This window comes from Klebsiella sp. CSG-1, assembly GCF_056521145.1.
On sequence record NZ_JBWNLD010000005.1, the window covers coordinates 402,111 to 459,781 of the forward strand.

Consider the following 57,671-nt stretch of genomic DNA (forward strand, 5'->3'; position numbering starts at 1 on the left):
GATCCGGACTTTGTCAAAGTACCGTGGCAAGCGCTCACCAACAAAGCCTACGCCAAATCGATTGCTGAACAGATTGATATCAACAAAGCCAAACCTTCGAGCCAGATTCGTCCGGGCAAACTGGCGCCGTATGAAAGTAACCAGACCACCCATTTCTCGGTGGTGGATAAAGAGGGTAACGCGGTGGCGGTCACCTATACGCTCAATACCACCTTCGGGACCGGTATTGTGGCGGGTAGCTCCGGGATACTGATGAACAACCAGATGGATGACTTCTCGGCGAAACCTGGCGTGCCGAATGTCTACGGGCTGGTGGGCGGCGATGCCAACGCCGTCGGGCCGAAAAAACGTCCGCTGTCGTCGATGTCGCCGACTATCGTGGTGAAAGAGGGGAAAACCTGGCTGGTGACCGGCAGTCCGGGCGGCAGTCGCATTATTACCACCGTACTGCAGATGGTGGTCAACACCATTGATTTCGGTATGAACGTGGCGGAAGCCACCAATGCGCCGCGCTTCCATCATCAGTGGCTGCCGGATGAGCTGCGGGTGGAGAAGGGGTTTAGCCCGGATACGCTGAAGCTGCTGGAGCAGAAAGGGCAGAAAGTGGCGTTGAAAGAGGCGATGGGCAGTACCCAGAGCATTATGGTGGGCCCGGACGGGACGCTGTATGGCGCGTCCGATCCGCGCTCGCCCGGTGATTTGACGGCGGGCTACTGATTGATTTGCCAGGGGCAAGCCACGGGCCCGGTAAGCCTTGCGCCGCCGGGCAAATCCCCGATTGTCCATAATGGGGGGATTTACCGTCTCCCTGGTTCATCGCCTGGCCGGTAGCGTGGAGATTTTGGGGAACCGCGGATAACACGCCGGGTGGCGGCTGACGCCTTACCCGGCCTACAGAATGATGCACAATCACGGGCCCGGTAGGCATAGCGCCGCCGGGCAATGCTGAGTGGTTACTTGAGGCGCGCCATGAAATGCGCATCCACATACTTGCCGTTACGCAGGGCAAATTTCCTGCCGGTTCCTTCAATTTCAAAACCGAACTTCCGGTATAGCGCCAGCGCGGATGAATTATCGGCAAATACCGTTAGCTCGATACGTTCGATGCGCAGCCAGTTATCACACAGGTTGATCATCTCGCGCATCAGCGCGCTGCCCACTCCACGTCCGTGGAACGCTGCGTCAACGCTCATTCCGAAGGTGGCAACGTGGCTCCGGCGAGGCCGCGGCTCGACGCTGAGCATCAGGTGACCGACGACGCTATGGTCAAGAGTGGCGACCAGATGGTGGCTGTGAGGCCTGGGCTGTAGACGTTCTTGCCACATTTCCATCGAGGGGTGAGGAAGCTGTAGTGTGTCGTGATAGACCTCCGGGTGGGCCGTCAGCTGGCGTAAAGGTTCTGCATCGCGCGGTTCGGCGTGGCGTATCACTATGTCACTCATTCCTCTTCTCCTGTGCCGCGGCATCGCGGTCTTCATCCACTTTATTGGCCTTTTAAACATCCCTGAGTTTAAAAAATGCGTCAACGCCTAATTTTTGCAAAAAGAGGTAGACAAGTGCGAATGAGAATGATTATTATTGTCCTGCATTCAGGGAGACCCTTGCGGAAAGCCTGAAAGCACGACATTGCTCACATTGCTTCCAGTATTACTTTAGCCAGCCAGGTGCTGGCTTTTTTTTTGGCTTTTTTGCCGGTCATTTCCACCATCTTGAATGGGTTAAGAGTTAAGTTCGTCGCCGGGGTGCGCTATGGTGAGCAGCAGAAACCTCAACAAAGGACGGCTGTATGACTCTGCACTGCGCATTTATTGGGTTTGGCAAAAGCACGACCCGCTACCATCTTCCTTATGTTCTGCACCGCAAAGACCGCTGGCGCGTCGCGCATATCTATCGCCGCAGCGCGAAGCCGCAGGAGCAGGCGCCGCAGTATTCTCATATTCATTTCACCAGCGACCTCGACGAAGTGCTCAACGACCCGCAGGTAAAACTGGTGATCGTCTGTACCCATGCGGACAGCCATTTCGAATATGCAAAGCGGGCGCTGGAAGCAGGTAAAAATGTGCTGGTAGAAAAACCGTTTACCTCCACGCTAGCAGAGGCAAAGGCGCTCTTTGCACTGGCGAAGAGTCGGGGACTGACGGTGACGCCATACCAGAACCGCCGCTTTGATTCCTGTTTCCTGACGATGAAAAAGGTGATTGAGAGCGGCAAACTGGGTGAGATCGTGGAAGTTGAGAGCCATTTTGACCTCTATCGCCCGGTCGCAGAAACCCAGCCCGGAGTCCCGCAGGATGGCACATTTTACGGTCTTGGCGTGCATACGCTGGATCAGCTCATCTCGCTGTTTGGCCGCCCGGACCACGTGGCTTATGACATCCGCAGCCTGCGCAACAAAGCCAACCCGGATGACACGTTTGAAGCCCAGCTGTTCTACGGCGACCTGAAGGCCATTGTTAAAACCAGCCACCTGGTGAAGCTGGCGTACCCGAGGTTTATCGTTCACGGCCATCAAGGTTCGTTTATCAAATATGGTATCGATCGGCAGGAAACCAGCCTGAAAGCCAATATTATGCCGGGTGAGCCAGGATTCGGCGCGGACGATACGTTTGGCCTGCTGGAGTACGTCAATGAGGCGGGTGAAACCGTGCGGGAAGAGATCCCGATTGAAACCGGCGACTATGGGCGGGTCTATGATGCGCTGTATGAAACCCTCGTTAACGGTCAGCCAAATTACGTCAAGGAATCTGACGTTCTCACGAATATGGAGATCCTCGGACGCGGGTTTGAACAGCCCTCTCCGGCCACGATAACCTTAGATAAATAAGCCTTCCTGGCTCCTCTGTAATTATTCATATTTTTTGAACAGAGGAGTCAATTTTCACCCTCTATGATCGTGAGCAGATTGAGTCCACACTGACTCCATCGAAAACATACGGGGGTGCAACATGATCTACTTACGCAAAGCTAACGAACGCGGTCACGCTAACCACGGCTGGCTGGATTCCTGGCATACTTTCTCTTTCGCTAACTATTATGACCCGAATTTCATGGGCTTCTCGGCACTGCGGGTTATCAATGATGACGTGATTGATGCCGGCCAGGGCTTCGGTACCCATCCGCACAAAGATATGGAAATCCTGACCTACGTGCTGGAAGGGGCGGTTGAGCATCAGGACAGCATGGGTAACAAAGAGCAGGTTCCGGCGGGCGAGTTCCAGATCATGAGCGCAGGTACCGGGATCCGTCACTCCGAGTACAACCCAAGCGAGACAGAAAAACTGCATCTGTACCAGATCTGGATTATGCCAGAAGAAAACGGCATCACTCCGCGCTACGAACAGCGTCGCTTTGATGCTCTGCAGGGCAAACAGCTGGTTCTGTCGCCGGATGCTCGTGACGGTTCACTGAAAGTGCACCAGGATATGGAACTGTACCGCTGGGCGCTGCTGAAAGATGAACAGTCGGTACATCAGATTGCCGCGGAACGCCGCGTGTGGATCCAGGTGGTGAAAGGCGAAGTGACGATTAACGGTACCAAAGCGACCACCAGCGATGGCCTGGCGATTTGGGACGAGCAGGCGATTTCCGTACACGCCGACAGCGATAGCGAGATCCTGCTGTTCGATCTGCCGCCGGTCTGATTCCGTTGTGCAGATGGGTAAATAAATTGCGCAGCCTTCCCGGATGTTTGGGAAGGTTGCGCTTTGTCCGTGATAAACTGGGAAAATGTCTCCCCCGTTATCACAGTCAGGACGATGAAAAAGAAAAGACCCGTACTGCAGGATGTAGCCGATCTTGTCGGCGTGACCAAAATGACGGTCAGTCGCTTTTTACGTAACCCGGAACAGGTTTCCGAGGCCCTGCGTGGCAAGATTGCCGCTGCACTCGATGAACTGGGTTACATTCCCAATCGTGCGCCTGATATCCTCTCTAATGCCACCAGTCGCGCCATTGGTGTGCTGCTGCCCTCGTTGACCAACCAGGTCTTCTCGGAAGTGCTGCGTGGGATTGAAAGCGTCACCGATGCCTTCGGCTACCAGACGATGCTCGCGCACTACGGCTATAAGCCGGAAATGGAAGAAAAGCGTCTCGAATCCATGCTCTCATGGAACATTGATGGCCTGATTCTCACCGAACGTACCCATACCCCTCGCACGCTGAAAATGATCGAAGTTGCCGGTATCCCGGTGGTTGAACTGATGGACAGCCAGTCGCCGTGCCTCGATATCGCCGTCGGTTTTGATAACTTTGATGCCGCACGCCAGATGACCGCAGCGATTATTGCCCGCGGCCATCGCCACGTGGCGTATCTGGGGGCGCGTCTTGATGAACGTACTATCATCAAGCAAAAGGGATACGAACAGGCGATGCGCGATGCCGGCATGACGCCGTATAGCGTGATGGTTGAACAATCTTCGTCCTATTCGTCAGGGATCGAGCTGATGCGCCAGGCGCGTCGCGAATATCCGCAGCTCGATGGGATCTTCTGTACCAACGATGACCTTGCGGTCGGTGCCGCTTTTGAGTGTCAGCGCCTGGGATTGAAAATTCCGGACGATATGGCGATCGCCGGTTTCCACGGCCATGATATTGGGCAGGTGATGGAACCGCGGCTGGCCAGCGTGCTGACCCCGCGCGAGCGAATGGGACGCATTGGAGCCGAACGGCTGCTGGCCCGCATTCGGGGTGAAGTCGTGACGCCGAAGATGTTAGATTTAGGTTTCACATTGTCACCGGGCGGATCAATTTAGACTGACAAGTTTGAAGTAGATCACACATATTCATTTCTGGCACGAATGGTGATTGCTTATCCCTGAGTCCGGCATGACAATGTTACCGATAACAGTTACCCGTAACAATCAATCTGTATACGAGTCTTTCACGCTGTATTCTTGCAGCCAGTACGGCTTGGTATATGTGTCCAGTGGGAGGAAGCTTTGAGCACGACTAACCATGATCACCACGTCTATGTCCTGATGGGCGTTTCCGGCAGTGGTAAATCCGCTGTTGCCAGCGAAGTGGCGCATCAGCTGCATGCCGCGTTTCTCGATGGTGACTTTCTGCACCCGCGTAGCAACATCAACAAGATGGCCTCCGGCGAACCGTTAAACGACGATGATCGTACACCGTGGCTGCAGGCGCTGAACGACGCCGCTTTTGCCATGCAGCGTACAAATAAAGTCTCGCTGATCGTCTGTTCCGCTCTGAAAAAGAGCTATCGCGATATTCTTCGTAAGGGCAATCCGAATCTCTCTTTCGTCTACCTGAAAGGCGATTTCGACCTGATTGAAAGCCGTCTGAAAGCGCGTAAAGGCCATTTCTTTAAAACCCAGATGCTGGTGACCCAGTTTGAAACGCTGCAGGAACCAGGCGCAGACGAAGGCGATGTTTTAATCGTCGATATTGATCAATCGCTGGAAGGCGTGGTCGCGAGCACCATTGAGGTGATCAACAAAGGCAGTAACTAGTGAGTACATTAACGCTTGTTTTAACAGCAGTGGGCTCCGTTTTGCTGCTGCTGTTTTTAGTCATGAAGGCGCGTATGCATGCTTTCGTGGCTTTGATGGTGGTTTCTATTGGTGCCGGTCTCTTTTCCGGAATGCCGCTGGATAAAATTGCGGCGACGATGGAAAAAGGGATGGGCGGGACGCTGGGCTTCCTGGCGATCGTCGTGGCACTCGGGGCGATGTTTGGCAAGATTCTTCATGAAACCGGCGCTGTCGATCAGATTGCCGTCAAGATGTTGAAATCTTTCGGCCACAGCCGTGCTCATTACGCGATTGGCCTCGCCGGTCTTATCTGCGCGCTGCCGCTGTTTTTTGAAGTGGCGATCGTGCTGCTGATCAGCGTGGCCTTCTCCATGGCGCGCCATACCGGTACCAACCTGGTGAAACTGGTTATCCCGCTGTTTGCAGGCGTGGCGGCCGCGGCGGCGTTCCTGCTGCCCGGGCCGGCGCCGATGCTGCTGGCATCGCAAATGCATGCTGACTTTGGCTGGATGATCCTGATTGGTCTGTGTGCGGCGATTCCGGGAATGATTATCGCCGGGCCGCTGTGGGGCAACTTCATCAGCCGCTACGTTGAGCTGCATATTCCTGACGATATTAGCGAACCAAGCCTGGGTGAAGGCAAGATGCCGTCTTTTGCCTTTAGCCTGTCGCTGATTCTCCTGCCGCTGGTGCTGGTGGGGCTGAAAACCATCGCCGCGCGTTTTGTGCCGGTTGGCTCCAGCGCTTACGAATGGTTTGAGTTTATCGGCCATCCGTTCACCGCGATTCTGGTCGCATGTCTGGTGGCTATCTATGGTCTGGCGATACGTCAGGGGATGGCGAAAGATCGGGTGATGGAGATCTGCGGTCATGCGCTGCAGCCTGCGGGGATTATCCTGCTGGTTATCGGCGCCGGCGGCGTCTTCAAACAGGTGCTGGTTGACTCCGGCGTAGGGCCGGCGCTCGGTGAAGCGCTGACGGGCATGGGATTACCTATCGCCATTACCTGCTTCGTGCTGGCGGCGGCGGTGCGTATTATCCAGGGTTCTGCGACCGTTGCCTGCTTAACGGCCGTGGGGCTGGTCATGCCGGTCATCGAGCAGCTGAACTACAGCGGTGCGCAGATGGCGGCGCTCTCCATCTGTATCGCGGGCGGTTCCATCGTAGTGAGCCACGTGAACGACGCCGGTTTCTGGCTGTTCGGGAAATTTACCGGCGCCACCGAAGCGCAGACGCTGAAAACCTGGACGATGATGGAAACTATCCTCGGCACCACCGGTGCCATCGTCGGTATGATCGCGTTTACGTTGTTAAGCTAAACGCCGCTGAGATTGTCCGGCCGAGCGACGCGAGGCCGGGCAAATCGCCCCTCCAATAGCGCAAAAAAAACGTCTCTGCTGAGCGATGAGACGAAAGGATTAATCCTCATAAGGCCGTATCAGGCCTGGTTTTCTCCGCTTTCTCAACCGGCGCGATATCGCTAAATTTCTGCGCAGATCCATAATCCAGATCAATAAAAAAGCGGCGGAAAATATTCCCTTCCCACGACCATTTCCCCGATAATCTTTGCGGTTTTTCTGGGTACCGATGTCGGCAGAAACTGCGTTCAATAAGTTGCTTTTCTGATTGCCGCGCAATCATTGATTAATTTCACTTGCGACTTTAGCAGCATTTTGTAATGTGAGGGATGATCCAGCAGGAAACTGGCTAGGCACAAACAGCACACATCTCCCAGGAAATACGTTATGAAAAATGTTGGTTTTATCGGCTGGCGCGGAATGGTCGGCTCTGTACTCATGCAACGCATGGTTGAAGAGCGCGACTTCGACGCCATTCGCCCTGTTTTTTTCTCCACCTCTCAGCTGGGGCAGCCGGCTCCCTCTTTTGGTGGCAGCACCGGCGGTACGCTGCAGGACGCGTTTGATCTGGACGCGCTGAAGGCACTGGACATTATTGTGACCTGCCAGGGCGGGGATTATACCAACGACGTGTATCCGAAGCTGCGTGAAAGCGGCTGGCAGGGTTACTGGATTGACGCCGCCTCTTCGCTGCGCATGAAAGACGACGCCATCATTATTCTTGATCCGGTAAACCAGGATGTGATTACCGCCGGTCTGAATAATGGCGTGAAAACGTTTGTTGGCGGCAACTGTACCGTCAGCCTGATGCTGATGTCCCTCGGCGGCCTGTTTGCCCAGGATCTCGTGGAGTGGGTGAGCGTGGCCACTTACCAGGCGGCATCCGGCGGCGGGGCGCGCCACATGCGTGAGCTGCTGACCCAGATGGGCCAGCTGCATAGCCACGTGGCGACAGAGCTGGCGAACCCGGCGTCCGCCATTCTGGATATCGAACGCAAAGTGACGGCGCTGACCCGCAGCGGCGACCTGGCGGTGGATAACTTTGGCGTGCCGCTGGCAGGCAGTCTGATCCCATGGATCGACAAGCAGCTGGATAACGGCCAGAGCCGCGAAGAGTGGAAAGGTCAGGCTGAGACAAACAAAATTCTCGCCACCTCGTCAGTCATTCCGGTCGATGGCCTGTGTGTACGCGTTGGCGCGCTGCGCTGCCACAGCCAGGCGTTTACTATCAAACTGAAAAAAGATGTCTCTATCCCGACCGTGGAAGAACTGCTGGCCGCACACAACCCGTGGGCCAAAGTCGTACCGAACGATCGTGATATTACGATGCGTGAGCTGACCCCGGCCGCCGTCACCGGCACCCTGACCACGCCAGTGGGTCGTCTGCGTAAGCTGAATATGGGGCCGGAATACCTGTCGGCTTTCACCGTCGGTGACCAGCTCTTGTGGGGCGCCGCCGAGCCACTGCGACGCATGTTGCGCCAGCTGGCTTGATAACTGGATGAACAAAAAAGGGGGTGTTTTACACCTCCTTTTTTTTGCGTAATACAAGGAGTACACGCGGATGTCAGATTTTTCCAACGGAGGTAAGACAGCCTTGGCTATGCTTTAAGTAAGGAACGACAACGTTGCCTTACCTGAAGGTGGGACGGAGCAGGAGGATGCACAGTGTGCTGCACCGTTCAGGTCAAAAAAAGTCGCCAGATACAGGAAAGGGCGACACTTACAACAGGATGAAACCATGTCTAATCGTATCGATAGAGACGTGATTAATGCGCTTATTTCCGGCCATTTTGCGGATCCCTTTTCCGTACTTGGCATGCATCAAACCGATGCCGGGCTGGAAGTACGCGCATTATTACCCGATGCCACCGATGTATGGGTTATTGAACCGAAAACCGGGCGCAAAGTCGGCAAGCTCGAATGCCTCGACTCACGCGGATTCTTTAGCGGCGTTCTGCCGCGGCGAAAAAATCCTTTTCGTTACCAGCTGGCGGTCACCTGGCATGGCCAGCAAAATCTGATTGACGACCCTTATCGCTTTGGTCCGCTGCTGCAGGATCTTGATGTCTGGCTGCTGTCAGAAGGGACCCATTTGCGGCCTTATGAAACGCTGGGGGCGCACGCCGACACGATGGACGGCGTCACCGGCACGCGCTTTTCCGTCTGGGCGCCGAACGCCCGTCGGGTTTCCGTTGTCGGGCAGTTCAACTACTGGGATGGCCGCCGCCATCCGATGCGCCTGCGCAAAGAGTCCGGCATCTGGGAGCTGTTTGTGCCTGGGGCGCATAATGGCCAGCTGTATAAATTTGAACTGATTGACGCCCACGGCCATCTGCGCGTGAAGTCTGACCCTTATGCTTTTGAAGCGCAGATGCGTCCGGAAAGCGCCTCGCTTATCTGCAGTCTGCCGGAAAAGATCGAACAGCCGCAGTCCCGTAAACAGGCCAATCAGTTTGATGCACCGATTTCGATTTATGAAGTCCATCTGGGATCCTGGCGTCGCCATACCGATAACAACTTCTGGCTGAGCTACCGCGAACTGGCCGATCAACTGGTGCCCTACGCGAAGTGGATGGGCTTCACCCATCTGGAGCTGCTGCCGGTAAACGAACATCCGTTCGACGGCAGCTGGGGCTATCAGCCGACCGGGCTGTACGCGCCGACCCGCCGCTTTGGCACCCGTGAAGACTTCCGCTACTTCCTGAATGCCGCCCATGCCGCGGGTCTGAACGTCATTCTCGACTGGGTGCCGGGCCACTTCCCGTCGGATGACTTTGCGCTGGCATCGTTCGACGGTACCGCGCTGTATGAACACAGCGACCCGCGTGAAGGTTATCACCAGGACTGGAATACGCTGATCTACAACTACGGTCGCCGGGAAGTCAGCAACTTCCTGGTCGGTAACGCGCTGTACTGGATTGAACGCTTCGGGATCGACGCCCTGCGCGTGGATGCGGTAGCGTCAATGATCTACCGCGACTACAGCCGCAAAGAGGGTGAGTGGGTGCCCAATGAGTACGGTGGCCGGGAAAACCTCGAAGCGATCGAGTTCCTGCGCAATACCAACCGCGTGCTCGGCGAGCAGACGCCGGGAGCGGTCACGATGGCGGAGGAGTCCACCGACTTCGCCGGGGTTTCACGACCGTCTTCAACGGGCGGTCTTGGCTTCTGGTTCAAATGGAACCTCGGCTGGATGCATGACACCCTCGACTACATGAAGCTCGATCCCATCTATCGTCGTCATCATCACGACAAGATGACCTTCGGGATGCTCTACAACTACACCGAAAACTTCGTCCTGCCGCTGTCACACGATGAAGTGGTTCACGGCAAAAAATCGATTCTTGACCGGATGCCCGGCGATGCCTGGCAGAAGTTTGCCAACCTGCGCGCCTACTACGGCTGGATGTTTGCTTTCCCGGGGAAAAAACTGCTGTTTATGGGCAATGAATTTGCCCAGGGGCGGGAATGGAACCACGACGGTAGCCTGGACTGGCATCTGCTGGAAGGCGGCGATAACTGGCATCACGGCGTCCAGCGCCTGGTACGCGATCTGAACCATACCTATCGTCACCATAAAGCGCTGCACGAGCTGGATTTTGACCCCTATGGCTTTGAATGGCTGGTGGTGGACGATCATGAGCGCTCGGTATTTGTCTTCGTCCGTCGCGATAAGGCCGGCAATGAGATTATCGTTGCCAGCAACTTCACGCCGGTGCCGCGTCACGGCTATCGGTTCGGGATTAACCAGCCAGGGCGCTGGCGTGAAGAGCTGAACACCGACTCGATGCATTACCACGGTAGCAACACCGGTAACGGCGGCATCGTGGAAAGTGAGGACATCGCCAGTCACGGGCGTGAGCATTCTCTCTCGATTACGCTACCGCCGCTGGCGACCGTCTGGCTGGTACGGGAGGCAGAATGACGACACTGGCGGCCGGAAAACCCTCGCCATTGGGGGCAAGCTATGACGGAAAGGGGGTGAATTTCACGCTCTTTTCCGCCCATGCCGAGCGAGTGGAGCTCTGCGTGTTTGATGCACAAGGCAATGAGCAGCGGTTCGATTTACCTGCGCGCACGGGCAATATCTGGCACGGCTGGCTTCCTGCCGCCGGGCCGGGTCTGCTCTACGGCTACCGTGTGCATGGGCCGTGGGATCCGGCGCAGGGGCACCGCTTTAATCCGGCCAAACTGCTGCTCGACCCGTGCTGTCACCGGGTTGAGGGCGTACTGCCCGATGATGAGCGTCTCCACGGAGGCGATCTTTTTCCCGATCATCGTGACAGCGCGGCGATTGCGCCAAAGTCGCAGGTTGTGGATCTGCGTTACAACTGGCAGAACGATGCGCCGCCGGGGACCCCCTGGGGCCAGACGGTTATCTATGAGGCCCATGTTAAAGGGCTGACCTGGCTGCATCCCGGGCTGCCGGAGTCGATTCGCGGCACCTATAAAGCGCTGGGTCACCCGGTGATGATCGATTACTTCAGGACCCTTGGTATTACGGCGCTGGAGCTGATGCCGGTGGCGCAGTTTGCCAGCGAACCGCGCCTGCAGAGAATGGGGTTAAGCAACTACTGGGGCTATAACCCAATGGCGATGTACGCGCTCGATCCGCGCTATGCCAGCGAGCCTGCGCGTGCGCTGGATGAGTTTCGCGATGCGGTAAAGGCGCTGCACGCGGCGGGTATTGAAGTGATCCTCGACGTAGTGCTGAACCACAGTGCTGAAATTGATCTTGAAGGGCCGACCTTCTCTTTGCGCGGAATCGATAACCGTAACTATTATTGGATCAGAGAAGACGGGGATTACTACAACTGGACCGGCTGTGGAAATACGCTCAATCTCAGCCAGCCGGACGTGGTGGAGTATGCCCGCCAGTGTCTGCGGTTTTGGGTCGATGAGTGCCACGTCGATGGTTTTCGCTTTGATTTGGCCTCGGTGATGGGACGCACGCCGGAATTTCGCCAGGATGCGCCGCTGTTTGAAGCGATCCGTAACGATCCGCAGCTGGCGGCCGTGAAGCTGATTGCTGAACCCTGGGATATTGGCGCCGGTGGCTATCAGGTGGGGAACTTCCCACCGCTGTTTGCCGAATGGAATGACCATTTTCGCGATGTCGCCAGGCGCTTCTGGTTACAACAAAGCGTCTCATTGGGCGAGTTTGCCCGGCGTTTTGCTGCGTCCAGCGATCTCTTTTCGCGTAACGGTCGCCAGCCCGCTGCGGCGGTGAACCTGATCACCGCCCACGATGGCTTCACCCTGCGCGACTGCGTTTGTTTCAATCAGAAACATAATGAGGCGAATGGTGAAGAGAATCGCGATGGGACTAACAATAACTACAGCAGCAATCATGGTATAGAGGGAACAGGGGGGAGTCTTGATGTGCTTGAGCGGCGTCGGGACAGCGTTCATGCCCTGCTCTCGACGCTGCTGCTGGCGCAGGGCACGCCGATGCTGCTGGCGGGTGACGAGCATGGTCATAGCCAGCACGGCAACAATAACGCCTATTGTCAGGACAACGCATTGACCTGGCTTGACTGGAACCAGGCAAATAGCGGGCTGACGGCATTTACCGCCGCGCTCATTCATCTGCGTCGATGCATACCGGCATTAACCAGTAACCACTGGTGGCAGGAAGGGGACGGCAATGTTGTTTGGCTAAACCAGTATGCGCAACCGTTAACTGCCGATGAATGGCAGCACGGCACCGCGCGTCTGCAAATTTTGCTGTCTGGCCGTTGGTTAATGACGGTGAATGCCACCCCAGAGGTGGCACATATGGAATTACCTGAGGGGGAGTGGCACGCCGTTCCTCCTTTCGCCGGAGAGGATAATCCGGTCGTCATGGCTGTCTGGCATGGGCCCGCGCACGGAGTGTGCGTATTTCAAAGGTCGTAAGCCCTGAAGCTTCCGGTTGCACTCGCGGCCGCTGCGCGGTGAGAGGGACAGGAAGGCTGGGATGTCAAAAGGAGTTAATCATGGTTAGGCTAGAAAAGAACGATCCGTTGATGCTGGCGCGTCAGCTCCCCATCAAAACCGTTGCGTTGATTCTTGCGGGTGGACGCGGTACCCGGCTTAAGGACTTAACTATTAAGCGTGCAAAACCGGCTGTCCATTTCGGCGGTAAGTTTCGCATAATTGATTTCGCATTATCTAACTGCATTAACTCAGGTATTCGCCGCATCGGCGTCATCACCCAGTATCAATCGCACACTCTGGTGCAACATATCCAACGCGGCTGGTCGTTTTTCAGCGAAGAAATGAACGAGTTCGTCGATTTACTGCCAGCGCAACAGCGGGTGCATGGCGAAAACTGGTATCGCGGCACGGCGGATGCGGTGACGCAGAACCTCGATATCATTCGTCGCTACAAAGCGGAGTATGTGGTGATCCTCGCCGGCGATCATATTTACAAGCAAGACTACTCGCGCATGTTGATCGATCACGTCGAAAAAGGGGCTCGCTGCACCGTGGCCTGTATGCCGGTGCCCATCGAAGAGGCATCCGCCTTTGGCGTTATGGCGGTGGATGAAAGCGATAAAATTATCCAATTCGTCGAAAAACCGGCGACGCCGCCGGCGATGCCGAGCGATGAGACCAAATCGCTGGCCAGCATGGGGATCTATGTCTTTGATGCGGATTATCTTTATGAACTGCTGACTGAAGATGATAACGACGAAAACTCCAGCCACGATTTCGGCAAAGATATTATTCCGAAGATAACCGAAGCTGGCATGGCTTATGCACATCCATTCCCGCTCTCCTGCGTGCAGTCTGACCCGGATGCGGAACCGTACTGGCGCGATGTGGGTACGCTTGAAGCCTACTGGAAAGCGAACCTGGACCTGGCTTCGGTGACGCCGGAGCTGGACATGTATGATCAGAACTGGCCGATTCGCACCCATATGGAGTCTCTGCCGCCCGCGAAGTTCGTTCAGGACCGCTCGGGGAGTCACGGTATGACGTTGAACTCGCTGGTTTCCGGCGGCTGTATTATCTCCGGCTCCGTGGTGGTGCAATCGGTGCTGTTCCCGCGCGTGCGCGTGAATTCATTCTGTAATATTGATTCGGCAGTCTTATTGCCAGAAGTGTGGGTGGGGCGCTCATGCCGCCTGCGCCGCTGCGTAATCGATCGTGCCTGCGTGATTCCTGAGGGCATGGTGATCGGCGAACACGCGGAAGAGGATGCGCGTCGGTTCTACCGTTCAGAGGAAGGCATCGTGCTGGTTACGCGTGATATGTTGCGGAAGTTGGGGCATAAACAGGAGCGATAATGCAGGTCTTACATGTATGTTCAGAGATGTTCCCGCTGTTAAAAACCGGCGGTCTGGCGGATGTGATCGGCGCGCTACCTGCGGCGCAAATCGCTGAAGGTATTGATACGCGCGTGCTGCTGCCGGCGTTCCCGGACATTCGCCGTGGCGTCACCGATGCGCAGGTGGTGACGCGGCGGGATACTTTTGCCGGACGCATGACGCTGCTGTTTGGTCACTATAACGGCGTGGGGATCTATTTGATTGATGCCCCGCATCTCTACGACCGCCCAGGGAGCCCTTACCACGATACCAACCAACATGCTTACACCGACAACGTGCTGCGTTTTGCGCTGCTGGGTTGGGTAGGTAGCGAGATGGCCTGCGGGCTGGACCCTTTCTGGCGTCCTGATGTCGTGCATGCTCACGACTGGCATGCGGGCCTGACTCCAGCCTATCTGGCCGCGCGTGGACGACCGGCGAAATCGGTCTTTACGGTACACAATCTGGCCTATCAGGGGATGTTCTACTCCTGGCACATGAATGAGATCGAACTGCCGTGGTCGTTCTATAACATGCATGGCCTGGAGTTCAACGGCCAGATCTCGTTCCTCAAGTCCGGGCTCTATTACGCCGATCATATTACGGCGGTCAGTCCGACCTACGCGCGGGAAATAACCGAACCGCAATTTGCCTACGGCATGGAAGGGCTGCTGCGTCAGCGCCAGCACGAGGGGCGGCTATCGGGGATCCTGAACGGCGTGGATGCGGGCATCTGGAACCCGGAGAGTGACCTGCTGTTGGCGTCGCGTTATGACCGCGATCGCCTTGAGGACAAAGCGGAGAACAAGCGCCAGCTGCAAATCGCGATGGGGCTGAAAGTAGACGACAAAGCCCCGCTGTTCGCCGTGGTCAGCCGTTTGACCAGCCAGAAAGGGCTGGATTTAGTTCTCGAAGCGCTGCCGGGCCTGCTTGAGCAGGGGGGGCAACTGGCGCTGCTTGGCGCAGGGGACCCGGTACTCCAGGAAGGTTTCCTCGCTGCGGCCGCCGAGCATCCGGGCAAAGTCGGCGTGCAGATTGGTTATCACGAGGCCTTCTCACACCGCATCATGGGGGGCGCCGACGTGATTCTGGTTCCCAGCCGTTTTGAGCCCTGTGGCTTAACACAACTGTATGGCCTGAAGTACGGCACGCTGCCGCTGGTGCGGCGTACCGGTGGTCTGGCGGATACCGTGACCGACAGTTCGCTGGAAAATCTGGCCGATGGCGTGGCCAGCGGTTTTGTCTTTGAGGACAGCAATGCACTATCGCTGCTGCGGGCAATTCGGCGCGCGTTCGTGCTGTGGTCGCGCCCGTCGCTCTGGCGTTACGTTCAGCGTCAGGCGATGAATATGGATTTTAGCTGGCAGGTCGCGGCGCACTCTTATCGCGAACTTTATCAACGCTTGCTGTAACCACAGGAGTCATTGCGATGAATGTACCCTTTAGCTATGCATCACCCACGCTGAGCGTTGAGGCGTTAAAGCACTCTATTGCCTATAAGCTGATGTTTATCATTGGTAAAGATCCGGCCATCGCCAATAAGCATGAGTGGCTCAACGCCACGCTGTTTGCCGTCCGCGACCGTATGGTGGAGCGCTGGCTGCGCTCGAATCGCGCTCAGCTTTCTCAAGAAGTACGCCAGGTTTATTACCTGTCGATGGAATTTCTGATTGGCCGTACGCTTTCGAACGCCTTGCTGTCGTTGGGCATCTACGAAGATGTGAACAGCGCGCTGGAAGAGATGGGGCTGAACCTTGAAGAGCTGATTGACGAAGAGAATGACCCGGGGCTGGGCAATGGTGGTCTTGGGCGCCTGGCCGCCTGTTTCCTCGACTCGCTGGCGGCGCTGGGCCTGCCTGGCCGTGGTTACGGTATCCGCTATGACTACGGGATGTTTAAGCAAAACATCGTTGACGGGCGGCAGAAAGAGTCCCCGGATTACTGGCTCGAATACGGCAACCCGTGGGAATTTGAACGGCATAATACGCGTTACAAAGTGCGCTTTGGCGGACGCATTCAGCAGGAAGGTAAACAGGCGCGCTGGGTTGAAACCGAAGAGATCCTGGCGGAAGCCTACGATCAGATTATCCCGGGCTTTGATACCGACGCGACCAACACGCTCCGTCTGTGGAGCGCCCAGGCCAGCAGCGAGATTAACCTCGGTAAATTTAATCAGGGTGATTACTTCGCGGCGGTAGAAGATAAAAACCATTCCGAAAACGTCTCCCGGGTACTGTATCCGGACGACTCGACCTACTCCGGGCGCGAGCTGCGTCTGCGGCAGGAATATTTCCTTGTCTCCGCGACGGTGCAGGATATTCTCAACCGCCATTATCAGCTGCATAAAACCTTTGCTAACCTGGCAGACAAAATTGCGATTCACCTCAACGACACCCATCCGGTGCTGTCGATTCCGGAGCTGATGCGCCTGCTGATTGACGAGCATAAGTTCGGCTGGGATGAGGCGTTTGAAGTCACCTGCCAGGTCTTCTCCTACACCAACCATACGTTGATGAGTGAAGCGCTCGAGACCTGGCCTGTCGATATGCTGGGGAAAATTCTGCCGCGCCATTTGCAGATTATTTTCGAGATCAATGACTACTTCCTGAAGACGCTGCAGGAGCAGTATCCCAATGATACCGCGCTGCTGAGTCGCACGTCGATTATCGACGAATCCAACGGCCGTCGCGTGCGCATGGCATGGCTGGCGGTGGTGATTAGTCATAAGGTGAACGGCGTTTCCGAACTGCACTCCCGGCTGATGGTGGAGTCGTTGTTTGCCGACTTCGCGACGATTTTCCCGATGCGCTTTATTAACGTCACTAACGGCGTGACGCCGCGCCGCTGGCTGGCGCTGGCGAATCCGCCGTTGTCGAAGGTGCTGGACGAGAACATCGGCCGTACCTGGCGTACCGATCTGAGCCAGCTCAAGGAGCTGGAGCAGCATATTGACTATCCGACGGTGAATCAGGCCGTACGTCAGGCGAAGCTGGAGAACAAGCAGCGGCTGGCAAACGTGATTGCCCATCAGCTGAATGTGGTGGTGAACCCGAAAGCGCTGTTTGACGTGCAAATCAAACGTATCCACGAATACAAACGTCAGCTGATGAACGTCCTGCACGTCATTACCCGCTACAACCGTATTAAGGCCGATCCTGACGCCGAATGGGTGCCGCGCGTGAATATCTTTGCGGGTAAAGCCGCCTCCGCTTATTACATGGCCAAGCACATTATTCACCTCATTAACGATGTGGCGGCGGTGGTGAACAACGATCCGCAGATTGGCGATAAGCTAAAAGTGGTGTTTGTCCCGAACTACAGCGTTAGCCTTGCGCAGCTGATTATTCCGGCGGCGGATCTTTCTGAGCAGATCTCGCTGGCAGGTACGGAAGCTTCCGGAACCAGTAATATGAAATTTGCGCTTAACGGCGCCTTGACCATCGGTACCCTGGACGGCGCGAACGTCGAGATGCTGGAGCACGTGGGCGAGGATAATATTTTTATCTTCGGCAATACCGCGGAACAGGTGGAGGCGTTGCGTCGTAACGGCTACAAGCCGCGGGAATTTTACGAACAGGATCCGGAACTGCATCAGGCGCTGACGCAAATCGGTACCGGACTGTTCAGCCCGTCGGAGCCGGGTCGCTATCGCGATCTGCTGGATTCGCTGATCAACTTCGGTGACCATTATCAGGTGCTGGCTGATTACCGTAGCTATGTGGATTGCCAGGATAAGGTGGATGAGCTGTATCGTCATCCGGAAGAGTGGGCGATGAAAGCGATGCATAATATCGCCAACATGGGCTATTTCTCTTCTGACCGTACGATTCAGGAATACGCCGACCATATCTGGCATATCGACCCGGTAAGGCTGTAGCCGGTTACGCAGTGAAAACGGGGCCACAGGCCCCGTTTTTTATGCATTCTATGCGTAAACTCCCCGCAGGCGCAGGTTGTGGTGGCTTACGACGCCAGCGAAAGCTCAGACTTTCCCGCGTGCTGCGCCAGCCATTCGCCGATCCGCGCCTGCTGCTGGTCATTCAGCCACATGCCCTGTTTCGTCCGGCGCCAGATGGCATCCTCAAGAGTGCGTACCCACTCATGCTCCACCAGGTATTTCAGCTCGGCTTCATAGAACTCATGGCCAAAATCTTCACCCAAATCCGCTATCGATGCCGCCTCTGCGAGGATCAGCTCGCTGTTGCTGCCGTAGGTGCGGGCATAGTGACGCGCCATCGATTCGCTGATAAATGAGAACCGGCGGCGCAGTTTGGCCGCGTAATCGTCGCGGTCACCGTCGATATCCCCGCCGGGCAGCACCGCGGTTTTGGTCCAGGCCGGACCGATGCCTTTGTAGTAGGGCGTCAGTTTTTCCAGCGCGTGCTCGGCCAGCTTGCGATAGGTCGTCAGCTTGCCGCCAAATACCGACAGCAGCGGCGCCTGGCCCTGTTCGTCATGGATATCCAGGGTGTAATCGCGGGTAATCGCCTGCGGCGAATCCGATTCATCGTCGCACAGCGGACGGACGCCGGAGTAGGTCCAGACGATATCGTCACGGGACAGCGTCTTTTTGAAGTGTGCGTTATAGGCGTTCAGCAGATAGTTGATCTCGTTGTCATCGATCGCCACTTTCTGCGGATCGCCGTTGTACTCAACGTCGGTGGTACCGATTATCGAGAACTCATCCATCCATGGGATCACGAACACAATGCGTTTGTCTTCGTTTTGCAGAATGTAGGCCTGCTTCTGGGTGTGCACGCGCGGCACCACAATATGGCTGCCCTTAATCAAGCGAATGCCGTACGGTGAGCGCAGGTGCATCCCTTCGTCAAAGAAGTGTTTGACCCACGGGCCGGTCGCATTGACCAGGCCACGGGCCTGCCAGGTGAATTTCTCGCCGGTATCGATATCCTCCGCCTCGACAATCCACAGGCCGTTTTCACGTTTCGCCGAAATTGCCCGGGTACGGGTCCGGACCTCGCCACCTTTGCGTACCACCATCTGCGCGTTAGCCAGTACCAGACGCGCATCGTCGACCCAGCAGTCGGAATATTCGAAACCGCGCACGATTTCAGGTTTTAATACCGATTCTGCGCCAAATCGCAAGCCGGTTGAGCCGGGTAAGCTGGTACGTTTCCCCAGGTGATCGTACATAAACAGACCAATACGGATCATCCATGCCGGACGCAGGTGCGGGCGATGCGGCAGACGAAAGCGCATCGGAAAGGCGAGATGCGGCGCCATTTTTAACAGCACTTCACGTTCGGCCAGCGCTTCGCTGACGAGGCGGAATTCGTAGTGTTCGAGGTAGCGCAGCCCGCCGTGAATCAGCTTCGAACTGGCGCTGGAAGTGGCGCAGGCGAGATCGCGTGCTTCCAGCATCAGTACGGATAAACCACGCCCGGCGGCGTCTGCCGCGATACCGGCACCGTTGATGCCTCCCCCTATCACAATCAGATCTTTGGTTTCCACGTTCGCTACCTCTGGCACTTTCGTTTAAGCTCATAAATGTTCGTTATCGCTCAATATAGCAAACAAACGCGCCATTGGTAACATCAAAAAAACATTTCAGAGTGATGCGTGTAACATATTGGCGTTTATTTCCCGTCTGACGGTAAACTAGGCAGTAGAATCATGGCCGGTAACGGGTCAGCAATATCATTCCGCTATATAGAGAAAGAGCACATGGACCACTTTGAATGTATCAATGTTGAAGAAGCGCACCAGAAACTGCATCAGGCAATGGCGGTGCTGGTGGATATCCGCGATCCGCAGAGTTTTGCGATGGGACATACGCCGGGTGCGTTTCATCTGACCAACGATACGCTGGGCGCGTTCATGCGCGATAACGACGTTGACACCGCGGTGATGGTGATGTGTTACCACGGCAATAGCAGTAAAGGCGCCGCGCAGTATCTGCTACAGCAGGGCTATGACAAGGTTTACAGCGTGGATGGCGGGTTCGATGCGTGGCATCGTCATTTCCCGGCGGAAGTGGAACATGGCGCGCTTTAAGCGTTAGCACGTCATACCGTTATTCCCGTCTTGTTTCAGATGGCATGGCTGCGGATGTGTTGTTCAAGGACGTCCCGGGCGCGCCACTCCTGCAAACTCGTATATACTAGCCCCCTTTGTGTGGAATAAGCGATCCGCTGTATGTTAATGATTACCTCTTTTGCTAACCCGCGTGTGGCCCAGGCGTTTGTCGACTACATGGCGACACAGGGCGTTATCCTGACCATTCAGCAGCATGATCAGAGCGATGTCTGGCTGGCCGATGAGAGTCAGGCCGGGCGGGTGCAGGCTGAACTGGCTCGCTTCCTGGAAAACCCTGCCGATCCGCGTTATCTGGCGGCCAGCTGGCAATCCGGGCACACCAATAGCGGGCTGCGCTACCAGCGCTTTCCCTTTTTTGCCACCCTGCGCCACAACGCCGGGCCGTTTACATGGGCGATTCTGCTCGTCTGCATTGCGGTCTTTGCGCTGCAAAATATCCTCGGCGACCAGCCGGTAATGTTGCTGCTGGCCTGGCCGTATGACCCGTCGCTGAAATTTGAAGTCTGGCGCTACTTTAGCCATGCTTTCATGCACTTCTCGCTGATGCATATCCTGTTTAACCTGCTATGGTGGTGGTACCTTGGCGGGGCGGTGGAGAAACGCATCGGCAGCGGCAAGCTGGTGGTCATTACCGTCATTAGCGCCTTGTTAAGCGGGTTTATTCAGCACCAGTTTAGCGGCCCCTGGTTTGGTGGGTTATCCGGCGTCGTGTATGCGCTGATGGGCTATGTCTGGCTGCGTGGAGAACGGGATCCGCAAAGCGGCATCTATTTGCAGCGTGGCTTGATACTCTTCTCTTTAGTGTGGTTAATTGCTGGATGGTTTGATGTTTTTGGCATGTCGATTGCGAACGGTGCGCATGTGGCGGGTCTCCTGACCGGGCTGGCGATGGCGTTTGTCGATACGCAACATGTGCGAAAGCGAACATAGGGCCGTCTTACCCGGCTCTCTGCAACGACAGCGCCTTTATGCGAGTCTTATAATCCCAGGGATATTTCATGAAACAAACACAACGTCATGACGCCATTATCGAGCTGGTAAAAAAACAGGGATATGTCAGTACGGAAGAGCTGGTTGAGCAGTTTGCCGTCAGCCCACAGACCATTCGTCGTGACCTGAACGACCTCGCCGAACAGAAGATGATCCTGCGCCACCACGGCGGAGCCGCGCTGCCTTCCAGTTCGGTAAATACCTCCTGGCACGACAGGAAGGCCACCCAGACGCAGGAAAAAGAGCGTATTGCCCGCAAGGTGGCCAGCCAAATCCCCGATGGCGCGACGCTGTTTATCGATATCGGCACCACGCCGGAAGCGGTTGCACATGCGCTGCTGGAGCATAACGATCTGCGTATCGTCACCAACAACCTGAACGTGGCCACCACGCTGATGGTGAAAGAGGATTTCCGCATTATTCTGGCGGGCGGCGAGCTGCGCAGTCGGGATGGCGGCATTATCGGCGAGGCGACGCTGGACTTTATCTCCCAGTTTCGCCTTGATTTCGGCATTCTCGGTATCAGCGGCGTAGACAGCGACGGTTCGCTGCTGGAGTTTGATTACCACGAAGTTCGCACCAAACGCGCGATTATTGAAAACTCGCGCCACGTGATGCTGGTAGTGGATCACTCGAAATTTGGCCGCAATGCGATGGTGAATATGGGCAGCATCAGCATGGTCGATGCGGTCTACACCGATGTGATGCCGCCGGCAGGCGTACTGAAGGTGATTACGGACAACAACCTTCAGCTGGAACTGTGCTAAACGGCGTTAAACGCCGTATCCCATCATTTTAAGCAGCCGCTGGGCGTGCTGTACCGCATCCTGGCGGTGGGCGACTCCCAGCTTCTGATACAGATTACGAATGTGGGTTTTAATGGTCGTGGCCGCCACGTCCAGCTCACCGGCAATCTGTTCGTTGCTGTAGCCGGAATAGATCAGCCCCAGTACCTGCCATTCACGCTGGGTCAGCGGGCTGGTGCGAATCAGTTCCGGGACTTCCGGATGACTCAGTAGCCGTTCGACAAAGCCCTCATCAAAGTGGGCAAACTTGTGGCGATGATGCTGGTTGATATCGCGCAGGATGCGCTGGGCGCGATGCTGTTCCAGCTCCGGCAGCGTATTAAGCTGAATCAGCTGGCGCAGCTGCTGCGCCATGGCTTCGCCTTCAATCACAAAGTGGTTGATAAACCCGGTGCGGTTGGCGAGTGCGAGCGCCTCCAGCAGGACTTTTTGCGCTTCGCTTTTCCGTCCCGCCTGCCAGTAAAGCTGGTTGAGCAGCAGCAGGTTGCGGTTAATATCGCTCATCAAACGCAAAGAGCGGGCATTGTCGTTCAACTCTTCCAGCACCATTTCCGCCGAGTCAAAATCACCCAGCAGAATTTGCGCCCGGGCAATGTTGCGCCACTGACTTTGCAGGAAGTGGTTATTGGCGAATTCCGGTTTCGGCGTCTGGCGCAGCCAGTTGGCGGCCGCGGCTTTATCACCGACCATCTGCCAGTAGATCACCCGGACTTTATCGGCGTTTGATACCCAGTCGCTATGATAGTGACCATTACCGAGCAGGTTCTCCAGGCGGTTGAGGTGGCTGCGGGCGTTATCCAGATCGCCGCGGGCCAGCGAGCACTGCACCATCAGGGCCAGACACTGCAGCTGCTGCTGCGGCTGATAGCTTGACAGGACATCCATGCCATTACGTGCGGACGCTTCCGCTTCATCCAGCCGCGCCCAGGCCCACAGCAGCTGTGAGCGAATACGTAGCAGGAATTCATGCATCGGCAGCTGCTCGAGATGCTGTTCGCGGATAAGCTGGAAAGCTTTCTCCTGCACTTCCCAGGCGGCCTGCAGGAAGCCCTGGGCAAAGAGAATCTCGCTTTGCTGGATCATGCTCCACAGCGCGTAGTGCCAGATATCGTGGCGGCGGGCCATCTGTTCCGTCTGTTGCATGACCGCCAGAGATTTACTTAACTGGCCTTTACAATGCAGCACTTCACCGTGGACCGATGTCGCAACAATTCGGCTATAGTAGCTGGCCAACGGCAGCTCTTCTAACGCGACCATGGCCAGACGCTCGGCCTCTTCCTGATCGCCCGCATTAATGGCCACCTGTGCACGCAGGGCGTTGAAATCGCCATGCATCGCGGTATCCATTTTCATGTCCATCTCCTGCTCGGCGCGCGCCAGCAGGGTGTTGACTTCGCTGTAACGGTGCTGGCTTTGCATCAGCCAGGCCTGCAGCAGGAGCAGACGCGGATTTTCCAGCAGGTTTGACCACGGCAGCGCCGCCAGCGATTGTTCGAGCAGTCCCAGTTCGCTGTGGTTAAACATGCCCCAGGCATGATTCAGTAAAATATCGCGCAGCATTTTCGCATCGCCGGCCGCCAGCGCATGATGAATGGCTTCACTCGGGAAGCCCAGAGCCATCCAGCCTTCGGCGGCAGAGCGGTGAATTTCAGGTAATTCGGTTGCCAGCTCCCACTGGCAGCGCTGGCGCAGGAAATTGCCAAACAGGGGGTGATAGCGGAACCATTCGCCGGAATCGTCCATCCGCTGCATGAACAGGCCCTGACGTTCAATCTCTTCCAGCTGCATTTGCCCGTTTTCTTCCCCGGTCACGCGAACGATGAGCGCATCGTTCATTGAACGCAGCAGCGAGCTTTTCAGCAAAACGTTACGCGTCCGCGCGTCGACATTATCCAGGACCTCATCCACCAGATAATCGGAGAGATGGCTGGCATTAATACCGGCAAGACGACGGGCTGAGTGGTGGGCGGAGGAGTTATTCTGGCGGGCGGACAGAGCAATAAGCTGAAGCGCCGTGGCCCAGCCGGCGACGTCGTCGCACAGCCTGCTGCTGTCTTCAGCTTCAATCGGCGAAGCCAGACGACAGTCGAAAAAGAGTTTTGCTTCCTGATGGGTAAATGCCAGCTGTTGGCTGCCGATTTCCAGCAGCTGATCGCGCACGCGCAGGTTGGCAATGCCGAGCTGCGGCAGGTTACGCGAGAGCACCACCAGGGTCATATTCTCCGGTTGATGACGGAGGAAGAAGCGCATCGCATCGTGAATCACCGGATTGTTGATCAGATGATAATCATCAATCACCAGATACAGCGGGCGCTGCCAGTCGGCAAGCTCAATAAACAGCTGCGCGAAAAGCGAGGGCAGGCTGGCATACTGGCGTTTCTGCACCATGGTTTCGCTGGCCACGCAGTGGCCGCCGGTAGCCTGTTGAACAGAGGCGATCAGATAACTGGCAAAACGCTCCTGTTGGTTATCGCCTTCATCCAGCGAAAACCAGCCAAGTTCATTTTTCCCCGCCGCCCACTGAGAGATGAGCGTTGTCTTGCCGTACCCAGCGGGGCTGGTGACCAACACGAGACGGTAATTGTTCGCGCCGGAAAGTTTAGCCAGCAATCGCTCGCGAACCACGGTGTGTTCAAGGCGGACTGGGCGACTTAATTTAGACGGAATCAACATAGTTAATCATTTCGCTGTGCAAGAGAGGATTTGCGATTTTTTTTGCGCTTCGTAATTAATGACTATTAAGGTCGGCGATAATGAAAATTATTGCAAGTTATGTCCGAATTTTATGCTCTTGAATTTGCACCAGGTCACAAATTCCCAATTAAAGTCCTTTCGTTGTAAAACCGGTACCAGCGTGCGTGGTTACTGGGTTTTCCCCGCACCCGGCACAAGTAAAATGGCATTCACTCCATTTTTTCGTAGTTGTATGTTTTTATTAAGTTAATTTAAGGGAAATCTTATAAATAATCGTTTTGGCGTATTTGTGTCATCAGGCAGGATTATTTTTACACAATGCTTATTTTTATTTCGTGATAATTGCGGAATGGTGTTTTATCCAACGCTTTGTCTCGGCCTGTAACAAATATTCTTCTGATGGTGAAGAGCAACATAGTGTTTCTGTGTGGTGAATTTTTCAGCATGTTTCTGACGGAGAGCTACCGTTATAGTGGCCACGATCACACTTTTCGCTCATCCCTGCTGCTCCTCCCTGCCTAATCCCCATCGGGATGAGGACGTTGCTTCAGGAGGTCGGCACACTAACGCCAACGTTTTAGTAAAGGACCCGGATTTCTTATGTCACAGACTTCTTTTAATAAAGATCAGTTTCAGGCTGCACTGACCCGTCAGTGGCAGCATTTTGGCTTACAGTCCGCTTCTGAGATGACTCAGCGTCAGTGGTGGCACGCCGTAAGCGGCGCGCTTGCCGAGCTGTTGGCCGCTCAACCGGTGGCGAAACCGGCCAAAGGGCAGCGTCACGTCAACTACATCTCTATGGAGTTTTTGATCGGTCGCCTGACCGGCAACAACCTGTTGAACCTGGGTTGGTATCAAGGGGTGAGCGATGAGCTGAAGGCTCATGACATTCACCTGACCGATCTGCTGGAAGAAGAGATCGATCCGGGCCTCGGCAACGGTGGTCTGGGCCGTCTGGCAGCATGTTTCCTCGACTCCATGGCGACCGTTGGCCAGTCGGCAACCGGCTATGGCCTGAATTATCAGTATGGTCTGTTCCGCCAGTCTTTCGAAGATGGCCAGCAGGTTGAAGCGCCGGATGACTGGGGGCGTAGCCGCTACCCGTGGTTCCGTCATAACGAACAGCTGGATGTGCAGGTTGGGATCGGCGGTAAGGTCAGCAAAAGCGGCGCCTGGGAACCGGCGTTCGTGATTACCGGCCAGGCCTGGGATCTGCCGGTGCTGGGGTACCGCAATAACGTGGCGCAGCCGCTGCGTCTGTGGCAGGCGACCCATGCGCATCCATTTAACCTGACCAAATTTAACGATGGCGATTTCCTGCGCGCAGAGCAGCAGGGTATCGACGCGGAAAAACTGACTAAAGTGCTTTACCCGAATGATAACCATCAGGCAGGGAAAAAGCTGCGCTTAATGCAGCAATACTTCCAGTGCGCCTGTTCGGTTGCCGATATTTTGCGTCGCCACCATCTTGCGGGTCGTAAGCTGGCAGAGCTGGCGGATTACGAAGTAATCCAGCTCAACGATACCCACCCGACCATCGCCATTCCTGAACTGCTGCGCGTGCTGATCGATGAGCACCAGCTGAGCTGGGATGACGCCTGGGCCATCACCAGCAAAACTTTCGCCTATACCAACCACACGCTGATGCCTGAAGCGCTGGAGTGCTGGGACGAGAAGCTGGTAAAAGCCCTGCTGCCGCGTCATATGCAGATCATTAAAGAGATTAATGACAGATTTAAGAAGCTGGTCGAGAAAACCTGGCCTGGCGATAAGCAGGTGTGGGCGAAACTGGCGGTGGTGCATGACAAGCAGGTTCGCATGGCGAACATGTGCGTGGTCAGCGGATTTGCGGTCAACGGCGTTGCCGCGCTGCACTCCGACCTGGTGGTGAAAGATCTGTTCCCGGAATATCACCAGCTGTGGCCGAATAAGTTCCACAACGTGACCAACGGCATTACGCCGCGCCGCTGGATTAAACAGTGCAACCCGGAACTGGCCGCGCTGCTGGATAAGACGCTGAAGAAAGAGTGGGCTAACGACCTCGATCAGCTGATCCATCTGGAGAAATATGCTGACGATGCTGCGTTCCGCCAGACCTACCGTGAGATTAAGCTGGCTAACAAAGTTCGCCTGGCTGAGTTTGTTAAGACGCGTACCGGCATCGAGATCAACCCGCAGGCGATTTTCGATATCCAGATTAAGCGTCTGCACGAGTACAAGCGTCAGCATCTCAATCTGCTGAACATTCTGGCGCAGTACAAAGAGATTCGTGAAAACCCGCAGGCGGACCGCGTGCCACGCGTGTTCCTGTTCGGGGCGAAAGCCGCACCGGGCTACTACCTGGCGAAAAATATTATTTTTGCTATCAACAAGGTGGCGCAGGCGGTGAATAACGATCCGCTGGTGGGCGACAAGCTGAAAGTGGTCTTCCTGCCGGATTACTGCGTCTCTGCGGCGGAAATGCTGATTCCAGCGGCGGATGTCTCAGAACAGATCTCCACGGCGGGGAAAGAAGCCTCCGGTACCGGCAACATGAAGCTGGCGCTGAACGGCGCGCTGACCGTCGGGACTCTTGATGGTGCGAACGTTGAAATCGCCGAACAGGTCGGCGAAGAGAATATCTTTATCTTTGGTAACACCGTTGAAGAAGTTAAGGCGCTGAAAGCGAAAGGTTATGACCCGCTGAAATGGCGTAAAAAGGACAAGCTGCTGGATGCGGTCCTGAAAGAGCTGGAAAGCGGCAAGTATAGCGATGGCGACAAGCATGCTTTCGACCAGATGCTGCACAGCCTGCTGAAAGGCGGCGACCCGTACCTGGTGCTGGCGGACTTCGAAGCGTATGTTGCCGCGCAGAAACAGGTGGATGAGTTATACCGTGACCAGGAAGCCTGGACTCGCGCGACGATTCTGAATACCGCGCGCTGCGGCATGTTCAGCTCCGACCGCTCAATTCGCGACTATCAACAACGTATCTGGCAGGCAAAACGCTAAGGACAGGCCTATGGAGACTAAACGCCTTGATAACGCCGCGCTGGCGGCGGGAATAAGTCCTGACTACATCAATGCGCACGGTAAGCCGCAGTCAATTGCTGCGGCGACTAAACAACGTCTGCTGGATGCGATGCATCGTACAACAACCGCCACGAAAGTGGCGGTTGACCCGCTGCCGCCGGTGCAGGTTTTCACACACGGCAAGAAAATGTCGCTGCCGGTCGCCGGTCGTGGGGAATTCCAGTGGATCCTCACCACCGAAGAGGGGAAACAGTATCAAGGCAAAGTGCGTGGAGGGGAGACCCTCCCGCTGCCGGGCAAACTGCCGGAAGGCTATCATTCGCTGACCCTGACTCAGGATGGCGAACGCTGGCATTGTCGGGCGATTGTGACGCCGGTGCGTTGCTATGAGCCACAGGCCCTGAAAGAGGGGCAAAAACTGTGGGGCGCCTGCGTACAGCTTTATACGCTGCGCTCGGAGAAAAACTGGGGAATCGGCGATTTTGGCGATTTACGCACGATGCTGCCGGAGATTTCCCGGCGCGGCGGCGCGTTTATCGGCCTTAACCCGATTCATGCGCTCTACCCGGCCAACCCGGAGAGCGCCAGTCCCTACAGCCCATCCTCACGCCGCTGGCTGAACGTTATCTATATTGACGTTAACGCGGTCGATGATTTTCGCCTGAGCAAAGAGGCGCAGGCCTGGTGGCAATCGCCGGAGACGCAGCGGGCATTACAGGCCGCGCGTCAAACCGATGATGTGGATTATACCGCCGTGACCGCGTTGAAAATGACCGCGCTGCGCATGGCCTGGAAGCGATTTTCCGCCCGTCACGATGAGGCGATGACGGAGTTCCGCCAGTTCGTGCTTCGTGAAGGCGAAAGCCTGTACTGGCAGGCGGCGTATGACGCCCTGCACGCCTGGCAGGTACAGCAAGATCCGCTGCGCTGGGGCTGGCCTGCCTGGCCAAAAGCGTATCAGGATATCAACAGCCCGGAAGTGAAAGCGTTCTGCACCGAGCAGGCCGACGAGGTGAGTTTCTACCTCTGGCTGCAGTGGCTGGCGTATTGCCAGTTCGCCGAATGCTGGCACACCAGCCAGCACGACGCGATGCCGATTGGCCTGTACCGCGATCTGGCGGTGGGCGTGGCGGAAGGCGGTTCGGAAACCTGGTGCGACCGCGAACTGTATTGTCTGAAAGCCTCCGTCGGGGCGCCGCCGGACATTCTTGGCCCGCTGGGACAAAACTGGGGTCTGCCGCCGATGGATCCGCATATCATCGTCGCCCGTGCCTATGAGCCGTTTATTGAGCTGCTGCGCGCCAACATGCAAAACTGCGGTGCCTTGCGCATCGACCACGTGATGTCGGTTCTGCGTCTGTGGTGGATTCCGTATGGTGAAACCGCTGACCACGGTGCCTATGTGCAGTATCCGGTCGATGATCTGTTGTCGATTATGGCGCTGGAAAGTCAGCGTCATCGCTGTATGGTGATTGGCGAAGATCTGGGTACCGTACCGGTGGAGATTGTCGGCAAGCTGCGTAAGAGCGGCGTCTATTCCTACAAAGTGCTCTATTTCGAAAATGACCATGAGAAGACGTTCCGCGCGCCGCAGACGTATCCGGAGCAATCAATGGCGGTGGCGACAACGCATGACCTGCCAACGCTGCGCGGTTACTGGGAAAGCGGAGACCTGACGCTGGGTAAATCGTTAGGTCTGTATCCGGATGAAGGGGTTCTGCGTGGCCTGTATCAGGATCGTGAACTGGCGAAGCAGGGGCTGCTGGATGCGCTGCATCAATATGGCTGCCTGCCTAAACGCGCCGGGCATAATGCCTCGCTGATGGCGATGACCTCGACCCTCAATCGCGGTATGCAGCGTTACATTGCGGACAGCAACAGCGCATTGTTGGGGCTACAGCCGGAAGACTGGCTGGAAATGGCCACCCCGGTCAATATCCCGGGAACCAGCAGCGAATATCCGAACTGGCGGCGTAAGCTCTCCACGACCCTTGAGCAGATGTTTGCCGATGAGCGGGTGAATAAGCTGATTAAGGATCTGGATAAGCGGCGCAAAGCGGTCGCTAAGAAGAAATAGTGCCGCCGTTTCTCCGGTGATACCGGGGAAATGGTGTGAGAAAGGGCCAACAAAAAGGCCGGGTCGCGTATGCGGACCCGGCCTTTTTTATGCTGACGTCTGGCTTACACCACCATCCCCAGCAGCAGACAGCCAACCAGGCCGCAGACTGAGATAATGGTTTCCAGCACCGACCACGACCGGATGGTTTCGCCGATGGTCAGGTTGAAGTATTCCTTAAACAGCCAGAAGCCCGGATCGTTCACGTGAGAGAAGATAACGCTGCCGGAACCAACCGCAATAACCATCAGTTCCGGGCTGACGCCGGTGGTGGCAATCAGCGGTGCGGCAATCCCGCCGGCGGTGATGGCGGCAACGGTCGCAGAACCGAGCGCAATACGCAGTACCGCCGCGATAGACCAGGCCATAAACAGCGGGGACATGTTGGATTCATGCATGATAGAGGCGATGTATTTATCCATGCCGCTATCCACCAGCACCTGTTTGAAGGCGCCGCCGCCGCCGATGATCAACAGCATCATGGCGATAATTTTGATCGAAGAGGTCAGCGTGTCGTTGATCTGCTCCATGGAACGCCCACGGTTCAGGCCGAAGGTGAACAGGGCGATGAGAACCGCAATCAGGGTCGCCATTACCGGGTCGCCGAAGAACTCGGCAACCGGCAGGAAGGCGTGGCCTTTCGGCAGGATCATCTCGGCAACGGCACGCATCGCCATCAGGATCACCGGTACCAGTGAAGTCCAGACGCTGACGCCAAAGCCCGGCATCTCTTCTTCGCTGAAGGTTTTCGGGTTGTGCAGCCCTTCCGGAATCGGCTTATCAATGCCTTTCAGGAAGCGAGCGAAAACCGGACCGGCAAGGATAACCGTCGGGATAGCCAGAATCGTACCGTACAGCAGGGTCTTACCCATATCAGCGTGGAAGATAGTGGCAATCGCCGTTGGGCCCGGGTGCGGAGGCAGGAAACCGTGAGTCACGGAGAGCGCGGCCGCCATTGGAACGCCGACGTACAGTAGCGGAATGCGGGCAGACGCGGCAATGGTGAACACCAGCGGCAGCATCAGCACAAAGCCCACTTCGTAGAACAGCGCGAAGCCGACGGTAAAACCGGTCAGCACGACTGCCCACTGGATGTGCTTTTTCCCGAACTTAGCGATTAAGGTTGTGGCAATTCGCTGAGCGCCGCCGCAATCCGCCAGCAGCTTACCGAGCATAGCGCCAAAGCCCATGATCAGCGCGAGACTGCCGAGGGTTCCCCCAACGCCGTTTTTAATGGATACGATGACTTTATCCAGAGGCATACCTTGCATAAGTCCGACGGCGAGTGCCACCAGAACCAGAGCGATGAAGCCGTTCATCTTGAAACGGATCATCAGCAGCAACAGCAGGGCAACCCCGATAGCAACGATGACTAATGGCATAATTTACCTGGCCTTACATTTGTTATGGGTAACGTCAAATTTCAATCTTTTTCGTTTGCTCTGCCTGAGCCGGCAAACGGTGTGGCGCCATAAAATCGACTATCACTCCTGTAGGAAAGGATAGCTGGCTATTTTTATAGCAGCGGTGCCTGAAAGAGATGATACGGGTAACATATGCAGGTTGAGAATCACCCGTCGGGGTAAAATTTTAAATATGAGACTTAAGTCATACTCTTTCCCGGGTTTTTGCCGGGTGGTTCAGGGGGAAATGTTGTGCGGTAACATCGGCAGGGGCGGCCCGGCTGGGCAAATGCCGCCGGGCTTAACATCGGGAAGAGGGGGGGGACTTAGTAGTAAGAGTGCTCGCCGCGCTGGTGTTCGGTCAGATCGCGCACGCCTTTCAGCTCAGGGAATTCGTTGAGCAGCTGTTTCTCGATCCCTTCTTTCAGGGTCACATCGACCATTGAACAGCCGTTACAACCGCCGCCGAACTGCAGGATGGCCAGACCGTCTTCGGTGATTTCCATCAGCGTAACGCGTCCGCCGTGGCCGGCCAGCTGCGGGTTAATCTGTGATTGCAGCAGGTATTCAACGCGTTCCATCAGCGGAGCATCGTCGGAAACTTTGCGCATCTTGGCGTTCGGTGCTTTCAGCGTCAGCTGAGAGCCAAGCTGATCGGTAACGAAGTCAATTTCAGCGTCTTCCAGATACGGCGCGCTGAGTTCGTCGACATACGCAGTCAGTTGCTCAAACTTCAGCGCCGTGTCGGTGTCTTCCACCGCATCCGGTGGGCAATAGGATACGCCGCACTCAGCGTTTGGGGTGCCGGGATTAATCACAAATACGCGAATTTGTGTCCCTTCTTCCTGATTTACCAGCAATTTGGCAAAGTGCGCTTGTGCAGCATCGGAAATACGGATCATAGCGTTGGCCTAATAGTTGACTATTTTACTTGGTTATAATACGCCCATCAGCAGGGGTCTACAAGGTACGGCATATACACCATACCTGAACCGTCGCGGCGCCGTTTCGCAAAAGCAGGCGGGATATTTCAGCGACGGTGCTTCCGGTTGTGACGACATCATCCACAATGGCGATATGGAGGCCGCGCACCGATATTTCAAGCTGAAAGGCATTTTTCAGGTTCTGTTTACGCAAGCGTGCAGAGAGGTGGTGCTGGGTCGCAGTGCGTCGCTGGCGACGTACAGCGTCATGGTGCCAGGCGCACTGCAGCCAGTAAGCCAACGGTCGGCATAGCAGGTCGCTTTGATTGAAGCCTCGTCGCCATTGACGTCGCTGCCACAGCGGGACGCTGACGAGCCGGTCTGGTCGAGGGAATCCTTCCCTCTGGCGAACGCGTAATAGCAGCAGTCGTGCCAGCGCTGACGCCAGTTCCGGGCGACGGGAAAACTTAAGCTGATGGATCAAACCGCTCAGCGGTGGCCGGTAATCATTGACCGTCACCAGCCGTTGCCACGGCGGCGGATTCCGCAGGCAGCGGCCGCAGGGGGCTCTGCTGACCGCTGCAGGCAGACCGCACCGTGGGCAAAGCGAATGGGTAAGCGCCAGCGAGGTCGCGCAGCAGGAGCAGATTCCCCAGCTGGCGATCGCCACCGGCATTTGGCATAGCCAGCATAAGCTGTGTGCTGTTAGCATATTTCACCTCGTAATGGTGGAAAGAGAACAGTAACTGATGAACGACATCTGGTGGCAAACCGTGGGGGAAGGAAATTGTCATCTTGTGCTCCTGCACGGATGGGGGCTGAATGCCAGGGTATGGGATTGCGTGACGCCGGAACTGGCCTCGCACTTTACGCTGCATCTGGTTGACCTGCCGGGATATGGTCGTAGCAGCGGCTTTGGCGCTCTGTCGCTGGAAGAGATGGCACAGCAGGTACTGAGCCAGGCCCCGGAGCAGGCTATCTGGCTGGGCTGGAGCCTCGGCGGGTTGGTGGCCAGTCAGATTGCCTTGCAACACCCTGGACGCGTACAGGCGCTGGTCACCGTGGCGTCCTCACCCTGTTTTGGCGCCGATGGCGACTGGCCCGGGATCAAAGCGGAGGTGCTAAGTGGCTTTCAGCAGCAGTTGAGCGAAGATTTCCAGCGTACCGTGGAGCGGTTTCTGGCGCTGCAAACGCTGGGGACGGAAAGCGCTCGCCAGGATGCCCGGGCGTTGAAAAGTACCGTGCTGTCGTTGCCGATGCCGTCCGCAGAAGTGTTGAACGGCGGACTGGAGATCCTTAAAACGGCCGATTTACGCCAGCCGCTGGCCGCAATCACCCTGCCATTCCTGCGGCTGTATGGCCGACTGGATGGCCTGGTACCGCGCAAAATTGTGCCGGTTCTGGATGCATTATGGCCGCAGAGTGAATCTATGGTCTTTGAAAAAGCGGCCCATGCGCCGTTCATCTCGCACCCGCAGGCGTTCTGTGAGCCGCTGGTGGCGTTGAAAAATCGCCTGCGCAATTATTTTTAGCCGGCTGTGGCAAAAATCCCGACCATAGCAATACTTAGGTTGTCACGGGGAGCATGCGTTTCTGTCGCCGCCGTGGCCTATAAAAACAACCTTATGGAGAGTTCAGGCTATGAAACTTATTACGGGTATTGTCGCATCTCTGGTGATTGGGTCCCTGTCTTTTGGCGCGTTTGCAGCGAAAGAGATTCAAAAAGATGAAGTGGCGTCAATGAAGCTGACGAAAATCGGCAGCATTACGACCTCAAAAACAACGTCACCGATGGATGCAAAGCGCGATCTGTCGAAGAAGGCGGATGAGCTGGGCGGCAAGTACTTTGTGGTGATTGCCGGTTCGAAAAACGAGAAAACCGTTCACGCTAACGCCGACGTCTACAAATAAGCAAAAGCGGGTCTCAGGACCCGCTTTGGTTTTATTGCTCAGAGGCTTATTGCTCAACGATCAGCGTAGCGCCCACCACTCTTGCAAGCAGGCTTTTCCCTCAGGGCAACTTTTGCAGCTGCCGGACAAACAGCCGTCCGCGTCTTCCGTTATGCGCACGGCTTTCCCCATGGCTTCCAGACGACTCAGCATGGCCTCGACCAGCGGCTGCGGAGCATGCAGGTGAGCGCTGAGTTGTGTCGCCTGCATACGCCCCTGCAGGGCCAGCATATCGCGTACTTCAATCAACGACGCCATGATGACTCCTTAGTGACAATCGCCTGCCGGACTCTGACAGCAGGATGACGGCGTTTTACGCGTGGCCAGCAGAGAGATATCAACCCGGCTGCGTGCCCGGCGTAACAGAGCAAAGACCAGGATGTTAAACAGCACCACCGCCAGGATACACACCAGGCTGTAGCGCGGATGCTGGCTGAAACTCACGGTCTGGTAGTACAGCGTCGAGAGCGAGTAGGCGATGTTCAGTCCCCACAGGATGGAGAATGACATCCAGCCACGGCTGGATTCGCGAGCGATAGCCCCCATCACCGAGATGCACGGAATATAGAGCAGAACGAAAATCAGGTAGCTGTAGGCGGCGGCCGCGCTGCCGAATTTGCTGCCCATGACGCCCATGGCGCCGGTTTCCATTTCACCATCGCCTTTGCTGGCTTCGATAGGGTTAGCCAGGACGCTCAGGCTGAAGGTATCTTTCAGGCTCTGCCAGGTTTCGTCCAGCGCGGCCAGCAGTTCGTCGCCGAGGTGGAATTCCTGAGGATTAAACGCTTCGTTCTGAATGTCTTCGGCGGTGTAGAGCGTGTTCAGCGTGCCGACGACCACTTCTTTCGCCATTGCGCCGGTAAACAGCCCGACGGTGGCCTGCCAGTTGTCTTCATGCACGCCGATCGGTTTAAAAATCGGCGTGATAATACGACTGACGGAGGCCAGCGCCGAATCGTTAATGTTATCCACCAGCTTACCGTTGAGCGAGAAGCTGTTCAGGGCGCTAAGGAAGATACTGACGATGACGATAACTTTACCCGCGCGCAGCACAAAGCCTTTCAGCCGCTGCCAGGTCTGGATGACCAGGCTTTTGACATGCGGGACGTGGTAGACCGGCAGCTCCATCACAAACGGCGATGCTTCGCCGCGCATAATGGTGTGTTTGAGCATCAGACCGGTCAGGATAGCCATCACGATGCCGAGCAGATACAGCGAAAAGACCGCCAGCGCGCCATTCTGACCAAAGAATGCGGCGGCGAACACGGCGAAGATCGCCAGGCGCGCGCCGCAGGACATAAACGGCGCCATCATGATGGTCATCAGGCGTTCGCGAGGCGCATCCAGCGTGCGCGCGCCCATGACCGACGGCACGTTGCAGCCGAAGCCGACAATCAGCGGAACGAAGGATTTCCCCGGTAGCCCCAGCGCCTGCATCAAGCGGTCCATGACGAATGCCGCTCGCGCCATATAGCCGGAATCTTCAAGGAAGGAGAGGAACAGATACATCATGCCGATTTGCGGGACCAGCGGCAGCACGGTGTTGATACCGCCACCCAGCCCCTGGGCAAGGAAAACGGTTAGCCAGTCCGGTAAATGCAGGGTATAGCCCAGCCACTGAATACCGTGAATAAAGATAGCCACGGACCCGGCGTCAAAGATGGGTTGTAATGCGCCGCCGATGTTGATCGCCAGCAGGAACATCAGGTACATGACAAATAAGAAGATGGGCAGCCCCAGCACGCGGCTGAGGATGATTTTGTCCATCGCGGTGGTGAAACGGCTTGGCTCAGCGGTGAGCGTGTTGCTGACGGCATCGCAGATGGCGGCAATGCTCTGATAGCGGGCATCCGCGATATGCAGCGCCGGATCGTCAATTTCCGCGCTCAGATTTGTCAGGGCATCGTCGAGCTTATGCGCAGCGTTTCCGGCGTACTCGCGGCTGTAAATATCGCCCTCCAGCATCTGCAGACCCAGCCAGCAACGCTGACGCTGCGGGATCTCCCGCGCCATCTCCTGAGCCAGCTTTTCGGCTTCACGCAGCAGCGGCTGCGGGTAGTGCACCAGTTCAAGCGACGTATTTTGCTGGTGGCGGTCGACGGCCATTTTTAAGGCTTCGATACCGCGCCCGCGCGTCGAGACCAGCGGAATCACCGGGCAACCCAGGCGGGCGGCCAGCGCGTCAACGTCGATGCGGATTTTTTGCTTCTCGGCAATATCCAGCATATTCAACGCAACGATACAGGGGATGCCCAGCTCCAGTAGCTGCAGCGTCAGATAGAGGTTGCGTTCCAGATTTGAGGCGTCAACCACGTTAATCAGCATGTCGGCATCGCCGCTGAGGATATAGTGACAGGCGATCTGCTCATCTAAAGAGGTCTGTGAAGAGATCGTCGTCAGCGAATAGGTGCCGGGCAGGTCCACCAGCGTGACCTGGTGGTCAGTGGTGGTAAAGGCTCCTTCTTTGCGCTCGACGGTGACCCCGGCCCAGTTGCCGACGCGCTGACGGGCGCCGGTAAGCTGATTAAATAATGTTGTCTTGCCGGAGTTCGGATTACCAATTAAACCAAGAGTTAACTTTTTCATATTTCAGACTCTGCGTACCGGGTCAGGTGTTATTGTGCAACCGCTTCCAGTTCTATTAAATCGAGATCTTTTTTGCGTAATACCAGGCTTACACGCCGGGTTTCGATATGCACGGGATCGCCGAGCGGCGCGACGCGGACCACATTAAAAGAGGATCCTGGCAGCATTCCAAGGGACAACAGTTTCTGACGATAAGCCGGACTAATATCGCGAGAGAAACCCGTGATTTTCCACGCACTATCAGGAGTGAATTGCATAGGGCCTACCTGTAATCGCTAACTGAACGAGAGTTTACCGTGTGCGGTCATCGCGCAGCACCGGGGAGCATAGTCAACGGAGAAGAAGATATATTTACTATGAATGATGATAATGATAATGGTTTTTATCATCAATACATAAATGGTTTAATAATCGACATTTGCCGGAAATATACTGTTTTTTTGATATGACGCAAGGTCTGCACTGTAGCGATAAATAAGGGTAATATTTATTTTGTCATTTAATGTGTAATTAAGGTTTCATTGGTTAACAAAATGAAATCTTAATAAATAACTTATTTACTCGCCTGTATTAACCGGAGCTAATCGGTTTTCGGAGTATACCAACACGGGGTCAGAGAATAAGGGCGGGGAAATGGCCCCTGCAATGAGGGGCCGGGAAAAGATTAGCGTTTTTTACCCATGGCCGCTGCCAGCGCGTCCATCATGGCGCTGTTGCCAGCTGACTGCGCCTCACGGCCGCGCGGTTTAGCCGTCTTCGCCGCCGGGCGGTTGCCCTGCGCACGATCGCTCCCGCCGCCGCGCCGGGCGTTACTCTCGCCTGGCTGCTCGTCCAGACGCATGGTCAGTGCGATGCGTTTACGCTGCAGGTCGACCTCCATCACTTTAACCTGCACGATGTCGCCAGCTTTGACGACGGTATGCGGATCGTCGACGAATTTATTCGACAGCGACGAAATATGCACCAGACCATCCTGGTGTACGCCGATATCGACAAAGGCGCCAAAGTTAGTGACGTTGGTGACCGCACCTTCAAGTACCATGCCCGGCAGCAGGTCGTTCATGGTTTCCACACCATCGGCGAACTTCGCGGTTTTAAACTCCGGACGCGGGTCGCGACCAGGTTTTTCCAGCTCTTTGATGATGTCGGTGACGGTTGGCACACCGAATTTGTCATCGGTGAAGTCGGCCGCTTTCAGATTGCGTAACTCGCTGCTGTTGCCCATCAGATCGTTTAACGCCTGCCGGGTGGCGGCCAGAATGCGCTCGACGATAGGGTATGCTTCCGGGTGAACGGTGGAGGCGTCCAGCGGGTTGTCGCCGTGGTTGATGCGCAGGAACCCGGCGCACTGCTCGAAGGCTTTGGGACCCAGGCGGCTGACTTTCAGCAGCTGCTGACGGTTCTGGAACTGGCCGTTTTCATCACGCCAGGCGACGATGTTCTGCGCCATCATCCGCGTCAGGCCCGCTACGCGGGTGAGCAGTGGCACGGATGCGGTATTCAGATCCACGCCGACGGCGTTAACACAGTCTTCGACCACCGCATCCAGCTTGCGCGCCAGCTGTGACTGGCTGACGTCGTGCTGGTACTGGCCCACGCCGATGGACTTCGGATCGATTTTAACCAGCTCGGCCAGCGGATCTTGCAGACGGCGGGCGATTGAAACAGCGCCGCGCAGAGAAACATCGAGGTCCGGGAACTCCAGGGCCGCCAGCTCGGAAGCCGAGTAGACGGAGGCCCCGGCTTCGCTGACGATCACTTTCTGCGCGGTGACTTTCGGGAACTGTTGCTGCACATCGAGGAAGAAGCGCTCGGTTTCGCGGGAGGCGGTGCCGTTGCCGATAGCAACCAGCTCAACGTTGTGTTTTTCACACAGCGCTGCGACGACAACCGCCGCTTTGGCAGCCTGCCCGGTGTGCGGATAGATGGTGTCTGTGGCAACCAGTTTACCGGTGCCATCTACCACGGCGACTTTCACGCCGGTACGCAGACCCGGGTCGAGGCCCATCGTGGCGCGCAACCCGGCGGGGGCGGCCATCAGCAGATCGTGCAGGTTACGGGCAAACACGTTGATGGCTTCATCTTCCGCGCGTTCACGCACGGTGCCCATCAGCTCGGTCTCCAGGTGCATCAGTACCTTGATGCGCCATGTCCAGCTGACAACCCCTTTTCGCCAGCTGTCGGCTGCGGCGTTGTTCAACCGTAAACCGAGATGGTCGATAATAATCTGTTCGCAGTGGCTCTCTTTCGGCGGCTCGTCAAACTGCGGGTCGGCATTCAGGGCCAGCTGCAGGATGCCTTCGTTACGGCCGCGGAACATGGCCAGCGCGCGGTGCGACGGGACGGTAGCGATAGGCTCGTGGTGATCGAAGTAGTCGCGGAATTTTGCCCCTTCCTCTTCTTTGCCGCTCACCACCGTGGCAACCAGGTGCGCATTCTTCCACAGGTAGTCACGCACCTTCGCCAGCAGCGCGGCATCTTCAGCAAAACGCTCCATCAGGATATAACGCGCGCCATCCAGTGCGGCTTTGGTATCGGCGACGCCTTTATCGGCATCGACAAACTTCGCGGCTTCTGTTTCCGGATCGTGGGACGGTTCGTTCCATAGCAGGTCCGCCAGCGGCTCCAGTCCGGCTTCAATGGCGATTTGCCCGCGGGTACGGCGCTTCGGTTTATAGGGCAGGTAAAGGTCTTCGAGCTCGGTTTTGCTCAGCGTGGTGGTAATCGCCTTTTCCAGCGCATCGGTCAGCTTGCCCTGTTCGCCGATCGACTTGAGGATGGATTGACGACGGTCTTCCAGTTCACGCAGATAACCAAGGCGGGTTTCCAGATTACGCAGCTGCGTGTCATCCAGACCGCCGGTGACTTCTTTACGATAGCGTGCGATAAACGGCACGGTGTTCCCTTCATCAAGCAGGCGAACGGCAGCTTCTACCTGTTCAGACCTGGCCTGAAGTTCACCCGCAATAATGCGGCAGAGCGAATCATTCATCATGTCTATTTCATCTTGTGGATCGAAAATCAGGGGATAGTTATACGGACTGGCACGGCAAAATGCCAGTCGTGACACGAGGCTCTCAGATTGTTCCGGACGCGCTATTTCACATATTCGATATTGTTGACGTACCAGCTGGCTTCGCCGGCGGGCGTGTTGACAACCGCCAGGTCGCCGACCTCTTTTTTCAGCAGCGCGCGGGCCATCGGCGAGTCGATAGAGATGTAGTCTTTACGTCCGAAAATTTCATCGTAACCGACGATGCGAAAGCGTCTGGTGTCGCCATCATCGTTTTCGATTTCAACCCACGCGCCGAAAAACACTTTGCCCTCCTGCTGCGGGGAGTAATCGACGATTTTCAGATTTTCCAGACATTTGGTGAGATAGCGTACCCGGCGGTCGATTTCACGCAGACGTTTTTTGTTGTACTGGTAATCAGCATTTTCGCTACGGTCGCCAAGGCTGGCCGCCCAGGTCACTTTTTTGGTGACCTCGGGACGCTCTTCACGCCACAAATAATCCATTTCTTTTTTAAGGTTTTCATACCCTTCACGGGTGATCAGCGGCGTTTTCATTTATCGTTCTACCTTCTGATTGTCGGACACGGTGCGCGGCGATGTGCGGTTGCGCACAATTCGTAGTGCGTAATAATACCGACAGGATAAATAATGTGTCTTATGATTAAATGTATACTTAAGCTGCTGTTAAATATGCTTTGTAACAATTTAGCCTGGAATATATACCAGATTTAGCTGGTCGGCGACCCGGGCTTTTTTGAGAATACGCACTGACAATTGCAGTGAACCTTTGGGAGTATAAACAATGCAAGAGAATTATAAGATTCTGGTTGTCGACGACGACATGCGCCTGCGTGCGCTGCTCGAACGTTATCTGACCGAGCAAGGCTTCCAGGTTCGAAGCGTCGCCAACGCTGAACAAATGGATCGTCTGTTGACTCGTGAGTCCTTCCACCTGATGGTACTGGATTTGATGCTGCCGGGCGAAGATGGCCTCTCCATTTGTCGTCGTCTGCGTAGCCAAAGCAACCCGATGCCGATCATTATGGTCACGGCGAAAGGGGAAGAGGTTGACCGTATTGTGGGCCTCGAAATCGGTGCGGATGACTATATTCCAAAACCGTTCAACCCGCGTGAACTGCTGGCCCGTATCCGCGCCGTGCTGCGTCGCCAGGCCAATGAGCTGCCGGGTGCGCCGTCGCAGGAAGAGGCGGTCATCGCCTTTGGTAAATTCAAGCTGAATCTCGGCACCCGCGAGATGTTCCGCGAAGATGAACCGATGCCGCTCACCAGCGGTGAATTTGCGGTACTGAAAGCGCTGGTGAGCCATCCGCGCGAGCCGCTTTCCCGCGATAAACTGATGAACCTCGCTCGCGGTCGTGAATATTCCGCGATGGAGCGTTCCATCGATGTACAAATCTCCCGCCTGCGCCGCATGGTCGAAGAGGACCCGGCACATCCGCGTTACATCCAGACCGTGTGGGGGCTAGGCTACGTCTTCGTACCGGACGGCTCTAAGGCATGAAACGCGTGCGCTTTTCGCCGCGAAGCTCGTTTGCTCGCACCCTGTTATTGATTGTCACCTTGCTGTTTGTCAGCCTGGTGACGACCTATCTGGTGGTGCTGAATTTTGCGATTCTACCGAGCCTCCAGCAGTTTAATAAGGTGCTGGCATACGAAGTGCGTATGCTGATGACCGATAAACTGCAGCTGGAGGATGGTACCCAGCTGGTGGTGCCGCCGGCGTTTCGCCGCGAAATTTATCGCGAGCTGGGCATTTCGCTCTATTCCAATGAAGCGGCGGAAGACGCAGGCCTGCGCTGGGCGCAGCATTATGAGTTTTTAAGTCAGCAGATGGCGCACCAGCTCGGTGGGCCAACCGAAGTGCGGGTCGAGGTTAACAAAAGCTCCCCCGTGGTGTGGTTGAAAACCTGGCTGTCGCCCAATATTTGGGTACGCGTACCGCTGACGGAAATCCACCAGGGCGACTTCTCGCCGCTGTTCCGCTATACCCTGGCGATTATGCTGCTGGCGATCGGCGGCGCCTGGCTGTTTATCCGTATTCAGAACCGGCCGCTGGTCGATCTTGAACATGCGGCGTTGCAGGTCGGGCGGGGCATCATTCCACCGCCGCTGCGGGAGTACGGTGCATCCGAAGTGCGTTCGGTCACCCGGGCCTTTAACCACATGGCCGCAGGCGTAAAACAGCTGGCAGACGATCGTACGCTGTTAATGGCTGGCGTCAGCCACGATCTGCGTACGCCGCTGACGCGTATTCGTCTGGCGACGGAGATGATGGGGGAAGAGGACGGTTACCTTGCCGAGTCGATCAATAAAGATATCGAAGAGTGTAACGCCATCATCGAGCAGTTTATTGATTACCTGCGCACGGGCCAGGAGATGCCGATGGAGCTGGCGGACCTTAACTCCGTGCTGGGTGAGGTTATCGCGGCAGAAAGCGGTTACGAACGTGAAATCGCGACGGACCTGCAGGCCGGCGAGATTCCGCTGCGCATCCATCCGCTCTCTATCAAGCGTGCGCTGGCTAATATGGTGGTTAACGCCGCGCGGTATGGCAACGGCTGGATTAAGGTCAGCAGCGGTAGCGAAGCCAGCAGCGCCTGGTTCCAGGTTGAGGATGATGGTCCGGGGATTAAGCCGGAACAACGCGAGCATCTGTTCCAGCCGTTTGTGCGTGGCGATAGCGCCCGCAGCACCAGCGGTACCGGGCTGGGACTGGCGATTGTGCAGCGTATTATCGATAACCATAACGGTCGCCTGGAGATTGGCTCCAGCGAGCGGGGCGGGCTGTTAATTCGAGCCTGGCTGCCGGTTCCGGTTCAACGTGCGTTAATGCCGACGAAACAGAGCAAAGAGAGTTAAGCGGCCGCTCGCGGCTGCCTGAATCGCGCGAGTCGGCGCGAGAGCATAAAAAAAGCCGGGCATTGCCCGGCTTATTCTTTATGGATACACGGTTAGCGTTTCGGACCGGCAGCGACCAGCGCGGCGCCCGCTTGCGTATCGGTGTACTTCTCGAAGTTCTCTACGAACAGCTTCGCCAGCTGCTCGGCCTTCTCCTGCCACTGCTCTGGCGAACCGTAGGTGTTGCGCGGGTCGAGGATGTGCGTATCGACACCTGGCAGCGAGATTGGGATCTGCAAATCGAACATCGGCAGCGTGAAGGTTTCCGCATCGTCCAGCGACCCGTCAAGAATGGCGTCAATAATGGCGCGAGTATCTTTAATCGAGATACGTTTGCCGGTGCCATTCCAGCCGGTGTTGACCAGATAAGCCTGCGCGCCGGACGCCTGCATGCGCTTCACCAGGACTTCCGCATACTGCGTCGGGTGCAGCGACAAAAACGCGGCGCCGAAGCAGGCGGAGAAGGTTGGCGTCGGCTCGGTGACGCCACGCTCGGTACCGGCCAGTTTAGCGGTAAAGCCAGAGAGGAAGTGATACTGGGTCTGATCTGCCGTCAGGCGCGATACCGGCGGCAGTACGCCGAATGCATCCGCGGTCAGGAAGATAACTTTGGTGGCATGGCCCGCTTTCGAGATCGGCTTAACGATGTTCTCGATATGATCGATCGGGTAGGAGACACGGGTGTTCTCGGTTTTCGAACCATCGTCGAAATCAATCGTGCCGTCCGCGCGAACCACCACGTTTTCCAGCAGCGCATCACGACGAATCGCGTGATAGATATCTGGCTCTGCGGCTTCGGAGAGTTTAATGGTCTTGGCATAGCAGCCGCCTTCGAAGTTGAAGACGCCATCGTCATCCCAGCCGTGTTCGTCATCGCCGATCAGGCGGCGTTTCGGATCGGTGGAAAGGGTGGTTTTACCGGTGCCGGAGAGGCCAAAGAAGACCGCCACGTCGCCTTTCTCGCCAACGTTAGCGGAACAGTGCATCGACGCGATACCCTGCAGCGGCAGCAGGTAGTTCATGATAGAGAACATCCCTTTCTTCATTTCGCCGCCGTACCAGGTCCCGCCGATCAGCTGGATCCGCTCCGTCAGGTTGAAGGCAACGAAGTTTTCAGAGTTGAGTCCCTGCTCCTTCCACTGCGGGTTGGTGCATTTGGCGCCGTTCATCACGATGAAATCCGGCTTAAAGTTGGCCAGTTCTTCATCGCCTGGGCGAATAAACATGTTCTTGACGAAGTGTGCCTGCCAGGCCACTTCGGTAATGAAGCGTACGCTCAGACGTGTGTCGGCATTGGCGCCGCAGAACGCATCAACGATGAACAGACGCTTGCCGGAAAGCTGATGAGTGACCAGATCTTTCAGGTGCTGCCAGGTTTCCTGAGAGAGCGGTTTGTTGTCGTTTTTACCGTTGCCTTTATCAGACCACCACACGGTATCGCGAGTTGTATCGTCACGAACGATATATTTATCTTTCGGCGAGCGACCGGTAAAAATACCGGTATCGACGGCGATCGCTCCCAGATTGGTTAGTACGCCGCGCTCATACCCTTCCAGAGTGGGATCGAGTTCTTCTTGATACAACGTATCGTAACTAGGGTTGTGGACGATATCCTGGACGTCATTGATACCATAAGCCTTGAGATCCTGCGGGGTTAAACCATTATTAACGCGCATGTCACTGCTCCTTAGCCAATAATATATACTGCTTTAAATTGTAGGGGTTCTTTCGGGGTATAGACCGCGACCAGGCTCATAGATTTACGTATCTCGACAAACGCCTTACTTACGAAAAACACGGTGACTCCTGTCACGAAACATGCGTGATTATCTCAGGAAATTGGCCGTTGGTGGGGATAGATGTTTCTTATTGGTTAAAAAGTAATTAAAAAAACTGCTGAATTGTGAATGTAATCGCTTTCTTGAAAGAAAATTACGTAACTCTTTCAGTGAAAATCGATTCATCACGCGAGGAAATGTTTGACAACAGGCGCGGCGGAGGCTGAAAACCTCCGCCGCGAGCTCTGGCGGACAGGATTATCAGTGAACCTGCGGGTCAGCCGGAGAGGCATTATTGCGAATCTCGGCGATATCCATGGCGTTGAAGAGATAATGATTGCCGCAGTAATCGCAGTGCATATCAATTTCCCCTTCGTCTGCGAGAATGCTGTCGATCTCTTCATCCGGCAGCGTTTTCAGCGCCCCGGCGCAGCGTTCGCGGGAACAGGTACATTTAAATTCCACATTCTGCGGATCGTACACGGTCACTTCTTCTTCGTGATACAGACGCCACAGGACGTCAGTGGCAGAGAGGGTGAACAGCTCCTCGGCTTTGATGGTCTCAGTGAGCGTAGCCAGATGTTCGAAATCATTGGCCTGGGTCTCTTGTGCCGGCATGACCTGAAGCAGCATGCCGCCCGCCATCGGTTTCCCTTCATGTTCGCCGGTGCGAATGATAAGGCGCGTCGGCAACTGTTCTGAGCGCTGGAAATAATCTTCCAGGCAAGCCGCCAGGGTGTCGCCTTCCAGACCGACCACGCCCTGATAGCGCTCACCTTCATCCGGTGAAATGGTGATGACCAGGTACCCGTTACCGACCAGCGTTTTCAGGTCCGCATCTTCCGGAATGTCGCCCTGAGTCCGCGCTACGCCGCGCAGCTGCTGCTGATTCGTCCCGTTGATAACCGCCAGAGACAGAGGACCATCGCCCTGCAGCTGCACGGTGATATCGCCGGCAAACTTCAGCGTGGCGGTCAGCAGGCTGGTGGCGACGAGCAGCTCTGCCAGCACGGTTTTGACCGGCTGCGGGTAGCTGTGGTTCGCCAGAATCTGTTCCAGGGTTTCCGAGACGGTAACCAGTTCGCCGCGTACGGCATAGTTTTCAAACAGATAACGATGTAATTGATCGTGTTGAGTCATAATGGTCTCTCTTGCTGGCAACAGCGGTGCCTACAGGTATAGGCGGTTACTCACTGTCGCCGTGTTTAAATCTCATCAGGTCGCGGCGTTCTTTCTTGTCCGGACGTCTGTCGGGATGCGGCATGGTCAGCGCGTTCATTTTGCGCGCCAGCGCCATTTTCTCGCGTTTCTCGATGCTCTCTGCCGTCTCTTCATACAACGCGACGGCTTCACTGGCAGGTCGGCGCTGTTCCGTTATCCCTTTGACCAGCAGGGTACGTTCGTCGTTGCCCTGGCGTAGCGTCAGGGTGGCGCCCTGTTCAACGACTTTACCCGGCTTGCTGCGTTGGCCGTTGTAATGCACCTTGCCGCCTTCAATCATCTCGCGCGCCAGCGCACGGGTTTTATAAATGCGGGCTGCCCAAAGCCATTTGTCCAGCCTGACGGCTTCGACGGGCTTCTCTTTCATGGCCTCTCCTTTGGGGTCAGCGAAGGGATCAGACGCCGGTAGTCGTTCAGTCCCGGATGGCGGGCATAGCTTTTTTCCGCCAGTCCGGAATCCGGATTCGTGACGCCCAGGCAGTAACGAATACCAAACTGAGCCGCGGCATCGAGAATCGCCTCGCTATCGTCAACAAAGAGCGTTTTGCGCGCATCGAAGCCGGTTTCTTCCGCTACCGCACGCCACAGACGCTGATCTTCTTTCGGATAACCAAATGTGTGGGTAGAAAGCAATAAATCAAGGTGTGCGTCGAGACCGGTATGTTCAAGCTTTACCGCCAGATTGTGCGGATGGGCGTTGGTCAGCAGGATGCGCCGCTTGCCGCTGGCCTTGAGGGCATCAAGGAACGGGACGGTATCTTCACGCAGCGCCGCTCGCGGCCCCTGCTCGCTGGTCATCGCACGAATATCCAAATTCAGGCGCTCGCTCCAGTAGTCCAGACAGTACCAGTTTAGCGTATGCTGCACCGCGTGATACTCCTGGTGCATCGCCTCTTTGGCCTCCTGCAGGTTGAGGCCACGTGCCGCCCCCCAGGTTTCCGGCACCAGCTTTTGCCAAAAATAGTTGTCGAAGGCGAGGTCGAGCAGCGTGCCATCCATATCCAGCAGAACGGTATCAACCTCCTGCCAGGCGATATCAAAATGCATGGTGAGTCTCCAGCGAGGGGAAATGCGCGACAGGGTATCACACCCCGCCGCGCAGGGAATTACTCTTGATGTTCCGGCGAGGGGATGAGTACCGGATTCAGACAGCTTTCGTAGTATTTCTGAATATCTTCCATTCGCTGGCGATGACGCTGGTAGCGACGAATCGTCAGGATCCCGTGCCACGACATGCAGCTCAGCATGGTCAGCAGAAGCAGCGTCGTCCCCAGATAGCGCCACAGACCTGAACGGTCCGGAATGCGATGCAGGTTGATGTGCTGCGTGCCATTGGCATCGGTATAGAGATTGGTAACAATCCCCTCGGCGTGGAACGGCGTATGCATCAGCATTCTGGCCAGCCGCTGCAGTTCGCCCCACTGTTCATGCGCCGGATAGTCATACAAGCTGGTGGTCGGCCACGGCTGATTTACCAGATCGCTGCCTTCATCACTGACAATCAGGAAACCGCCGGGAGCCGGACTGTTAAGGGCCTGCGCTGCGCGTGAGGTTTCACGAATGACAAACGGTGCCGTTGAGGTGGTCACCAGATTTTCCAGCGACTCGGCGCTTACCGGGCGCAGCAGAACGTTAACGCCATCCAGCTTGCCCGAGTTGGCGCGTTTGGTCAGCGCTTCCCAGTTACGCGTATTGCCCAGGTTAACCAGCGCGTTTTTCAAACGGGTGCAGTCATCTTTTGCCGCGCACAGGTTGTTGGTTTTAATGACGATATCGCCAAAATCATCCAGCAGCACCATTCCTGATTTCTGAATCGCCGAGCGGAGCGCAGGGCTGACGTGCGAATCATCGTCCGGATCGGGATGTAGCTGGCGCTGCACGGATTGCATCAGCGCCGTGGCTTTGCTGACGACGTCGGACTCCGGGAGCGGTAGGGGAGGCGCGTCATTCCAGATGATCTGCGAGCAATCAAACGGCATAAACGGCGAGTTCTCTTTCGCCGTCCAGGTATCCGGCGAGTGGATATTGCAGGTTCCGGTACCTTTCAATCGCAGCGTATCGCCAAGACGAACCTGCGACTTCTCCAGTTGGGCGACGGTGGTCGCTTCAATGGTTTGCGCCCCTTTCAGCCACGAAAGCGTAAACTTAAACGGCATATTCAACGGTACGCTGGCCCACAGCATCACCACCACCAGCAGTGCGCCGGTGGCGATAATGGCGCTACGCAGCCAGTACTGAAGCGGGAAGTGTTTCACTTCATCATGCAACGACAGGAAGCGCCCCTGGCGCACGACGTGACGGCTGAGATAGATATCGATATCCGTCTGCTGGCCGAGATCCTGGGCAATCCAGGGCTGCCAGTGGCGCGGATAGATCAGATCGATAATCCCCAGGGAGATATTATTGATATGCTCCTGGTCATTTTCGCCAAACAGACCCCAGCGTTTGGGCATCCCGCGCAGGCAGTGGATCTCCCGGAGCGCCGTTTTACGCGGCGGCGCGTAGATTCCCCACAGGCCCGCAGCCAGTAACAGCAGCCCGCCGAGCATTAGCCACGGGGTAAACACGTAGGGGCTTATCAGGCTGAAGTAAAACAGCAGGAACGAGGTGACGATAAAGATCGCTTCACGCAGCCCATCCGGCCGACTCAGCGCGTATTCCTCAGCCGTTTCCTGGCGAATACTTAACAGCTCGATCTGCTCGCTCTCTTCCCCGCGGATTGACGCCTGGGTTGACGACGCCCGTTCAAGGGCGTAACCGCGGCTCTCCTGCGGGTAGTCGCTGAGCGCGTGGCCATTGAGCGCAATGACCAGCGGCAGGCTGTCGGTGGGTATCAGCTCAACGCTATTTTCGTCATTGATATACTGCTCCCAGAAGGGCGGCAGATGCACCTCCACCGAGTCGAGGAAGTAGCGCCATTTGTTCGGGTCATCGGTGGTAATGCCATAGCGCGTAATGGCGCGGGTCACCGTGAAGACGGTATCGCTCTGTTGAGTGAGAGACAGTGCGGCAGGGGCAACGCTTGCCCCCGATGCCGGCATCTGTCGGGCGTGGTTGAGACCTTCAAGGTACTTTTCCACCGCGCGGCGTTCTTGCTCAGAAAGCTTGCGGGTGACGGCATCGCTAAAGGCATGCAGGAGGGGGAGGCGGCGACGTCTGGCATGCGATCGATACCACCACCCGATAAGCAATGCGCAGATTAGCAGAGCTGTGAAAGAAATCAGAAAGGTGCCCATGCCCATCCCATCGTAGTTATTCTTTTCTTACAGGTGTCTTTAGTTGCTTAACACTTTGCGTGAACCTGCAGTGTGCTCTCGGCAGATAGCGTATGTATACGGGAAAATTTATTGTGCGATACAGCAGCATACAAGCTTATCAAAATCGTTAAAATCCAGGAATCAGTAAATTCTCAAAAACATTTCAACCTATTGACTTTTTTATCTTTCTGATTCTCGTGTTTTGGGCGTGCAAGTTGCAACTATGTAAATAAGTGGCGAATTGAATTGCCGAAACCGTGCTGCGTATCGCACAATGACTTCTGGAATCACAGCATAGATCGATAACAATGAGCAAATCATTACAAAAACCCACCATTCTCAATGTTGAAACAGTAGCGCGTTCGCGTCTTTTTAACGTTGAAAGCGTGGACCTGGAATTCAGCAACGGCGTGCGTCGCGTTTATGAACGCATGCGCCCTTCGACGCGTGAAGCCGTGATGATTGTACCGATTGTCGATGACCATCTCATTCTGATTCGTGAATATGCCGTTGGCACCGAATCTTATGAGCTTGGGTTTTCTAAAGGGCTGATTGATCCGGGCGAAACCGTCATGGAAGCCGCGAACCGTGAGCTGAAAGAAGAGGTTGGTTTCGGCGCGAATAAGCTGACGTTCCTGAAAAAACTGAGCATGGCACCGTCCTATTTCTCCAGCAAGATGAATATCCTGGTGGCTGAAGATCTGTACCCGGAATCGCTGCCTGGCGATGAGCCGGAACCCTTACCGCAGGTACGCTGGCCGCTGTCGCAGCTGATGACGCTGTTGGATGATGAAGATTTTAATGAAGCGCGCAACGTCAGCGCCCTGTTTTTGGTCCGCGAGTGGCTGCGGGCTCAGGGACGCTTGTAGACTGCCCGACGCCTTGCCAGACATCTGGCCTGCAACCATGGCCTGCAAACAGAAGCAGAAAAAAAGCGCCCGTAGGCGCTTTTTTTATCAGAACAATTCGTGGGTTTCACCGCCACCATCGGTGATCGTGGTCCCCACTTCATGCACCGCCTGATGGGTCGGCTGTGTGCCGTCAATGAAGTATTCGGCGCGGCTGTTACCACCGCTTGCCAACTGGCCGGTGCTGCGGTCGATATTGACCGTTACCACGCCAGGCGGCGGGGTTAATGGCTCTTCAGGTACGCCTTCCAGCACGCGTTTCATAAAGTCATCCCAGGCTGGCTGGGCGCTTTTGGCTCCCCCCTCATAGCCAGAGATCTGATCTTTAATCGCCCCGGATGCGGTGGTTCGCCCCAGATCGCGGCGGTGATCGTCAAAACCAATCCATACCGACGTCACGACACCCGGACCATAACCGGAGAACCACGCATCTTTTGAACTGTTGGTGGTCCCCGTTTTACCGCCGATATCGTGGCGCTGCAGATCGCGACCGGCGCGCCAGCCGGTCCCCATCCAGCCCGGTTCGCCGAAGATGTTACTGTTCAGGGCGCTTTTAATCAGGAATGACAGCGGCGTGCTGATCACATGCGGCGCGTATTCCGGGGCGCCGGTTTGCGCTACCAGCGCCTGGTTGACCTGTTCAAGCTCTGGCTGCGGCGGCAGCGCGGAGTTCTGCGGTGTTGCAGAGGTCGCGACATCTTCGACATCTTTATTTTCCAGCACGTCGGATTTCGGCGTATCGCCGTAAATTACCGGCAGGTTGCACTGCGGACAGGCAACTTTAGGCCGCTCTTCAAAGATCACGCCGCCCTGATCGGTCTCGATTTTGCTGATAAAGAACGGCGTTACCAGAAAGCCGCCGTTGGCCATCACCGAATAACCGCGCGCAACCTGCAGCGGCGTAAAGGATGCGGACCCCAGCGCCAGCGACTCGGTATGCACGATATTCCCCGCCGGGAAACCGAAACGCTGTAGATACTCCGCCGCGTAATCCACGCCCATGGCACGCATGGCGCGAACCATCACGACGTTCTTCGACTGTCCCAGTCCCTGACGCAAACGAATCGGGCCGGCGTACTGCGGCGGGGAGTTTTTCGGCTGCCAGTCGGAACCTGCACCGGCGTCCCAACGGGAAATCGGCACATCGTTAAGCATACTGGCCAGCGTCAGGCCTTTATCCATCGCCGCAGTGTAGAGGAACGGCTTAATGTTTGAGCCTACCTGGCGCAGGGCCTGGGTCGCGCGGTTGAATTTACTTTGATTGAAGTCGAACCCGCCGACCAGGGCGATAATGGCGCCGTTCTGCGGGTTAATGGAAACCAACGCCGAGTTTACATCCGGTACCTGCGACAACCACCAGCTGTCGCCGACCTGACGGACCCAAACCTGCTGCCCGGACTGCAGGACATCGGTGACTTTCCGCGGAGTCGCTCCTTGCTGGGTATCGGAGATAAAGCGACGCGCCCAGCGGACGCCCTCCATGTTCAGCGTGACCGACGTTCCATTACTTAATAATGCGACCGCTTCCTGGGGATTTGCCGAGGTAATTACCGCCGGAGCAAGCGGCCCGTAGCCGGGCAGGCTTTTCAGCGATGCGATGATTTTCGCGTGATCCCAGGGCGTTTCGCCCACTTTCCACAGCACGTTGGCCGGGCCGCGGTAGCCATGGCGCATATCGTAATCCAGCACGTTATTGCGGACGGCCTGCTGAGCAGACTGCTGGTTTTTACGCGTGATAGTGGTGTAAACGCGATAGCCATCTTCATACGCCTGTTCGCCATAGCGGTTAACCATCTCCTGGCGGACCATTTCACTGAGATAAGGTGCCGAGAAGGCGATTTCCGGTGCGTGGTAGCGGGCGTCAATGGCTTCGTTGCGCGCCTGATCGTATTGCGCCTGCGTGATATAGCCTTCGCTCAGCATACGTGCCAGAACAACGTTACGACGCGCGGTCGCGCGGTCCATGGAATAGAGCGGGTTAAATGTCGATGGTGCTTTAGGCAGGCCAGCGATAACGGCCATTTCGCTCAGGCTAAGCTGGTCGATAGATTTACCAAAGTAAACCTGCGCCGCCGCGCCGACGCCATAGGCGCGGTAGCCGAGATAGATTTTATTCAGGTACAGCTCAAGGATTTCGTCTTTATTCAGCAACTGCTCGATGCGAATCGCCAGGAAGGCCTCTTTGATCTTACGCATCAGCGTCTTCTCTGGGCTCAGGAAGAAGTTACGCGCTAACTGCTGGGTGATCGTACTGGCGCCCTGTGAGGCATGGCCTGAGAACATGGCAACGCTGGCTGCACGAAAAATACCGACTGGATCGACGCCGTGATGCTCATAGAAACGACTATCTTCGGTGGCAATAAACGCTTTGATCAGCTCGGGCGGCATTTGCTGCAACGTGACGGGAATACGGCGTTTCTCGCCATACTGCGCAATAAGCTCACCATCCGCGCTATAGACCTGCATCGGGATCTGCAAACGCACATCCTTCAAGGTCGCGACGTCAGGGAGTTGCGGCTCAATATATTTATAGAGGCCAAAAACCGAGCCTGCTCCCAGCAGTACGCAACAGACTGCAAGGATCAATAGATACTTTACGAACTTCACCGGAGATTTCCCATTAAGTTTAATTTGGGCAGTTTATAAACAAACGCGCGGTAGTATAAAGGCAAGCCTGGTGCATTGATAGAGTCGAGCCGTAATGGCGGACAAGGAGATCGTAAGCATGGCTTTCAGCAACTGGCGAATCGGGATGCATATTCAACAGGACGCAATCGTGCTGGTCGCACTGCGCTATGCGCGTTCCCGCTGGGCGTTATGCCGCTGGTGGGACATCGAACTGGCGCCCGGCATCGTGCGTCATGGCATGGTGGTTGACGTGACTGCGCTGGCTGAACGGTTGCAGAGCTGGCGGCGGGAACTGCCTTTGCAACATCAGGTCAGCATTGCGTTTCCGGCCAGCCGTACGCTACAAAAGCAGCTGCCGCGTCCGCAGCTGTCTCTGAGCGACAGGGAGCGGGCAACCTGGATAGCCAGCGTGATGGCGCAACAGCTGGAGATGCCCGCCGCCTCGCTGTGCGTCGATTATTCCGCCGCGCCGGCAAATAACGCGTGGCGGGTGACGGCGGCACAACGCCTGGATATCGACGTTCTGCGTCAGCTCGCCGCCCGCCTGAAGCTGAGCATCGCAGGCATTGTCCCGGATGCCAGCGCGCTGGCGGTGTTCCTCCCCTGGTTACCCTCTGGCTCGCAAGGCCTGGCGTGGCGCAACGAGCCTCATTGGCTGTGGGCAACCCGGGAGGGCTGGGGCAGTTTGCCGTGCGCTGAAGCCTCTTCGTTTTCACAACTCTCCCGGCTTATCGATGCCCAATCACTCCAGCGCTGCGCCACGCGTTCTGGCGATGAGACCGCTTTTGACCCCTGGCGCGTGATTCATCGCCTGCAACCACCGCTGCCGAGCTGTGGAGACCGCTATGCCGTGGCGATTGCGCTGGCGTTAGGAGGGCGGTAACGATGACGACGGCGGTGAATTTTTTGCCATGGCGTGAAGCGCGTCGCCGCCAGCAGCTGCGTGTCGCGCTGCTGTACGCGGTGGGGTTTCTACTGCTCTTGCTGACGATGGCTCAGGTTAACCGGGCTGAGCGTCACGCGGTTGAGGCGCTGGCGGCGGTGAGAACCGCGGCTGAAAACCAGCTCTGGTCCGCACTCCGTCAGCGCGAAAGCATGATGCTGGAGCGACAGCAGCAAGCACAGCGGCTGCGGCTGAGACAGCAAAGAAGGGCATTAACCGAGGACTGGCGGCCCCGATTGCAGGCAATCGCCGCGCAACTACCGGAACAGGCCTGGTTAACCCGGCTGGAGTATCAGCGCGATACCCTGATGTTGAGCGGTCTGGCGCTGAATCTTAATGCCGTGGCGGGGCTGGAAAAAGCGCTGGGTGCGGTTGCCGGGTTCAAACCGGCTAAAGCCGGTGAAACGCGCCGCGGTGAGTCGGGGCGCTGGCAGTTTCGCTTTTCCCTGAGCGGAGAGCACGCTGATGCAGGCACTCATTGAACGTGGAATGACGGCATTGTTTTCTCTGCGTGGCGGGCGGCTCGCGCTGCCGATTATTCTGGGGCTGCTCGTGGTGATTTTTTTTCGGCTGTCGGCTTCGCCTCCACCGACAGAAACCGACGGACATCTCCGGCTGCGTCAGCAGTGGCTTCGGTTAATGCCGCTGCAGACTGCCTTGCAAAATGTCCTTCCTGATGAGCAACAGCGCTCGCTGTTCTCGCCGGTTGCGCTGCCGGTATCAGGCGCCATGCTGGTGACCTGGCGCCCGTCGGGGCATGGCGGTGAGCTGCTGCTGGAGGCCAGCTGGCAGGCGGTCCCGCCGCTGTTTTCCTGGCTGGCGGAGTGCGGGATGCGCGTAACGGGCTTTTCGCTGCGTCCGGAAAAAGAGGCACTGCTGATGACGTTACAGCTGGAGGCCGAAGATGTGGGGTAAGGGTTGGCGCTTTCTATGGCTGTTGCCGCTTTCGCTACCATTGCTGGCCGGCGATCGCGATCCGTTTCTGCCTCCGGAGGATCGCTGCCAGACGGCACAGCTGGCGCAATGGCGCTATGGTGGCGCGGTCGGTCATCCGCAATATTGGGTGGGTTATTTACTGGACCATCGTAACCAATGGCTACGGGTGCGACAAGATGACGCTTTGCCGGGGGGCTGGCGAATCCATGTGCTGACGGCGGAGCGAATTGAAATAACAACAGGGCCTGGATGCGAACCTGCGCATTGGGAATGGCTGCGGGAAAAAGGAGCAAAAAATGATGCGATGGATAAGCCTGCTGTTTCTACTGTTGCCAGCGCTAGCGGCGGCAAAAAATGAGCAACTCGTGTCGCTGGTGGTTGATGATGTGCCGGTAGCCCAGGTGCTGCAAACGCTGGCCGAGATGCAGCAAAAAAATCTGGTCGTAGCGCCTGACGTCAGCGGTACGGTGTCGCTTCATCTGAAAAACGTTCCCTGGCAGCAGGCATTGCGCGCGGTGATTGATAGCGCCGGGCTGATGTATAACCAGCAGGGCACGGTCCTGCATGTGCATACGCTGGGCTGGCAAAATGCGCGGCAGGCGCAACAAGAGGCGGCGCGCGTGAAGCAATTGCAGAATCTGCCTTTGCAAAGGCATAGCGTGATGCTGCAGCATGCCGATGCGAGCGAGCTGGCAAAGTCCGGGGACAAACTGCTCAGCGCCCGGGGCAGCCTGACGGTGGATAAACGCACCAATCGACTGTTCATTCACGACGATGCCGCGCATCTGTCGACGTTGACAGCGTGGGCCCAGGAGATGGATCTGCCGGTCGGTCAGGTCGAACTGGCGGCACATATCGTCTCGATGAGTGAAACCAGCCTGCGTGAACTGGGGGTGAAATGGAGCATGGCCGAAGCCAGCAGCGCGCCGGGTTCCGGTAAGCTGACGACCTTAAGCAGCCATCAGGCGGTGAACGATGCCAGCACTCGCGTGGGGTTTAATATCGGTCGTCTGAGCGGGCGATTGCTGGAGCTGGAGCTTTCGGCGCTGGAGCAAAAACAGCAGGTGGAAATCATCGCCAGCCCGCGTTTGCTGGCTTCTCATATGCAGCCTGCCAGCATCAAGCAGGGTAGCGAAATTCCCTATCAGGTCTCCAGCGGGGAAAGCGGCGCAACATCGGTTGAGTTTAAAGAGGCGGTTCTGGGAATGGAGGTCACGCCAACGGTTCTGCAACAGAATCGCGTGCGCCTGAAGCTACGCATTACTGAGAATACGCCAGGTCAGGTTCTGAAGCAGGAAAACGGCGAAGCGTTGGCTATCGATAAACAGGAAATTGAGACGCAGGTTGAAGTTAAAAGCGGCGAAACGCTGGCTCTGGGCGGAATCTTTTCGCAAAAAAAGAAATCTGCCCGCGACAGTATTCCGCTACTGGGTGACATTCCGCTGCTCGGCCAGCTGTTTCGTCGCGACGGTAAAGATAACGAACGGCGCGAACTGGTTGTCTTCATTACCCCACGAATTCTGGCAGTGCATTAAGCGGTTTTTCTTGCTAAACACGTTTCAGGTGTTTGACGTGAGGACGGATTTAGCATACAAGGGGTACCGATTTGAGAGTCGGGTTCGGCATCAATCCTCCCTTTTTGTCCGGTGATTTATCCACACGATCATTCAGGATGCGTCGAGGCGGTAAGCTGGTTTACCCCCAGAAACATAGATAACTATGCACCTGGAGGCGGATAAGTGCAGCCGACGGCGAGGTAGTTTGAATAATGACGAGTATATTCAGTTGCCAAACCTGCCTGAGTATTGAGATAATTTTTAGTCTGACTCTCGCTCTATTGCATATGAGGTTTCAGTTCATGTCCTGCTGCGCTGGGTATTCGCGAAGCGGGTTTACCATTAACGAATAGTCTTAGTAGTACCGAAAAAATGGCAGAGAAACGCAATATCTTTCTGGTTGGGCCTATGGGTGCCGGCAAAAGCACTATTGGGCGCCAGTTAGCCCAACAGCTCAATATGGAATTTTACGATTCTGATCAAGAGATTGAGAAACGCACTGGCGCAGATGTGGGCTGGGTTTTCGATGTCGAAGGTGAAGACGGCTTCCGCGACCGTGAAGAAAAGATCATCAATGAGTTGACGGAAAAACAGGGAATTGTGCTGGCGACTGGCGGCGGCTCTGTGAAATCCCGTGAAACGCGTAACCGTCTCTCCGCCCGCGGCGTGGTGGTGTACCTGGAAACAACGATCGAAAAGCAGCTTGCCCGTACGCAGCGCGATAAAAAGCGTCCTCTATTACAAGTTGAAGCGCCGCCTCGCGAAGTTCTTGAAGCGTTGGCCGACGAACGCAACCCACTGTATGAAGAGATTGCTGACGTCACTATCCGTACCGACGATCAGAGCGCAAAAGTAGTGGCAAACCAGATTATTCATATGCTGGAAAGCAATTGATTCTGGCTTAATAAAGAGCGTCAGAGTAAAAAGCAACTGAGGTGGACGTCGCGTTATGGAGAGGCTTACTGTAACCCTCGGGGAACGTAGTTACCCGATTACCATCGCGGCTGGTTTGTTTAACGATCCAGCTTCCTTTCAGCCACTGAAATCAGGCGACCAGGTTATGCTGGTCACCAATGAAACGCTGGCGCCGCTTTATCTGGATAACGTTCGCTCTGTACTGGAGCAGGCGGGGGTTAACGTAGATAGCGTCATTCTACCCGACGGCGAGCAGTACAAAAGCCTGACGGTGATGGACTCCGTCTTTACCGCTTTACTGCAAAAACCGCACGGCCGTGACACCACTCTGGTGGCGCTCGGCGGTGGCGTGGTCGGTGATCTAACCGGCTTTGCTGCGGCTAGCTATCAGCGCGGCGTGCGTTTTATCCAGGTTCCAACCACCCTGCTGTCGCAGGTGGACTCTTCGGTCGGCGGTAAGACGGCCGTCAATCACCCTCTTGGTAAAAACATGATTGGTGCCTTCTGGCAGCCGGTTTCCGTGGTCGTCGATCTCAACTGTCTTAAGACGTTGCCGGCCCGTGAACTCTCTTCCGGACTGGCCGAAGTGATCAAGTACGGCATTATCCTCGACGGTGAATTCTTCAGCTGGCTGGAAAGCAATATCGATGCGCTGATGGCGCTTGATGAGAAGGCGATGGCGTACTGTATTCGTCGTTGCTGTGAGCTGAAAGCCGAAGTTGTTGCTGCCGACGAGCGCGAAACCGGGTTACGTGCTTTACTCAATCTTGGGCATACTTTTGGTCATGCTATTGAAGCCGAAATGGGCTACGGTAACTGGCTACACGGTGAAGCCGTTGCTGCCGGTATGGTGATGGCTGCGCATACGTCCGAGCGATTAGGGCAGTTCAGCGCACAGGATACACAGCGTATC

At 56.2% G+C, this 57,671-nt stretch carries 46 protein-coding genes (2 of these 46 cut by a window edge); 29 read left to right on the forward strand and 17 right to left on the reverse strand.

All coding sequences use genetic code 11. From position 1 onward, the window contains the following. Positions 1-717: the 3' end of a gamma-glutamyltransferase gene (ggt, locus tag AC007G_RS15140; RefSeq protein WP_032690422.1), read on the forward strand. 1,026 nt of this gene lie to the left of the window's left edge; 717 of the gene's 1,743 nt are visible here — the last part of the coding sequence; its start codon lies off the left edge, out of view; it ends in the stop codon at positions 715-717. Positions 718-953: 236 nt separating this feature from the next. Here the strand turns inward: ggt and yhhY are convergent, their stop codons facing one another. Next, positions 954-1,430, reverse strand: a complete 477-nt coding sequence (gene yhhY / locus AC007G_RS15145; RefSeq protein ID WP_162180063.1) for an N-acetyltransferase — start codon at positions 1,428-1,430, stop codon at positions 954-956. 356 nt (positions 1,431-1,786) lie between these two features. Here yhhY and AC007G_RS15150 point away from each other — a divergent pair, with 356 nt between their 5' ends. From AC007G_RS15150 to glgP, 11 genes are all read left to right on the forward strand, one after another. Then, positions 1,787-2,824 (forward strand): oxidoreductase, encoded by a 1,038-nt coding sequence (locus AC007G_RS15150; RefSeq protein ID WP_032690424.1) that lies wholly within the window; start codon positions 1,787-1,789, stop codon positions 2,822-2,824. Between the two features lie 121 nt (positions 2,825-2,945). Further along, complete coding sequence (yhhW, locus tag AC007G_RS15155; RefSeq protein ID WP_032690425.1) at positions 2,946-3,641, forward strand: quercetin 2,3-dioxygenase; 696 nt, start codon at positions 2,946-2,948, stop codon at positions 3,639-3,641. Positions 3,642-3,755: 114 nt separating this feature from the next. Beyond that, positions 3,756-4,751: a gluconate operon transcriptional repressor GntR gene (gene gntR / locus AC007G_RS15160; protein ID WP_004868533.1), complete on the forward strand. Its 996-nt coding sequence runs from the start codon at positions 3,756-3,758 to the stop codon at positions 4,749-4,751. A gap of 186 nt (positions 4,752-4,937) precedes the next feature. Further along, positions 4,938-5,468 carry a gluconokinase gene (gene gntK / locus AC007G_RS15165; RefSeq protein ID WP_004868532.1) on the forward strand — a complete coding sequence of 177 codons (531 nt, stop codon included), beginning with the start codon at positions 4,938-4,940 and terminating at the stop codon, positions 5,466-5,468. Continuing rightward, positions 5,468-6,808: a gluconate transporter gene (gene gntU / locus AC007G_RS15170; protein WP_032690426.1), complete on the forward strand. Its 1,341-nt coding sequence runs from the start codon at positions 5,468-5,470 to the stop codon at positions 6,806-6,808. The genes gntK and gntU overlap by 1 nt, the downstream gene beginning before the upstream one ends. Positions 6,809-7,234: 426 nt before the next feature. Beyond that, positions 7,235-8,341 (forward strand): aspartate-semialdehyde dehydrogenase, encoded by a 1,107-nt coding sequence (gene asd, locus AC007G_RS15175; RefSeq protein ID WP_004868528.1) that lies wholly within the window; start codon positions 7,235-7,237, stop codon positions 8,339-8,341. A gap of 247 nt (positions 8,342-8,588) precedes the next feature. Continuing rightward, entirely contained in the window at positions 8,589-10,775 is a 2,187-nt protein-coding gene (gene glgB / locus AC007G_RS15180; protein WP_099973055.1) for a 1,4-alpha-glucan branching enzyme, read from the forward strand. Beyond that, entirely contained in the window at positions 10,772-12,748 is a 1,977-nt protein-coding gene (gene glgX, locus AC007G_RS15185; RefSeq protein WP_032696910.1) for a glycogen debranching protein GlgX, read from the forward strand. Before glgB ends, glgX begins: the two co-directional genes overlap by 4 nt. 80 nt (positions 12,749-12,828) lie before the next feature. Then, positions 12,829-14,124 (forward strand): glucose-1-phosphate adenylyltransferase, encoded by a 1,296-nt coding sequence (gene glgC / locus AC007G_RS15190; protein WP_479466620.1) that lies wholly within the window; start codon positions 12,829-12,831, stop codon positions 14,122-14,124. Continuing rightward, positions 14,124-15,557, forward strand: coding sequence for a glycogen synthase GlgA (glgA, locus tag AC007G_RS15195; protein ID WP_004868519.1), 1,434 nt, complete (start codon positions 14,124-14,126; stop codon positions 15,555-15,557). The genes glgC and glgA overlap by 1 nt, the downstream gene beginning before the upstream one ends. A gap of 17 nt (positions 15,558-15,574) precedes the next feature. Then, positions 15,575-18,022, forward strand: coding sequence for a glycogen phosphorylase (gene glgP / locus AC007G_RS15200; RefSeq protein WP_032690431.1), 2,448 nt, complete (start codon positions 15,575-15,577; stop codon positions 18,020-18,022). 86 nt (positions 18,023-18,108) lie between these two features. Here glgP and glpD read toward each other — a convergent pair whose 3' ends face one another. Continuing rightward, complete coding sequence (glpD, locus tag AC007G_RS15205) at positions 18,109-19,617, reverse strand: glycerol-3-phosphate dehydrogenase (RefSeq protein WP_032696907.1); 1,509 nt, start codon at positions 19,615-19,617, stop codon at positions 18,109-18,111. A gap of 213 nt (positions 19,618-19,830) precedes the next feature. Between glpD and glpE the strand changes: the two genes are divergently transcribed. The 3 genes from glpE (at position 19,831) to AC007G_RS15220 (ending at position 21,959) form a co-directional block, all read left to right on the forward strand. Further along, on the forward strand, positions 19,831-20,160 hold the full coding sequence (gene glpE / locus AC007G_RS15210) for a thiosulfate sulfurtransferase GlpE (RefSeq protein ID WP_032690433.1): 330 nt from the start codon (positions 19,831-19,833) through the stop codon (positions 20,158-20,160). A gap of 141 nt (positions 20,161-20,301) precedes the next feature. After that, positions 20,302-21,132, forward strand: coding sequence for a rhomboid family intramembrane serine protease GlpG (glpG, locus tag AC007G_RS15215; protein ID WP_032690434.1), 831 nt, complete (start codon positions 20,302-20,304; stop codon positions 21,130-21,132). 68 nt (positions 21,133-21,200) lie between these two features. Then, the gene (locus tag AC007G_RS15220; protein ID WP_004868507.1) at positions 21,201-21,959 is read left to right on the forward strand and encodes a DeoR/GlpR family transcriptional regulator; all 759 of its coding nucleotides are present in this window, start codon (positions 21,201-21,203) and stop codon (positions 21,957-21,959) included. A 6-nt stretch (positions 21,960-21,965) separates the two neighbouring features. On the opposite strand, the gene malT is transcribed toward AC007G_RS15220, so the two are convergent. Continuing rightward, on the reverse strand, positions 21,966-24,671 hold the full coding sequence (gene malT, locus AC007G_RS15225) for an HTH-type transcriptional regulator MalT (protein ID WP_032690435.1): 2,706 nt from the start codon (positions 24,669-24,671) through the stop codon (positions 21,966-21,968). A gap of 621 nt (positions 24,672-25,292) precedes the next feature. Here malT and malP point away from each other — a divergent pair. Both malP and malQ read left to right on the forward strand, forming a co-directional pair. Next, the gene (malP, locus tag AC007G_RS15230) at positions 25,293-27,683 is read left to right on the forward strand and encodes a maltodextrin phosphorylase (protein ID WP_032698660.1); all 2,391 of its coding nucleotides are present in this window, start codon (positions 25,293-25,295) and stop codon (positions 27,681-27,683) included. A 10-nt stretch (positions 27,684-27,693) separates the two neighbouring features. Beyond that, positions 27,694-29,781: a 4-alpha-glucanotransferase gene (gene malQ, locus AC007G_RS15235; protein WP_049267903.1), complete on the forward strand. Its 2,088-nt coding sequence runs from the start codon at positions 27,694-27,696 to the stop codon at positions 29,779-29,781. Between the two features lie 104 nt (positions 29,782-29,885). Here malQ and gntT read toward each other — a convergent pair whose 3' ends face one another. From gntT to gntX, 3 genes are all read right to left on the reverse strand, one after another. Further along, positions 29,886-31,202, reverse strand: a complete 1,317-nt coding sequence (gntT, locus tag AC007G_RS15240; RefSeq protein WP_032690438.1) for a gluconate transporter — start codon at positions 31,200-31,202, stop codon at positions 29,886-29,888. Between the two features lie 347 nt (positions 31,203-31,549). Continuing rightward, the gene (gene nfuA / locus AC007G_RS15245) at positions 31,550-32,125 is read right to left on the reverse strand and encodes a Fe-S biogenesis protein NfuA (protein ID WP_032690439.1); all 576 of its coding nucleotides are present in this window, start codon (positions 32,123-32,125) and stop codon (positions 31,550-31,552) included. 58 nt (positions 32,126-32,183) lie between these two features. Then, a complete protein-coding gene (gene gntX / locus AC007G_RS15250; RefSeq protein ID WP_099001519.1) occupies positions 32,184-32,858 on the reverse strand; it encodes a DNA utilization protein GntX in 675 nt (224 codons plus the stop codon). 37 nt (positions 32,859-32,895) lie between these two features. Here gntX and bioH point away from each other — a divergent pair, with 37 nt between their 5' ends. Both bioH and AC007G_RS15260 read left to right on the forward strand, forming a co-directional pair. Beyond that, on the forward strand, positions 32,896-33,678 hold the full coding sequence (gene bioH, locus AC007G_RS15255; protein WP_032696903.1) for a pimeloyl-ACP methyl ester esterase BioH: 783 nt from the start codon (positions 32,896-32,898) through the stop codon (positions 33,676-33,678). Between the two features lie 109 nt (positions 33,679-33,787). Beyond that, entirely contained in the window at positions 33,788-34,057 is a 270-nt protein-coding gene (locus AC007G_RS15260; protein ID WP_004868491.1) for a YdgH/BhsA/McbA-like domain containing protein, read from the forward strand. Positions 34,058-34,117: 60 nt separating this feature from the next. On the opposite strand, the gene feoC is transcribed toward AC007G_RS15260, so the two are convergent. From feoC to greB, 5 genes are all read right to left on the reverse strand, one after another. Beyond that, entirely contained in the window at positions 34,118-34,354 is a 237-nt protein-coding gene (gene feoC, locus AC007G_RS15265; protein ID WP_032690442.1) for a [Fe-S]-dependent transcriptional repressor FeoC, read from the reverse strand. Between the two features lie 9 nt (positions 34,355-34,363). Continuing rightward, positions 34,364-36,682 (reverse strand): Fe(2+) transporter permease subunit FeoB, encoded by a 2,319-nt coding sequence (gene feoB, locus AC007G_RS15270; RefSeq protein WP_142631023.1) that lies wholly within the window; start codon positions 36,680-36,682, stop codon positions 34,364-34,366. A 29-nt stretch (positions 36,683-36,711) separates the two neighbouring features. Next, positions 36,712-36,939 (reverse strand): ferrous iron transporter A, encoded by a 228-nt coding sequence (feoA, locus tag AC007G_RS15275; RefSeq protein WP_004868486.1) that lies wholly within the window; start codon positions 36,937-36,939, stop codon positions 36,712-36,714. Positions 36,940-37,346: 407 nt separating this feature from the next. Then, positions 37,347-39,677 carry a Tex family protein gene (locus AC007G_RS15280; RefSeq protein WP_142631024.1) on the reverse strand — a complete coding sequence of 777 codons (2,331 nt, stop codon included), beginning with the start codon at positions 39,675-39,677 and terminating at the stop codon, positions 37,347-37,349. Between the two features lie 101 nt (positions 39,678-39,778). Next, the gene (gene greB / locus AC007G_RS15285) at positions 39,779-40,252 is read right to left on the reverse strand and encodes a transcription elongation factor GreB (protein ID WP_032690445.1); all 474 of its coding nucleotides are present in this window, start codon (positions 40,250-40,252) and stop codon (positions 39,779-39,781) included. Positions 40,253-40,499: 247 nt separating this feature from the next. Here greB and ompR point away from each other — a divergent pair, with 247 nt between their 5' ends. Together ompR and envZ are read left to right on the forward strand one after the other, a co-directional pair. Then, the gene (ompR, locus tag AC007G_RS15290) at positions 40,500-41,219 is read left to right on the forward strand and encodes an osmolarity response regulator transcription factor OmpR (RefSeq protein ID WP_001157751.1); all 720 of its coding nucleotides are present in this window, start codon (positions 40,500-40,502) and stop codon (positions 41,217-41,219) included. Further along, positions 41,216-42,577: a two-component system sensor histidine kinase EnvZ gene (envZ, locus tag AC007G_RS15295; RefSeq protein ID WP_032690446.1), complete on the forward strand. Its 1,362-nt coding sequence runs from the start codon at positions 41,216-41,218 to the stop codon at positions 42,575-42,577. Before ompR ends, envZ begins: the two co-directional genes overlap by 4 nt. A gap of 92 nt (positions 42,578-42,669) precedes the next feature. Here envZ and pckA read toward each other — a convergent pair whose 3' ends face one another. From pckA to AC007G_RS15320, 5 genes are all read right to left on the reverse strand, one after another. Then, a complete protein-coding gene (gene pckA, locus AC007G_RS15300) occupies positions 42,670-44,292 on the reverse strand; it encodes a phosphoenolpyruvate carboxykinase (ATP) (RefSeq protein WP_142631025.1) in 1,623 nt (540 codons plus the stop codon). 363 nt (positions 44,293-44,655) lie between these two features. After that, positions 44,656-45,534: an Hsp33 family molecular chaperone HslO gene (gene hslO / locus AC007G_RS15305; RefSeq protein WP_032690448.1), complete on the reverse strand. Its 879-nt coding sequence runs from the start codon at positions 45,532-45,534 to the stop codon at positions 44,656-44,658. A gap of 46 nt (positions 45,535-45,580) precedes the next feature. After that, positions 45,581-45,982: a ribosome-associated heat shock protein Hsp15 gene (hslR, locus tag AC007G_RS15310; RefSeq protein WP_032690449.1), complete on the reverse strand. Its 402-nt coding sequence runs from the start codon at positions 45,980-45,982 to the stop codon at positions 45,581-45,583. Then, complete coding sequence (gene yrfG / locus AC007G_RS15315; RefSeq protein WP_085397313.1) at positions 45,979-46,662, reverse strand: GMP/IMP nucleotidase; 684 nt, start codon at positions 46,660-46,662, stop codon at positions 45,979-45,981. The genes hslR and yrfG overlap by 4 nt, the downstream gene beginning before the upstream one ends. A gap of 59 nt (positions 46,663-46,721) precedes the next feature. Next, positions 46,722-48,851: an intracellular growth attenuator family protein gene (locus AC007G_RS15320; protein WP_046853395.1), complete on the reverse strand. Its 2,130-nt coding sequence runs from the start codon at positions 48,849-48,851 to the stop codon at positions 46,722-46,724. A gap of 329 nt (positions 48,852-49,180) precedes the next feature. On the opposite strand from AC007G_RS15320, the gene nudE reads away from it, so the two are divergent. Then, the gene (gene nudE, locus AC007G_RS15325; RefSeq protein ID WP_032696898.1) at positions 49,181-49,741 is read left to right on the forward strand and encodes an ADP compounds hydrolase NudE; all 561 of its coding nucleotides are present in this window, start codon (positions 49,181-49,183) and stop codon (positions 49,739-49,741) included. An 87-nt stretch (positions 49,742-49,828) separates the two neighbouring features. Here nudE and mrcA read toward each other — a convergent pair whose 3' ends face one another. After that, the gene (mrcA, locus tag AC007G_RS15330) at positions 49,829-52,387 is read right to left on the reverse strand and encodes a peptidoglycan glycosyltransferase/peptidoglycan DD-transpeptidase MrcA (RefSeq protein WP_032698697.1); all 2,559 of its coding nucleotides are present in this window, start codon (positions 52,385-52,387) and stop codon (positions 49,829-49,831) included. A gap of 118 nt (positions 52,388-52,505) precedes the next feature. Between mrcA and AC007G_RS15335 the strand changes: the two genes are divergently transcribed. From AC007G_RS15335 to aroB, 7 genes are all read left to right on the forward strand, one after another. Continuing rightward, on the forward strand, positions 52,506-53,291 hold the full coding sequence (locus AC007G_RS15335) for a type IV pilus biogenesis protein PilM (protein WP_142631026.1): 786 nt from the start codon (positions 52,506-52,508) through the stop codon (positions 53,289-53,291). 2 nt (positions 53,292-53,293) lie between these two features. Then, positions 53,294-53,833: a PilN domain-containing protein gene (locus AC007G_RS15340; protein ID WP_142631027.1), complete on the forward strand. Its 540-nt coding sequence runs from the start codon at positions 53,294-53,296 to the stop codon at positions 53,831-53,833. Continuing rightward, the gene (locus AC007G_RS15345; RefSeq protein WP_032690456.1) at positions 53,817-54,266 is read left to right on the forward strand and encodes a HofO family protein; all 450 of its coding nucleotides are present in this window, start codon (positions 53,817-53,819) and stop codon (positions 54,264-54,266) included. The genes AC007G_RS15340 and AC007G_RS15345 overlap by 17 nt, the downstream gene beginning before the upstream one ends. Continuing rightward, the gene (locus tag AC007G_RS15350; protein WP_032690457.1) at positions 54,256-54,645 is read left to right on the forward strand and encodes a HofP DNA utilization family protein; all 390 of its coding nucleotides are present in this window, start codon (positions 54,256-54,258) and stop codon (positions 54,643-54,645) included. Before AC007G_RS15345 ends, AC007G_RS15350 begins: the two co-directional genes overlap by 11 nt. After that, entirely contained in the window at positions 54,584-55,822 is a 1,239-nt protein-coding gene (gene hofQ / locus AC007G_RS15355; protein WP_142631028.1) for a DNA uptake porin HofQ, read from the forward strand. Before AC007G_RS15350 ends, hofQ begins: the two co-directional genes overlap by 62 nt. 393 nt (positions 55,823-56,215) lie before the next feature. Then, complete coding sequence (aroK, locus tag AC007G_RS15360; RefSeq protein ID WP_004868452.1) at positions 56,216-56,737, forward strand: shikimate kinase AroK; 522 nt, start codon at positions 56,216-56,218, stop codon at positions 56,735-56,737. 55 nt (positions 56,738-56,792) lie between these two features. Next, a protein-coding gene (gene aroB, locus AC007G_RS15365) for a 3-dehydroquinate synthase (RefSeq protein WP_004868451.1) crosses the window boundary here: on the forward strand, positions 56,793-57,671 show its 5' portion. 216 nt of this gene lie beyond the right edge of the window; only the first 879 of its 1,095 coding nucleotides appear in the window; the start codon lies at positions 56,793-56,795; its stop codon lies beyond the right edge, outside the window.

What these genes read in the sequence shown, in the direction of transcription:
- nfuA (WP_032690439.1), bottom strand. Translation starts at nt 32,125, where the DNA reads ATGATCCGTATTTCCGATGCTGCACAAGCGCACTTTGCCAAATTGCTG.
- glpE (WP_032690433.1), top strand. Translation starts at nt 19,831, where the DNA reads ATGGACCACTTTGAATGTATCAATGTTGAAGAAGCGCACCAGAAACTG.
- feoC (WP_032690442.1), bottom strand. Translation starts at nt 34,354, where the DNA reads ATGGCGTCGTTGATTGAAGTACGCGATATGCTGGCCCTGCAGGGGCGT.
- gntT (WP_032690438.1), bottom strand. Translation starts at nt 31,202, where the DNA reads ATGCCATTAGTCATCGTTGCTATCGGGGTTGCCCTGCTGTTGCTGCTG.
- envZ (WP_032690446.1), top strand. Translation starts at nt 41,216, where the DNA reads ATGAAACGCGTGCGCTTTTCGCCGCGAAGCTCGTTTGCTCGCACCCTG.
- feoA (WP_004868486.1), bottom strand. Translation starts at nt 36,939, where the DNA reads ATGCAATTCACTCCTGATAGTGCGTGGAAAATCACGGGTTTCTCTCGC.
- bioH (WP_032696903.1), top strand. Translation starts at nt 32,896, where the DNA reads ATGAACGACATCTGGTGGCAAACCGTGGGGGAAGGAAATTGTCATCTT.
- greB (WP_032690445.1), bottom strand. Translation starts at nt 40,252, where the DNA reads ATGAAAACGCCGCTGATCACCCGTGAAGGGTATGAAAACCTTAAAAAA.
- feoB (WP_142631023.1), bottom strand. Translation starts at nt 36,682, where the DNA reads ATGAAAAAGTTAACTCTTGGTTTAATTGGTAATCCGAACTCCGGCAAG.
- glgB (WP_099973055.1), top strand. Translation starts at nt 8,589, where the DNA reads ATGTCTAATCGTATCGATAGAGACGTGATTAATGCGCTTATTTCCGGC.
- AC007G_RS15280 (WP_142631024.1), bottom strand. Translation starts at nt 39,677, where the DNA reads ATGATGAATGATTCGCTCTGCCGCATTATTGCGGGTGAACTTCAGGCC.
- malP (WP_032698660.1), top strand. Translation starts at nt 25,293, where the DNA reads ATGTCACAGACTTCTTTTAATAAAGATCAGTTTCAGGCTGCACTGACC.
- glpG (WP_032690434.1), top strand. Translation starts at nt 20,302, where the DNA reads ATGTTAATGATTACCTCTTTTGCTAACCCGCGTGTGGCCCAGGCGTTT.
- malT (WP_032690435.1), bottom strand. Translation starts at nt 24,671, where the DNA reads ATGTTGATTCCGTCTAAATTAAGTCGCCCAGTCCGCCTTGAACACACC.
- AC007G_RS15150 (WP_032690424.1), top strand. Translation starts at nt 1,787, where the DNA reads ATGACTCTGCACTGCGCATTTATTGGGTTTGGCAAAAGCACGACCCGC.
- AC007G_RS15345 (WP_032690456.1), top strand. Translation starts at nt 53,817, where the DNA reads ATGCAGGCACTCATTGAACGTGGAATGACGGCATTGTTTTCTCTGCGT.
- asd (WP_004868528.1), top strand. Translation starts at nt 7,235, where the DNA reads ATGAAAAATGTTGGTTTTATCGGCTGGCGCGGAATGGTCGGCTCTGTA.
- AC007G_RS15260 (WP_004868491.1), top strand. Translation starts at nt 33,788, where the DNA reads ATGAAACTTATTACGGGTATTGTCGCATCTCTGGTGATTGGGTCCCTG.
- AC007G_RS15335 (WP_142631026.1), top strand. Translation starts at nt 52,506, where the DNA reads ATGGCTTTCAGCAACTGGCGAATCGGGATGCATATTCAACAGGACGCA.
- ompR (WP_001157751.1), top strand. Translation starts at nt 40,500, where the DNA reads ATGCAAGAGAATTATAAGATTCTGGTTGTCGACGACGACATGCGCCTG.
- nudE (WP_032696898.1), top strand. Translation starts at nt 49,181, where the DNA reads ATGAGCAAATCATTACAAAAACCCACCATTCTCAATGTTGAAACAGTA.
- glgA (WP_004868519.1), top strand. Translation starts at nt 14,124, where the DNA reads ATGCAGGTCTTACATGTATGTTCAGAGATGTTCCCGCTGTTAAAAACC.
- hslR (WP_032690449.1), bottom strand. Translation starts at nt 45,982, where the DNA reads ATGAAAGAGAAGCCCGTCGAAGCCGTCAGGCTGGACAAATGGCTTTGG.
- pckA (WP_142631025.1), bottom strand. Translation starts at nt 44,292, where the DNA reads ATGCGCGTTAATAATGGTTTAACCCCGCAGGATCTCAAGGCTTATGGT.
- yhhW (WP_032690425.1), top strand. Translation starts at nt 2,946, where the DNA reads ATGATCTACTTACGCAAAGCTAACGAACGCGGTCACGCTAACCACGGC.
- glgX (WP_032696910.1), top strand. Translation starts at nt 10,772, where the DNA reads ATGACGACACTGGCGGCCGGAAAACCCTCGCCATTGGGGGCAAGCTAT.
- glgC (WP_479466620.1), top strand. Translation starts at nt 12,829, where the DNA reads ATGGTTAGGCTAGAAAAGAACGATCCGTTGATGCTGGCGCGTCAGCTC.
- AC007G_RS15220 (WP_004868507.1), top strand. Translation starts at nt 21,201, where the DNA reads ATGAAACAAACACAACGTCATGACGCCATTATCGAGCTGGTAAAAAAA.
- AC007G_RS15340 (WP_142631027.1), top strand. Translation starts at nt 53,294, where the DNA reads ATGACGACGGCGGTGAATTTTTTGCCATGGCGTGAAGCGCGTCGCCGC.
- yrfG (WP_085397313.1), bottom strand. Translation starts at nt 46,662, where the DNA reads ATGCATTTTGATATCGCCTGGCAGGAGGTTGATACCGTTCTGCTGGAT.
- aroK (WP_004868452.1), top strand. Translation starts at nt 56,216, where the DNA reads ATGGCAGAGAAACGCAATATCTTTCTGGTTGGGCCTATGGGTGCCGGC.
- gntR (WP_004868533.1), top strand. Translation starts at nt 3,756, where the DNA reads ATGAAAAAGAAAAGACCCGTACTGCAGGATGTAGCCGATCTTGTCGGC.
- gntX (WP_099001519.1), bottom strand. Translation starts at nt 32,858, where the DNA reads ATGCTAACAGCACACAGCTTATGCTGGCTATGCCAAATGCCGGTGGCG.
- hslO (WP_032690448.1), bottom strand. Translation starts at nt 45,534, where the DNA reads ATGACTCAACACGATCAATTACATCGTTATCTGTTTGAAAACTATGCC.
- glgP (WP_032690431.1), top strand. Translation starts at nt 15,575, where the DNA reads ATGAATGTACCCTTTAGCTATGCATCACCCACGCTGAGCGTTGAGGCG.
- AC007G_RS15350 (WP_032690457.1), top strand. Translation starts at nt 54,256, where the DNA reads ATGTGGGGTAAGGGTTGGCGCTTTCTATGGCTGTTGCCGCTTTCGCTA.
- AC007G_RS15320 (WP_046853395.1), bottom strand. Translation starts at nt 48,851, where the DNA reads ATGGGCACCTTTCTGATTTCTTTCACAGCTCTGCTAATCTGCGCATTG.
- hofQ (WP_142631028.1), top strand. Translation starts at nt 54,584, where the DNA reads ATGATGCGATGGATAAGCCTGCTGTTTCTACTGTTGCCAGCGCTAGCG.
- malQ (WP_049267903.1), top strand. Translation starts at nt 27,694, where the DNA reads ATGGAGACTAAACGCCTTGATAACGCCGCGCTGGCGGCGGGAATAAGT.